Genomic DNA, 54514 nt, shown 5'->3' on the forward strand with positions numbered 1-54514 from the left:
AATGGAAAATAAATCACATGCCATGGCAGCTGGCGTTTTTGTGCTGGTCGTTGCAGCACTATTGAGCTTGCTGGCATATTGGCTGACCCGCGATCAGGGTACTTACGTGGATTATGAGCTTTCCAGCACGCAAGCTGTGACAGGCTTACAACCGCAAGCTGCCGTACGCTACAAAGGGGTAACGGTGGGGCGTGTGGCCTCTATAGGGTTTAACGACGAGCATCACGGTATGGTGATCATCCATATTAAAGTGGAAGAATCTACCCCTATTTCTGCCAAAACCTATGCTACGTTGGGATACCAAGGGGTGACGGGGTTAGCGTACATAGAATTGGATGATGACGCTGTAGCACAGCCTGCGTTGGGAGAAACTGCTAGTGGGTTTAAACGCTTGGAAATGCACCCTTCACGGTTAAGTCGTCTGGTGGAAATGGGGCCAGAGTTCCTGGGCGAAATCCAAGAAACCGTGGTGAGTCTGAATGCATTGCTGAGTAAAGAAAACCAGCAGGTATTAATGCAGTCCATCGCAGGGATGGGGGCGGCTGCGCAAAATGCGGCGGATGTCATGGAAGGCTTAAAGCCAGTAGTGGCAACTATTGCTAAAGACATTGAAACCGACATGCAAGTCATACGTCAGGCTGCGGGTAATCTGGCCAAAATGGGCCAAGACGTAAGCGGTATTGTGCAAAATATGCGCGCTCCGGGAGGTGTCATTCCGAATTTGCAGCAGGCGGCACAGTCCTTGTCTGTAGTGGGCTCGGAACTGGGTAATGCTACCCTGCCAAGCTTGCAACGCATGATGGAAGAAGTCAGTGGTGCAGTACAAGAAGTCAAAGTATTGATGCATCAAGTGTCCAGCAACCCACAACGTTTCCTGTATGGCCCAGATAGTAGTCAGCCAGGCCCAGGTGAGCGTGGTTTTAGAGCGCCTGCTGCGAACTGATAGGAGGATAAAAAATGGTTGCGACACAAGGAAAACTAAATTCCATGAAGAAAAGCATAGCTCTCAAAGTAGGCCTGTTAGCAGGGGCAGTAGTGCTGTCTGCGTGCTCGGTGTTACCTAAACCCCCAGCAACGGCAACGTTATACGATTTGGGCCCAGCAATTAGCAAACCTGTAGACCTACCAGTAGGTAAGCGTCCAGTGATGGTTGCCGCGATTACTGGCCAAGGCTTGATTCCGGGTAGCACAGCGATGTTGTACCGTTTTGCGAATGTGGATCAGCAATTACGTGCCTATCAAGAAGCCCGGTGGAGCCGTCCTATTGAACAATTGTTTGGCTTGCAACTGCGCCAGCAGTTGGAACAAGGGCGTCCTATTCTGGATAGCGAATTCAGTGTGACGCGTATGCGAGCAGGTGATCAGTATCCATTGGTGCTGCGTGTAGACATAGAAAACTTCGAGCAAATCTTCCAAGACGATCAACACAGCAAAGCTGTTGTGCAGTTGCGTGCCACCTTGGTTGAACCTGGTGCAACAGGTGACAAACTCTTGGCACAACGTACCTTTGTCAGTGCTATTGATGCGCCCGAAGCTAACGCTGCAGGTGGTGCACAAGCGTTGGCAAACGCGAGTCGTACGTTGGCAGGTGAAATTGATCGTTGGTTACGCAATTACGAGTAATGTGACACGCATTGGGTGAGAGCAGCATGAAGTTTGGCTACACGATTATTTATGTGCCTGATGTGGATGCATCATTGAGTTTTTTTACGCAAGCTTTCGGCTTTAAACGTCGATTCTTGGCCGAATCTGGTGATTATGGCGAGTTAGAAACTGGCCAAACTACACTGGCATTTGCCGCGCATACGTTGGGTGAAATGAACTTTTCAACTGGCCACGTAGAGGCGCATACATCAGAAAAACCGCTGGGTATAGAAGTCGCATTTGTGACTGATAATGTGCTGAAAGCCCATCAAAAAGCCTTAAAAGCAGGGGCTATAGAGCTTGAAGCGCCTATTATCAAACAGTGGGGGCAAGCCGTGTCGTATGTGCGCTGCCCCGACGGCACCTTGGTGGAGTTGTGTAGTCCCGTGGGTGGCTAAGTAATAAGAAAAGGGCTAGATAGGTAGCCCTTTTTCTTCTTTTACCCATTCCAATACAAAGCTGGTACGACAATCACGAACGATCTCGTGGCGTAGTAGCTTGTCAGATAAAAAGCGTGAAAAGTGCGCCATGTCGCGCACGACCACGCACAGCATGTAGTCCATTTCTCCCGCCAAAGCCACACAGCCTGTCACCTCAGACCACGATTGCACCAGTGACCTGAACATTTCGCGCGGGCTGTTTTTGGCGTGCGAGCTTTGCTTTTCCAGACGCAAGTTAATGTAGGCTGTCAGACCTATGCCTATGGCTTCAGGGCGTATGGTGGCCCGGTAATCCTGAATCACACCTTCTTTTTCCAGACGTTTTACACGACGTAAAACGGCAGATGAGGACAGCCCTACTTGGGTGGAGAGTTCGTCAAAAGAAGCGCGTGCTTGTTGTTGCAACAGGCGTAGTATGTGAATGTCGGCCTTGTCTAGCTTAAAATCATTCATATCTTTAACCAATTATCTAATTTTTGCAGGATTACTGCGTATTATAGGGTTTAACTGAGCTGTCTTTGCATTTTTAGTGCAGTGCTTGAGTCTTAAAATAAGTCTATCTAAAAGTCTTTTCTTCAGGAGAAAGCTATGGCGGATTTGTTTGAGAACCCAATGGGGCTGGATGGTTTTGAGTTTGTGGAGTTTGCCTCTCCAGAGCCAGGTCTGCTGGAGCGAACTTTCGAATTGATGGGCTTTACCGAAGTGGCTCGCCACCGTTCTAAAGACGTATCGTTGTACCGTCAGGGTGACATCAACTTCATCGTCAACCGTGAGCCTAATAGCGAAGCGGCCTACTTTGCAGCTGAACATGGCCCTAGCGCCTGTGGTATGGCTTTCCGTGTGCGCGACTCTCACCATGCTTACAAGCGTGCGCTAGAACTGGGTGCTAGACCCATCGAAATTGAAACTGGCCCAATGGAGCTGCGTTTGCCTGCCATTCGAGGTATTGGTGGCGCGCCGTTGTACTTGATTGATCGTTATCAAGATGGCCATTCCATTTACGACATCGACTTTGAATTTATTGAAGGCGTAGACCCACATCCTGTAGGTTATGGCTTCAAATTTATCGATCACCTGACACATAACGTGTACCGTGGTCGTATGTCCTTCTGGGCTGATTTTTACGAGAAACTGTTTAACTTCCGTGAAATCCGTTACTTCGATATCAAAGGCGAGTACACCGGTCTGGTTTCCAAAGCCATGACAGCCCCAGATGGTAGAATTCGTATTCCTCTTAATGAAGAGTCAGCTCAAGGGTCTGGGCAGATCGAAGAGTTTTTGCTGCAGTTCAACGGGGAAGGCATACAGCATATTGCGCTGCTGTGTGATGATATTTTCCATGGTGTAGACCAGTTGATTAAAGCCGGTGTGCCGCTCATGAAAGCGCCACCAGCTACTTACTATCAAATGCTAGAGACGCGTATTCCCGGGCATGGTGAAAACGCTGACGAGTTGAAGGCACGTGGCATTTTGTTGGATGGTACGGCTGAAGGTGGTCAACGACGTCTGCTGCTGCAAATTTTCTCTGGTACGTTGCTAGGCCCAGTGTTCTTTGAGTTTATCCAACGTAAAGGCGATGAAGGCTTTGGCGAAGGAAACTTCAAAGCACTATTTGAGTCCATTGAGCGTGACCAAATTGAACGCGGTGTGCTGGGCACAGCAACAGCTGAATAAGCCACGCCGCTTGTAACCATCAAGGAACGATGATCATGTTGAAATTGGATGACCAGGAAAGACAAATAGCATTAGAACAGTTGCCTTCCTGGCAGTATGAAGCACAACGCGGCGGGCTGATTCGACGCCAGTTTGTGCTGCATGACTTTACTGAAGCGTTTGCGTTCATGACGCAAGTGGCGTTGCATGCTGAAAAACATGATCATCATCCCGAGTGGAGCAATGTCTATAACCGAGTAGAGATTGTGTTGACCACACATGATGCTGATGGATTGAGCCAACGCGACATCGCGCTGGCCCATATTATTGACTCTGTGTTTGCTCGATGCGCTGCATCAGCTGATCAGGCCTGATGCAGGTTTGATAGCAGGAGGATACCCACATGGTAGAAACACAAAGCAGTACGTTGGATAGCGCCAAGCATGGCTTGGCAGCGGGCGACAGTTTTCAGCCCGAACGCGCAGATTGGACCATTGATCAAGGGTGGGATCGCTACACGGCAGACGAGCACAGTGTATGGAAAACGCTGTTTGAGCGACAAACCAAATTGTTGCCTCAACGTGCATGCAAAGAGTTCGTAGAGGGCATGAAAAAGCTGCCTATTTCTGCCGACAAAATTCCACATTTTGAGCAGCTTAGCGAAGTGCTGATGAAGCACACTGGCTGGCAAGTGGTGGCGGTGCCAGGCTTGGTACCTGATGATGTGTTCTTTGAGCATTTAGCCAATAGACGCTTCCCTGCCGGGCAATTTATACGCAAGGCTCATGAGCTGGATTATCTAGAAGAACCCGACGTGTTTCACGACGTGTTCGGTCATGTTCCCATGCTGATGAACCCCGCCATTGCGGATTACATTCAAGCCTACGGCAAGGGTGGTTTACGTGCTAAAGAATTAGGGGTATTGCACCGTTTAGCTCGCGTGTACTGGTACACCGTAGAGTTTGGTTTAGTGCTGGAAGATGGTGCGCCACGCATTTATGGTGCGGGTATTGCATCGTCTCGCACCGAAAGCGTCTTTAGTTTGGAAGACGACTCGCCTAACCGTATCGCGTTTGATCTAGACAGGGTGATGTGTACCAATTACCGTATCGATGATTTCCAAGAAAGCTATTTTGTAATCAAGGATCTGGATGCGTTGCTGGAGTTAGCGGCCATTGATTTCCAGCCAGTCTATGATCGCATTGCAACGCGCCCTGATTTAGACCCCGGTACTATTTTGGCTGACGATAAGGTGTATCACCGTGGTTCGGGCCGTTACCATGCAAACAAAAAACCTGTGGCGAAATAAGCGGCAGGTTGGATTCTTACCGTAGTTAGGAAGTAAACATGCAAAATACGCACTCACCTGTGGTGATGATTAGTGGTGCTAGCGGTAATTTAGGGCAGGCTGTAGCGCAGCATTTTGCGCAAAAAGGTGCGCGCTTAGTACTGGTGGCACGTAATCGTAAAGCGTTGGAAGCAGTGGCTCCAGAAGGCGATAACGTGTATTACCTTCAGGCTGATTTAATGCAGCCAGAAGCCTTGCAGCAAGGTGTGGCCGAAGCTGTCAAACGCTTCGGACGTATAGATGTGCTGTGCAATGTGGCGGGTGGCTTTCACATGGGTGAGCCCGTGCATGCTACACCCTTAGCCGCTTGGCAGCAGCAATACGACATGAACGTTATGACGGTATTGCACACAGTGCAGGCAGTGGTACCGCACATGCTGCAACAAGGTAGTGGCAAGGTGGTAAACGTAGGGGCTTTTGCGTCACGCCAAGGTTTGGCTGATATGGGCGCCTACATTGCAGCAAAAAGTGCAGTAAGTCGTATCACAGAAAGCATGGCAGCTGAGCTACGTGAAAAAGGCATTAACGTGAACTGCGTATTGCCTACGATTATCGACACGCCTCAAAACCGTGATGCCATGCCGGATGCAGATCCAGCTCGTTGGGTAAGCCCTGAAAAATTGGCGGCAGTTATTGGCTTTTTGGCATCCGAAGATGCGAGTGCCATTCACGGTGCCAGTGTGCCAGTAACAGGGCTTAGCTAACCTAACCGTGGTCCGTAGCGTTTGGGGTTGCTAAGTAGAAAGCAAAGACGCTGAAACCTCACCACATTCAGAACAGTCAGGGGACGGAGAGGAAACTTTTTTGATTTGGTGTCTCAAATCACAAAAAGTATTCCTGCAGTCCCCAGCGTGTGCGATGAATACGATTTTATGCCTCAGCGTCGGGTTGCTGTGCTGGGGCAGCTTGGTGAAATGCTGGTAGCGCTTCGCAAGCGTCTACGATGCGACTAATCGTAGGGTAGTCTTCCATAGGTAGCTTGAAACGCTTGGCGTTGAAAACCTGGGGCACCAAGCAGCAGTCGGCCAGCCCGGGCGTATCGCCGTGACAGAACGTACCAGTATGTGGATCGTTCGCCAACATGGTTTCCACGGCAGCCAAACCCTGTTTCAGCCAATGCAAATACCACTCGGTTTTCTGATCGTTATCCACACCTAAGGTGTTCTGCAAATACTTCAAGATACGCAGATTGTTGATAGGGTGAATATCGCAGGCAATGGTTAACGCCAATGCACGCACACGCGCGCGTTCAGCGGGCGTAGCAGGCAGTAGAGCGACGTCTGGGTGGGTCTCATCCAGATACTCGATAATCGCTAACGATTGCGTCAGTGTCAGGCCATCATCGGTTTCCAGACTGGGGACTATGCCCATAGGGTTTTTTGCCAAATACGCAGGCTGATATTGCTGTCCGCCATCCTGCAATAGGTGCACAGGGATGATCTCAAAAGGCAGTTTTTTCAATGCGAGGGCAATACGAACCCTATATGCCGCAGAACTGCGGAAATAACTATATAGTTTCATGGGATCTAGGCCGGTGAGGGCTACCCGCCTGCGTGAGGCAGACGGGCATACCTAGTGGATTAGGAGTTTGGTACTACGCGTTGTTCAATAGAGCCAAAAATGCTTTGGCCTTGCGCATCCAGCATCTCGATTTTCACAGTGTCGCCGTATTTCAAGAAAGGTGTTTGTGGCGCACCAGTTTCAATGGTTTCGTACATACGTACTTCCGCCAAGCAGCAGTAACCTACGCCACCGTTCTCAATGGAAGAACCGTGCAGGTTGCCCTGTTTGTTGGATACCGTACCCGAACCAATGATAGAACCTGCCTCTACTTCGCGAGATTTGGTGACGTGTGCCACCAGTTGCGCAAAGTTGAAGGTCATGTCGGTGCCTGCATCTGGGTTACCAAACAGTTTGCCATTTAGGTGCACAGTCAAAGGACGGTGTACTTTGGTGTCTTGCCATGCATCGCCCAGTTCGTCGGGTGTCACCGCTACAGGCGAGAAAGCAGAAGCGGGTTTGGATTGGAAGAAACCAAAACCTTTAGCCAATTCACCAGGAATCAGGTTACGCAGCGATACGTCATTCACCAGCATCAGCAAACGGATAGCACCTGCTGTTTGTTCTGGTGTAGCACCAATAGGCAAATCGCCAGTAATCACAGCGATTTCCGCTTCCAGATCAATACCCCACTCTTCAGAGGGAACAGGAATATCGTCACGTGGGCCGATGAAAGAGTCTGAACCGCCTTGGTACATCAATGGGTCAGTCCAGAACGAGGCTGGCAGCTCAGCACCACGAGCACGGCGTACCAATTCAACGTGATTCACGTAAGCAGAACCATCTGCCCACTGGTAAGCGCGTGGCAATGGAGAGTGCACCGCTTGGCTATCAAAGGGTTTTGCATCAGCCACTTCGTTACGGTTCAATGCGTCGTAAACGGTTTGCAACTGAGGTGCAACCTGCTCCCAGTTATCCAGGGCAGCTTGCAGGGTGGCAGCGATCTGGGGCACGGGCGTGTAGCGTGTCAATGTCCGGTCTACAACGATCAGGGTACCATCACGGCCACCTTGTTTCAGGGTAGCAAGTTTCATAATGACTCTTCCTTAGTCGGTATTGGTGGGGCGGGGCTACGCGGTAGCCCCAACTGTATTAGTTAGCAGGAGCAGCGCGCAGCTTCTCGATTTCGGAGAAGGTCTCAGCAGCGAACTCAGGACCGATTTCTGCGTTAAAGCTTTCCCATACAGGCTGCATTTTCTCGCGGAAACGAACCATTTCAGCATCGCTTACGTCGTTAACCTCTAGGCCTTGAGCGGCCAAAGCGGCTTGGGCTTCAGCGGCTTGCTGACGAGCAATTTCACGTTGGTAAATTCGGGTCTCTTCAGCTGCTTCTTTAATGATCTGTTGATCCGCTTCAGACAGTTTGTCCCAGAATTTTTTGGATGCCAGAGGCAAGAACGCGCCGTAGGAGTGTTTAGTCAACGACAGGTATTTCTGTACTTCGCCCAGTTTCAAGGAGGACGTTACAGCAGTAGGTGTACCTTGGCCGTCGATGGTGCGAGTTTCCAATGCGGTGTAGATCTCAGGCACAGCCAAGGACACAGGGTTTGCGCCTAGTGCTTTCAGTGTTTCTTGAGAAATCTTGGCTTGTACAGCGCGGAATTTCAGGCCTTCGAAGTCTTCAGGCTTAGTAATAGGATGCTTGCTGTTGGTCGCGTTGAAGAAACCGTTTTCCCAGTACGCCAAACCTACCAACCCTTTTTCTGGCAGTTGATCCAGCAAACGCTGACCAATAGCGCCATCTAAAATGGTGTCAGCTTCTTGCTCGTTAGCGAACAAGAATGGGTAATCCAGAATTTCAAACTCACGCACCATACCGGTCAAGGTAGAGGTTTGTGGCACGGTAAATTCAATGGTGCCGCCTTGCAAAGCCGAGGTTACTTGTACGTCGTTACCCAACGCTGCGTTGTAGTAAGGGCGGATTTTGATACGGCCATCACTTTTCTCTTTTACCAAGTCAATAAACTTGGCTACACCCAAACCTTGGTGCGACGTTTTAGGCAGCGTTACTGCAAATTTTGCATCAATGGTTTGAGCAACAGCTGCGCTGGACAGCAAACCTGTAGCCAGTAATACACCCAGTTTTTTTAGTAGCGTAGTGCGCATAGGGATATCTCCAGAATAATAAGTATTGTGTTTAACGCCACCACGAAGCAGGTGTGATCACCAGCTGTGGGAACAAAATAAGCAGTATCAAAATAAGCAGCTCAGCGATCAAGAAAGGCATCACGCCACGTGTTGCGCGTTCAATGCTGATCTTGCCCAGCGAGCTTACAACGTTCAGTACCACCCCAATTGGGGGCACGATCATGCCAATCGCGCAGTTCATGACAAACAGCACGCCTAGGTAAACAGGGTCTACACCAGCATCTACAGCGATAGGCACGAACACGGGTGCAAAAATCAGCACCAATGGAATCATGTCTAACACCATACCAGCGGTGAAAACCACAGCCATCATCACAGCAACCAACAAAATCGGGTTGTCTGTAAAGACATCCATCCACTCACCAACTTGGTAAGGAATGTCGGCAATGGTGATCATGTAAGACGCCACCATAGCCAGTGCTGCCAAGATCAGTACCACAGCCGATGAACGAGCAGACATCAGCAGACAGTGATAAATGCGGCTCCAGGTGAGCTCACGGTAAATCACCGTACCTACAAACAGCGCGTATGCCGCAGCCACTACAGCGGCTTCAGTGGGGGTGAAAATCCCAAAGCGCAAACCACCAATAATGATGACTGGCATCAGTAGGGCCCAGAAGCTTTGGTAAATCACTTTCAAACGCTCACGCATAGGAACGCGAGGGTTGATGGTGACGGTAGTGTCTTTGCGGGACACCAAGTACCACGCTACGATCAGCGATACAGCCATCAAAATACCGGGCACAATACCAGCCATAAATAGGCGGGTAATGGACACGTTGGTCACTACACCAAACAGCAGCAAACCGATGGAAGGTGGCAATACTGGGGCAATAATCCCACCAGCCGCCATCAAACCACCTGCACGTGCAGGGTCGTAACCGGCTTGGCGCATCATAGGCATCAAGATCGCTGCTAATGCAGCTGTATCTGCCACGGCAGAGCCAGACAAACTGGCCAACAGCAGGGCAGCAAAAATCGTGACGTAACCCAGACCACCACGTAGGTGACCAAAGAAGGCGCTAGCCAAATTCACAATACGTTTAGACAAACCGCCGGCGTTCATAAATTCGCCAGCCAGAATGAAAAACGGTACTGCCATCAAAATAAAGTTATCTGCACCGCCAATAGCGTTCTGCACCACGATTTGGGTATCGAACGAGTCGGTGGCCATCATGATGCCGATGGCAGAAAACAGCAGGGCAAAAGCGATGGGCATGCCGATAAAAATCAGCCCAACCAGAATGCCAAGAAACAATAATACGGCGGTCATGTTATTCGTCTCCGCCAGGGAAGCCTGTGGGGCTAGTAATGCTTTCCCACATATTCAAAATGGTACTTAAGACCAAGCCCACACCAAAAACGATAGCGGTGCCATACAGCCATGCATAGGAAATGCCGAGTACAGGGTAGCTATTGTCCATATTGATGAGGGTTTGCTTCCAGCCGCCAATCACGAAAATAACGCCGCCAACCAGCATCAGCAAACTACTGATCGCTACCAAAAACTTGCGGCAGGTAGGTGTGCGTTTGGCCAGAAAGGAATTAAAAGCAATGTGGGCGTGCTGACGAGTTGCCAGCACCGCGCCAAGGAAGATCAGCCAGACAAACAGCAGTCTTGCTAATTCTTCCGAAACCGCAATACCTGAGTCGAAGCCATAGCGCAGAATGACATTACCGAATACCAGTATGGCCATGATGGCAAGGCAAACAACTAGAAACAGCTCTAGCCCCTTGTTGATCCAATGTGTCAGGGATTTAAGAAACATGCGTGATCCAGAGGTTTAGTTGGCCTGATAGCTGCCGTCATGCATCCACTGTGCATGTTGTGGGGCTTTTTTGGTGCGGTCCCACTCTTCCAGCATTGCCCATTTCACGTCATCCAGTTTCTTGCTCATGTCTGGGGTCGCGGTGTTTGCAGCCAACTCTAGACGGTGACCGTTAGGATCAAAGAAATAGATGGATTTGAAAATGGTGTGGTCAGTAGGGCCAACCACGGAAATACCATCAGCTTCCAACGTGGCTTTAGTGCGCATCAAGTCGTCTACGGAATCTACTTCCAGCGCCAAGTGCTGCACCCACGTAGGTGTGTTCGTGTCACGACCCATTTCTGGTCGAGTAGGCAGCTCAAAAAACGCCAATACGTTACCGTTACCTGCATCCAAGAATACGTGCATGTAAGGATCAGGTTCTTTAGTGGAAGGCACTTCATTTTCAGCAATAGCCAGAATGAAACGCATGTTCAGGTACTTGCCGTACCACTCCACAGTTTCCTTAGCGTTTTTACAGCGGTAAGCAACGTGGTGAATTTTTTTGATTTGCATGGATGTCCCCTTAAAGGTAGAGCTGTGATCATGTGGGCCTTGTAGCCACATAAGGAGCCAGAAGTGGCCCAGATCACACAGTGACGAACCTATTACAAGGCATAATTACTTATAAAACAAATGATATTTATGGATTGTTATATCAATTTACCTTATAAATTAGGGGTAACCATTAGTTGAGGAAAACCACGTGTCTGCAGATCAATTACAGCTTTTGCGTAGCAAGCGTAACGTGACCTTACGGCAGCTACGTGCCTTTGTGGCCGTAGCGCGTACAGGCAGCTTTTCGCTGGCGGCGGAAAGCTTGTTTGTGAGTCAATCGGCGGTTAGTGCGCTCATTAAGGAATTAGAGACCGCGCTAGGTTTGGTACTGATTGATAGAAGCACACGTAGGTTGCAACTCTCCGAGGTGGGGGAAGATTTATTACCCATTATCGGAAAAGTGCTGAACGATCTAGACCATGCGCTGGATGAGTCGGCCAACTTGAAAGACCTCAAAAGTGGGTTGGTACGTATTGCTGCGCCACAGTTAATGTCGTCCACCTTATTACCTGGCATTATCGCGGCTTATACACAGCGTTATCCTGGTATACGGGTGAAGCTGGTGGATTGCGCCGTGGAAAGCGTGGTATCACGTGTGTTTTCAGGCGAGGTGGATATAGGCTTAGGGCCTGAGCGAGACAATAATTCTGATATTCATGCACAAGCGTTATTCAAAGGCCCGTTTATGGCGGTATTTCCACCGGGGCACCCGTTAGAAAAACTGCGTAGAGTGTGCTGGTCCGATTTGACGCAATATCCACTGATCTCGTTGCAAGGCCAATTTATTGAGCGGTTGTCTGAGGATCTGTACGGCGCCATTCGTGGCATGGTGTTAGAACCTGCGAATGAAGTCACCTTTATGTCTACCGCATTGGCAATGGTGAATGCCGGTTTGGGTGTGACCATTTGCGTGGCCTATGCCACCCCGTTGGTCAAACTGTACCAATTAGAAATGCGCGCCCTATATCGCCCCGTGATCACACGTAGTTTTTATTTGTTTACTCGACAAGGGCGGGCGTTATCTCCAGCCGCGACTAGCTTTATACACTTCCTACATGAATACATGGGGCAGCACCCTATGCTGAAAGCGACAGGGCGTAGTAAAGCGGCGAAAACGTATGAGTAGGATTAAACGCTGAGCATTTTCTGAATCAGGTCGGCCGTAGAGCTAGCCCCAAATTTTTGCATCAAGCGTGAGCGATGGATTTCCACGGTACGGTGGCTAATGCCTAGCTCTTTGCCTATGACTTTGGCGCTTTTACCTTCCAGTACACGGGCTGCTACTTCGCGCTCACGTGCCGTGAGCTGATGCTCGGAAATAGGGCGCTGCTCGCTGATGTCCTCAAAGCTCCAAATGCCAGCATCATGCGGTTTTTCACGGTCAAAAGAGCGGCCCGTCACGTGACACCAGAAAAATTGCCCACTAGCACGCTTCATAATGCGACTGTCGGAATATAGGCCAGTGGCATTCATGATGGGAGGAATGCGTAGTCCTAGCCGTTCAAACTCATCTACTGTGGGGTACAGCGTGAGAAAAGATTGTCCCATTAGAGCATTGCGGGTGGTCTGGAAAATTTCACAGACCCGCTGATTGCACTCCACAATGGTGCGATGACGCGAGATAACAAGACCGATGGGAGCCATTTCAAAGGCCAATCGGTAATCTTCCAGCATTGACAAAGCGACTCCTGTACGAAAAACTACGTATGCGCTTACGTAGTGCATCTTGGTAAATTATCATAGCAAGCACCTTAAGCTGCCAAGTCTACCTACCATTATCCGTAAAGTGTGGCACGATAGACTTGATGAATAATTATTGACGGAGGACTTACCTTGAACAAACTCTATCCTTCGGCGGCGGAAGCTCTGAAAGGCGTAGTAGCTGATGGCCAGACTCTGGCTGTAGGCGGCTTTGGCCTGTGTGGCATTCCTGAAGCATTGATTGATGCGCTGCGTGACTCTGGTGTGAAAAACCTGACTGCTATTTCCAATAATGCGGGTGTGGATGGCTTCGGTCTGGGCAAACTATTAGAGACCCGACAAATCAAGAAGATGATTTCTTCTTACGTAGGGGAAAACAAGGAGTTCGAACGCCAGTATTTGTCCGGCGAATTGGAACTGGAATTTACACCTCAAGGTACGTTGGCTGAAAAGCTGCGTGCTGGTGGCGCAGGTATTCCTGCATTCTTCACTAAAACTGGCGTGGGTACCTTGGTAGCAGAAGGTAAAGAACTGCGCGAGTTCAACGGTGAAACCTACGTGATGGAAGAGGCTTTGGTGGCTGATGTAGCGCTGATTAAAGCTCATAAAGCCGATAAGTCCGGAAACCTGCGTTTCCGTTACACAGCACGTAACTTCAATCCAGCGGCAGCTACCGCAGGCAAAATTACCATTGTGGAAGTGGAAGAAATCGTGGAAGTGGGCGAGTTGGCTCCTGACGATGTGCATTTGCCCGGCATTTATGTACATCGCATCGTGCATAACCCCAATCCCGAGAAGCGCATCGAACAGCGCACCATTACCACCAAGGCAGGAGCTTGATAGTCATGGCATGGACCAAAGATCAAATGGCAGCTCGTGCTGCCAAAGAATTGCAAGATGGTTTCTATGTGAACCTGGGTATCGGTATTCCTACGCTGGTGGCTAACCACGTACCAGAAGGCATTGAAGTCTGGCTGCAAAGCGAAAATGGTATGCTGGGTATTGGCCCATTTCCTACCGAAGACGAAGTAGATGCCGACCTGATCAACGCCGGTAAACAAACCGTGACTACACTGCCAGGTTCGTCCATTTTTGGTAGCGACCAAAGCTTTGCCATGATTCGTGGTGGCAAAGTGAACCTGTCCATTCTGGGTGCTATGCAGGTCACTGCTAGCGGCGACCTAGCCAACTGGATGATTCCAGGCAAAATGGTGAAAGGTATGGGCGGCGCGATGGACTTAGTAGCTGGTGTGAAACGTGTGATCGTGCTGATGGAGCACGTAGCCCGTAAAAAAGACGGTACTACCGATCTGAAAATTCTGCCAGAATGCACACTGCCTTTGACTGGCGTGGGCGTGGTAGACCGCATCATCACCGATTTAGGCGTGATGGATGTGACTCCCGAAGGTCTGAAGCTGGTTGAATTGGCTGAAGGCGTAAGCTTCGAAGACATCCAGTCTCAAACTGGTGTTCCTCTGTTGCGGTAGAATCGCGGCTCCGATGGTGACGGCCACGGGCCGCACAGCGGGATTTATAAGCCATAGCACCAAGAAATGGCTGGCCCTCACAAGGGGTCAGCCATTTTTTTGTGCAACGTTGTAATGGTTCTGATCTGTATAAACAATAAAATATCCGGAGAAGTTGTATGTCTACATTACAAGAGAGCCGATCGGCTCGTTTTGCTATGCGTTGTGCCAATTGGGCAGAACGTTGGTTTCCAGACTCATGGGTGTTCGCGACCTTGGCAGTGCTGATCGTAACAGTGGCGGCATTAGCCATTGGTGCGCCAGTAGGGGCAACTGCTAAAGCATTTGGTGACGGTTTTTGGAGCTTAATTCCCTTCACTATGCAGATGGCTTTTGTGGTGATTGGCGGTTATGTGGTGGCCAGTTCAGGGCCTGCTTCTAAGCTGATTGACCTGTGTGCCAGAGTACCTAAAAATGGCCGCTCAGCCGTGGCATGGGTAGCGATTGTGTCTATGTTGGCATCGCTGTTGAACTGGGGCCTGAGCTTGGTGTTTGGTGGTCTGCTGGTGAAAGCCTTGGCTCGCCGTACCGACATTAAAATGGATTATCGTGCGGCAGGTGCTGCAGCGTATCTGGGTTTGGGTGCGGTATGGGCATTGGGTTTGTCATCGTCGGCAGCACAGTTGCAAGCTAACCCAGCCAGTTTGCCGCCGTCCATCTTGGCTATTACTGGTGTGATTCCGTTTACAGAAACGATTTTCTTGTGGCAATCCGGCGTGATGTTGCTGACATTGATCGTGGTATCGGTAATCGTGGCCTACATGACTGCTCCTAGCGATGGCGCAGCTAAAGATGCAGAAGCCTGCGGTGTAGACCCAACGGTAGAGGTTCCCAAACCTTTTAAGCCTACTCGCCCTGGTGAGTGGTTAGAGCACAGCCCACTGCTGATCATCGTGTTGGTATTGTTGGCTGGTGGTTGGTTGTGGCAAGAATTTGCAACTAAACCTGCTATTTTGGCGATTTCTGGTTTGAATACCTATAACCTGTTGTTCTTGATGGCTGGGGCGTTGTTGCACTGGCGTCCACGTAGCTTCTTAGAGGCTGTGGCCAAAGCTGTGCCTACCACTACAGGTGTTTTGATTCAGTTCCCGCTATATGGCTCTATTGCTGCCATCATGACCACCGTTCAAGGTTCTGGTGATCACACTATTGCTCATTACATTTCCGAATTTTTTGTGAGTATTGCCTCACACGATACCTATGCGTTGTTGATGAGTGTGTACTCGGCAGTACTGGGTTTCTTCATTCCATCGGGTGGCGGTAAATGGATTATTGAAGCACCGTATGTGATGTTGGTGGCTAACCAATTGGAATACCACCTGGGTTGGGCAGTACAGATTTACAACGCGGCGGAAGCCTTGCCTAACTTGATTAACCCCTTCTACATGTTGCCATTGTTAGGGGTGTTGGGAGTGAAAGCGCGTGACTTGATTGGGTTCACCTTTGTGCAATTATTGGTGCATATCCCTGTGGTCTTGTTGCTGCTGTGGGGGCTTGGGCAAACGCTGGTTTACTTTGCGCCAATACAGCCATAGTAGATAGCGAGAGTTCCAACAATTAAGATGTTGAAGCAAAAAAGGCCAACCTTCATAACGGTTGGCCTTTTTTCTGTGACTCTTTGCTGGGGATCGTTTAGTTAGCGTTGGCTGTAGTGCTGATGGTAGCGAGTGTAGCCGCAGCACACAGGTTAACGAAATCATGCAGGATCTTCCGTGCAACGGGTGTAGAACCTAACGCTGCACACATGGCAGGAATGTCGTAGCCCTCAGTGCTAAATAGGGCTTCACGTCGACTTAGAAAATAGCTCATCACCTCGGTAGAAAATTCGGGGTGAAATTGCAGTGATAACGCGTAAGGGCTGTAGCGCAAAATCTGGTGAGCATCGTGTTCAGATGAGGCCAGCACGGTTGCTCGCTCAGGTGGTTGCAGCACGCTTTGCTCATGCGTGAGATTAGCCATAAACGAGGACGGTAAATCTGCCAGTAATGGATCGTTTTTAGCGGCATCATGCAGTTGTATAGGCAGTTGGCCTATTTCACGGCCAGATGGGTGGTAATCCACAACGCCACCCAGCGCGTGAGAGATCAATTGGTGGCCATAGCAAATGCCCAGTAAGGGCAGTTGTTGGTCTATGGCTAGTCGTATCCAGTCTGCGGTGTATTCGCTCCATGCTTCCCGGGCAGTCACCATCGACGTAGAACCCGTCAAAATTGCGCCGGCAAGTAGGTTAGGCTCAGGTAAAGTATCGCCCGATGCGGGATACAGTACTTTCACGGCAATGGGGGTTTCTGGCAGCGCCGAAATAACCCAATCTGATTGCACCCCGAGTTTTTGCTGTATATCCAGCGGTGGGTCGCCCATTTGTAAAATAGCCAAGACCTTGTGTTGCATGATGTGGTGTGTATAAAACGCAAAAAGAAAGGAGTGATTACTGTTATCTAGCTACGTAGTACGCAGCCAGCAATGAATACTATAAGATAGCAGCTTATAGTGTTATGTACATTTTTCTTCTTTCTATAAGTCCCCAACATGTTTTCGTTGAGTAAGCAGGAATTAGCTCTGGTCGCGGTGACCATGTTGTGGGGAACTACCTTTCTGATCATACACACCGCCATGCAATACAGCGGCCCGCTGTTTTTTGTGGGGCTGCGCTTTGTGACGGCAGGGCTTATAGGCTGGGTGGTATTCAGACGCGCAATGCGTGGCATTACACGCACAGAATTGTTGGCTGGTACGGTGATAGGTGCGAGTATTTTTGCAGGCTATGGTTTGCAAACCTACGGGCTACAAACCGTAAGCAGCAGCATGTCGGGTTTCATTACTGCGTTGTATGTACCCATAGTGCCGTTGCTGCAATGGCTGGTATGGCGTAAAGCGCCCAGTCTCATGACCTTGATAGGGGTCACACTGGCCTTTCTAGGTTTAGTATTGTTGGCGGGACCTACGACTGCAGGTTTTAGCCTAAGCGCGGGTGAAATTGCCACGTTGATTGGGGCATTTGCCATCGCAGTAGAAGTGATCTTGATCGGTTATTTTGCAGGCAAAGTTAATGTGCAACGCATTACGGTGGTGCAAACAGGGGCAGCAGGCGTGCTGTCATTACTGTGTATGCCCATTGCAGGTGAGTCCATTCCCGAGTTTTCATGGGTGTGGTTGGTGGCAGCGGTAGGGTTGGGCTTAAGCAGCATGGTGATTCAGTTCACCATGAACTGGGCGCAGCGTACGGTGACGCCCACACGGGCCACCCTGATCTATGCCAGCGAACCAGTATGGGCTGGCATAGTAGGGCGGATTGCGGGCGATAGACTGCCTGCTGTGGCCATCATTGGTGGCGCACTGATCGTATTGGGCGTATTGGTCAGTGAATTCAAGTTGCCACGACGAAAAAAACGCGCTCGAACCGAAGCGACTTAGTCGCTGCTGTTTATCTGGAGAAGTCTTTGTCACAAGTGACAAATAATCGCTGGCTAGTGTTGCTAGCTGTAATGCTGTTGTTCTTTCCTATCGTGCTGGATTTCACGATCCTGCATATTGCTATTCCTTCCCTTACATTGGCTTTGCAGGCTAGCGGCACAGAAGTGCTGTGGATCATCGACCTGTACTCGCTGGTCATGGTGAGTATGCTGATTCCCATGGGGACACTGGCCGATCGTATAGGCCACCGTTTGCTGCTGTTGTGGGGTGTAGTGGTGTTTACCGCTATGTCTGTTTTGGCAGCCTATGCGTGGACGTCTGCCGTGTTGATTTTGGCGCGTGCCTTGATGGCATGTGGTGCCGCCATGGTGATCCCCTCATTGCTAGCGATCATCCGACAAAGCTTTGAGGATCCCAAAGAGCGAGCCCTGGCATTAGGGCTGTGGAGCGCTGTAGGTTCTGCGGGGGCGGCATTGGGGCCGTTAGTGGGTGGTGCATTGTTGGAGCATTTTTGGTGGGGCTCGGTCTTTTTGGTGAACGTTCCCATCATGCTAGTGGTGGGGCCTTTGGCGTATGTGTTGATTCCTCGCCATTTTGTGACCGGCAAAGGGGAGTGGACTATAGGCCAAGCACTGATCCTGATGGTGGGCCTATTGGCTGCCGTATATGGGGTGAAATCAGGGTTTAAGCCGGATGGTGACTGGGGCTACAGCTTGCTGTTCTGCGCGATAGGCGTAGGGCTATTGGCGTGGTTTGTACAAAAACAGCGTCACTCTGATGCGCCTATGTTGGATATGGGCTTGTTTGCCTTACCAGCGCTGCGTACCGGTGTCTTGATGGCTACTGTAGTGATGGGGGCGTTGGCGGGTGTAGAGCTGACCATCGCGCAAGAGCTGCAGTTTGTATTGGGTAAAAGCCCGCTTTCTGCGGCGTTGGTGATGTTGCCCTTGATGGTGTCGTCAGCAGTGGGTGGGCCATTGGGCAGTATGTTGTTGGCACGAGTAGGGTTGCGGCCTATCGCTACCTTATCGCTGTTGGTGTCTGCGTTGAGTTTATTCGGTTTGGGCGCCAGTGATTTCAGTCAGGTAGGTCTGGGCATCAACATTATGTTGATAGGTTTGGGCTTATCGCTAAGCGTGGGGCTAACCGCTTCATCGGTGGCGATCATGGGCAGCACGCCAGAAGAAAAAGCGGGCGCTGCTGGGGCATTAAGCGCCAGTAGCTACGACTTGGGTTCGGCATTGGGGATTGCAGGGTTTGGTTTGGTGTTAACCGCAAATTATGCGAACCACATCCAACTACCCGCAGGTTTGCCGCCCGAGGTAGCCAGCAAGGCAGGTTTGTCTATTGGTGAAACGATGTTGATGGCCCAGCAGTTGGGTGCTGAACAAGGTCATGCCTTGGTTCTCGCAGCCCAAAACGCTTACTCTAGTGCGCATAGCATGGTGCTGTTTTCAGCGGCGGCATTAGTAGCGTTGCTAACAGGTGTGGTGTGGCGCGTATTGCGTCATTATCAGTCGCCTGAAGACGCTAGCGCCTCTGCTGAGCAAGGTGCCTAAGCGGCAATCTACACAGGGCGTTTTAGCAGTTCTGCAAAGCGTTTTTCAACCCAGCGAGCTGTTGGGTTGAGCGCTTGCCCTTGCAACCACAGCATACGCACAGACAACAGCGGCAAGACCAACGATGGACAATGTACTTGCTTCAGCGGTTTGGGGTAGCTGTCGTCTGTGGCCACGTTCAGTGGCAAAATCGCCCAGCCCACATCATCGGCTACCATCTCGGCAATACTGTAGAAACTATCGGAATGCCACAGTCTAGTGCTGTAGGTGGGTTCTTCGTCGCCATCAGTGTGCATCACCAGTTGTCGGTATTGCATCAGGTCTTTACGGCTAACGGGTTGTTCTTGCAATAAGGGGTGGCCGCTGGCTACGAAAATCCCTTGAGGAACGGTACCGATATGGCGCTGATCAAAGCAGTCGTGCACCGTTTCACGGTCGTAGTGAAAGGCTATTTCGGCGCGTTGTTGTTCTACATATTCAGCAACTTCGGCGGCGGTGCCATTTAACAACGTTAATTCTAGCTGTGGAAAACGGTCAGAAATCTCGCGTATTAACGTACGTATGGCGGTGTAGGGTAGGGCCTCATCTAAGGCTAACGATAGTGAGGCATCATCACCTGCCGCCAACGACTGCGCGCGCTGCTCAAGCTCTTGGGCCTGACGTAATAATTCACGGGCTTCCATCAACAGCACACGCCCCGCTTCGCTAAGCTGGGCGTTGCGTCCGCTGCGTGTAAACAACTCTACACCTAGGTCAGCTTCCAAGAGAGAAATCGCTGTACTGACCGCCGATTGGGCCTTGCCCAAATGTCGTGCAGCCGCGCTGATTGACCCCTGTTCTGCCGTGGTCACGAATTGTCGAAGTTGTTCAAGGCTCCATTGCATAACGCCATCCTATCTCAAAAATAGATAGGAGTCATCTTTGTAAATTCTTATCGGCGGTGGAGAATAGCTCCGTGTTCCGCAATCTATGAGGATTATCGTGTTAGTCAAACCTTGGCTGTTCTTATTGGCAGCCATAGCGGCAGAGATAAGTGGTGTGACCACCATGAAGGTAGTTTCCGAGTCTGGATCTGTGACTGCTCTGTTGTTTATGTATGCCATGATTGGCTTATCTTTTTATTTCTTAGCAACGACGATGCAGTATCTACCAATGGCCCTGACGTATGCCACCTGGGAAACCATTGGATTAATCGCCATTGCTTTTATCGGATTCCGATTTTTCGGTGAACAAGTTAGTACGCTAAAGTTGGTTGGTATAGGCGTCTTACTAGTAGGTGTGATGCTGGTGAATCTGGGTGTTCCACATCAGGTGGAGGAGTCATAATCATGCAAAACGCAGAATGGATTCACTATTTTTTCATGTTGGCCGCAATTCTTTTAGAAGTAGCCGCTAACATATTCATCAAATATTCAGATGGTTTCAAGAGGCGCTGGGCTGGGTTTCTTGGTATTGTCAGTATTCTTCTTTCGTTCACAGCGCTGTCTCAAGCCGTACAAGGTATTGATCTGTCCATTGCGTATGCGTTGTGGGGCGGTACAGGTATTTTCTTAACCACGATGGCGGGTCGCGTGTTTTTCCAACAGCGCTTGAATCGCTCTGGTTATCTGGGGATTGGGTTTATTGTTCTGGGCGCGTCAATTCTAAAATTGGCCTAATCGCGGGTTAGGGCAGTGCGTGACACGCGTCACGTAAAAACTGTCTGGGACTGCAGCCGGTTAAACGTCGGAACATAGCAATAAAGGCAGAGGATGTGGCATAGCCCATATCTAGCGCCACGGCCTCTACACTTTGACCTTGCTGCAAGCGGGGCAGAGCATGAATCAAGCGTAAACGCTGACGCCATTGCGTTAATGACATGCCTAGCTCCTGCTGGCAGCGACGTATCAAGGTACGTTCGCTACCATGAAAGTACTGCTGGGCTAGCTCGCTAAGCGAGCGTGAGTCGGCCGGGTTATTGCGCAGTACAGCTAGTACGTTTTCCAGATCGGGATCGTTGCTGTGTGGAATATAGCTGTTCGTGGTGGGAGCTTCTTTTAGCTGATCCACCAACACCAATAATAGCCGCTGATATTCTGGCGCCGATGCAAGCAGGCGCGTATCGCGCAAATACTCTAATACATTACGCAGCAATGGTGATACCAGCATGGCGCAGCCTTGTTCAGGCATATCCGCGCACAGTTCAGCACTCACGTATACCGAACACAACAACGATGCTTGATGAGAAAAGGCGGTGTGCGGTGTGTATGGAGCAAGCCACATCCCCATTTGTGGCGGAATCAGATAGTTTTTACCTTCGGCATATACCTCGGTAATGCCACTAAATGAATACACAAATTCTCCCCAAGGATGACATAGCTCGGGGTAGCGACTGTATGCGCGCGGATTCTCAATACGAAAGAAAATAGGGTCGGGCAAGTTGTCGGTAAAGGGTGGGCAGATTAATACTGCCTCAGAGAGTACGGGTCGTTTATGCATGTTGTGGCTATCCGTAATGATAGGAAGTCAGTTTCTCACTATATTTATCTATCACGCCTAGTAGATACTATAGAGCATTACATAGCGTGCAAGGCGTGACATAAAAATGAGAAAAGCGGTAGACAGTTTTGCAGTATCCATCATGGTGGTGCTGTGCTTGGTGTGGGCGATGCAGCAAGTGGCGCTTAAAGGTTCTGCCGATTACATGGCACCTTCCATGCAAGTGGCCTTGCGCTCAGGGGTGGTCGCCATACTGATTTGGTTAATACACCGGTGTTGGCTTAAAGACTCGTGGTTACCAGGCATTATTGGGCGTTCAGGCCTTGTGGCTGGTGTGATGTTTGGGCTAGAGTTTTTGCTTATCGCCGAAGGGCTGCGCTATACCAGCACCTCGCATGTGGTGGTATTTCTTTATACGGCGCCTATTTTTGCAGCCATAGGTTTGCACTGTTTACTGCCTGATGAACGTTTAAATCGCCTGCAGTGGGTGGGCATTGTGTTGGCATTCTTGGGGATAGCGTTGGCATTTTTATGGCCGGCTCTCACCAAAACAGCGACCACCGATGGGCAGTCCTTAAGCTGGTTGGGTGATATATTGGCCTTGGCTGCGGGCGCATTCTGGGGTGGCAATACCGTGGTTGTGCGTACTACGAAGCTCAAGACGGCACCGGTGACACAAGTACTGTTTTGTCAGATGTGGATTACCTGCGCGGTGGTGATGGGCTTTGCTGTGTTAAGCGGACAAACTGCTGTGACGCCAAGCACTACACTGGGTATTAGCTTGTTATTCCAAATTTTTGTGGTGTCATTGACCAGCTATTTCATGTGGTTCTGGTTGTTAGAGCGCTATCTGGCCGCAAGGCTGGGTGTGCTGACATTCATGACGCCTATGTTTGGCTTGGTATTGGGGGCATGGTTATTGGATGAGCAGGTTGAGCATTCTTTCTTGTTTGGCGCCTGCTTAGTGCTCATAGGCGTGTTTTTGGTGAATGGGCAGGCCTGGTTACAAAAAAAAGTGTGGTCAAAAAGCCAGCGTAACGAGTAGCGATTTTCACCTACAGATATAATTTTTAAGAGGACGACCTCTCACCATCCAGTGTGTAGATTACCGGGACGACCCGGCTTTTTAGGAGAAAGCCAAATGGCGTGGTTCTTGTTAATTCTCGCGGGTGCGTTTGAAGTGGTGTGGGCCTATTCCATGAAATTATCCAATGGGTTTACCCGACTCGGGCCGTCGGTAGTCACCATTGTTGCCATGATTATCAGCTTCGGCTTGTTAGCTGTCGCGATGCGTACGCTACCTTTGGGTACGGCCTATACCATTTGGACCGGTATAGGTGCGGTGGGGGCTTTTATTTTGGGCCTAACCCTCTTGGGTGAGCCTGCTACCGCGATGCGTATTATTGCCGCCGTACTGATTGTGTCTGGCTTGGTACTAATGAAGCTGGCGTCCTAATGTCTACAGGCAGCACACTAAGACAGTAGTGAGGTTGCTTGTTCGTACAGATGCCTACAAAACAGCAGAAGCTACAACTTCTGCTGTTTTTTTATGCCTGATCTTAGTCTAGGTGGGGAAGGGGGCTGTTTTAGTATTGGCCCCTAACCCTATCCCTGCGTGGCTATGTCACCACTACTTTCCTTCCATCATCAGATCCTACTTTCGCTAAGAAACGCCTAGTATTCTCCTGCTGTTGCAGAACCTATATAGGATTACCCTAGGGTGGGTTGTGTTGTGAAAATTTTGTTATTAGTATTTATTAACGAAAAATAAACCACACAATCAATAAATATTAGTAAATTATTCTACTAAGTGAGTTTTCACAAGAATCGTTTTCTGGAGAAGAAAGTGGGTGAATCAGGAAGTTCAACGCAAACCATGCTGACGCAGGTAGGACGGGGCGGGGAATCCTCGTTGCAGTATGTGAATCCGCCTATAGTGCGTGGCACTACGGTTTTGGCTCAAACTCTGGAACAGTGGCGTCAGCGGGCTAAATTGCCTTTTAATGCCAAGCCACAAGCTAACTATGGTCGTTTTGGCACGCTGACAACGGCAGCGTTCGAGTCGGCCATTGCTGAGCTAGAAGGGGCTTATAAGTCCTTTTGTTTTCCGTCGGGGTTAGCTGCCTGCACACACTCGCTGCTGGCAGTGTGCAAGCCCGGTAGCCATGTATTGCTGACAGACTTTGTGTACTGGCCATTACGTGAGTTTGCTGAAAATGTGCTGACGAAATTGGGGGTGGAAGTAGAGTTTTTCACTAGTCAAAACACGGCCGATGTGCTGAGTTGCTTCAAGGAAAACACCTGCGCCTTATACCTAGAAGCACCGGGTTCTATTTCGTTTGAAATGTGTGAAGTCGATGAGTTGGCTCATGCAGCGCACCAGCGTGGCGCCATTGTGCTGATGGATAACACGTGGGCTACACCCCTACTGTTTAAGCCTTTAGATCATGGTGTGGATATCTCTATACAGTCCGTCAGTAAATACATAGGCGGCCACTCCGACTGCATTATGGGGGTAGCGTCTTGTACTGAAAAAGCGTGGGATATGCTCTCTAATTCGGTGACGCGTTTTGGGCAAACAGCATCGCCAGATGATCTCTATCAGGCATTGCGTGGTTTGCGTACTTTAGACGTACGGTTGCGTCAGCATGGTCAGTCGGCGCTGAGCGTAGCGCACTGGTTAGAAGCACAACCAGAGGTACAGCGTGTGTGCTGTCCTGGGTTGGAATCGCATCCGGGTCATGCCACATTTAAACGTTTATTCCGTGGCGTATCTGGCTTGTTTTCCTTTGTGTTCGAGCCCATGCCCGAAGAAAAGCTAGCGGTGTTTTTCGACTCTCTGCGTATTGTGGGTATAGGTCTGTCGTGGGGTGGTTTTGAAAGTTTGGTGGTGCCGCTAGTCGCCAGACCGGCTTCGCAAATTCATGATGATTACCCCAAAGAAGGCCAGTTAGTCAGGATTCATGTGGGCTTAGAGAACATCGAAGACCTCATCAATGACCTGCAGCAAGCCTTTGCACAGATGCGTCTTTATGAGCCCAAAACTGAGCACGGCATGGTTTAGAACTATACGAAACTGGTAAGTCGCTATAAGCATATACATAATTCCTCGTTCGGGACTTACCTTTTAGCGTGATAAATTTTTGTAATACTTTTGGCTGTTTTTAAAACTACTAGAAGTATTGGTGATGTTTATTAGCAGTATGGTAGGGGGAAGCAACATGCTCGATTATTACTCTCAGAGTTATGACGAGGCACGATCTGCATTTTTATACGCAGCCAAAAATGTAGGTCAAACTAGGGTGTTAAGCCAAGAATTGCCAGGGTATCAAGGCGCGACTGGCGAGGCATTAACGCAGGACGCCGTCTATATAGGCGACCCGGATGCCAAACACGTACTGGTGATGTTGTGCGGTACCCATGGTTTAGAAGGGTATGCCTCCTCTGCCTTACTCACAGCCTTTTTAGATGCAGTGCACCAACGCACTATCGTATTGCCCACAGACGTTGCCGTGCTGCTGGTGCATGCCGTGAATCCGTATGGTTTCTCGTATATGTTGCGTACCAACGAGCGCAACGTAGACCTGAATCGTAATTTCATTGATTTTTCTACCACCACGCCAGCCAATCCGCTGTACGCGCAGATACATCCGTTCTTGTGTGGGGCTACATCTGCACAACAACAGCAGGATAACGCGCAGGCTTTGCAGCAATGGATAGCAGAACACGGCAAAAACAATTTTTTCCGTGCTTTGTTTGATGGTCAGTACGACATAGAAGAAGGGCTGATTTATGGTGGTCAGGCCCGCCAATGGTCCAATTTGGCCTTGGAAAATGTGGCACACGAATTTCTACAAGATAAAGAAAAGGTGGTGTTCATAGACTGGCACACTGGTCTAGGCGAATACGGCCATGCTTTCTACCTCTGCTTTAATGAGCCCGGCAGCAGCGAGTGGCAAGAATGCTGCGAGATGTGGGGCCAAGACAATATAGAAACCAAAGCAGGTTTTGATGGTAGTGAGCGCCCCAAATACTCTGGTTTGGTTTTTAACGGGGTACGCAGTTTTGTGGGGAAAACACGCTTTGTAGGGGCGGTGATTGAGTTTGGTACTACACCGCCGGAATACACCATCAGTGGTCTACAAGCAGATAACCGTTTGCGTTTTGATAGCAGCTTAAGTGATGAAGAGCGTGAACAACTCAAAGCCGATGCCTTTGATGCTTTTTGCCCGCTAGCGCCTGAGTGGCGATTGGATGTGCTGAAAGAAGGCCTGCGTATCAGTGAGCGTGCACTGCACAGTTTGAACAAGTAAAACACCATGCAAACAATTGATCATTTTATGTTTGGCGCCAAGCAATTGCCGCCTCTAGCGGAAGCTTTCGCCTTGAAAACGGGAATGGTGGCTGAAACCGGTGGCAAACACCGTTTATTCGGCACACATAACCAACTGATAGGCGGTGGTTCTAGTCCCTACTTAGAGCTGATTGCGATCGATGAGTCATCAGATGCACAGAGCGTGTTGCGATATGAGCTGCAAGCGTTAGAGCGGCCTACTTTGCACCGTTTCATCATGCGTAGCACCTTGGCAAATTTTGATGCGTTAACGGCTGCTTACGCGGTGGCAGGCATTGAAAGCGATGTAGTGCCTTTGTCTAGAGAAAGTCAAAGCGGTGAGATGCTGCAGTGGCATTTGCTGATACCGCGCCCCAATGCGTTGGGTGTGTTGGCTCCCTATTTCATTGATTGGGGTGATGCTCAGCATCCTTCCGAGCGCTTGACTGACCAGTTTAGTTTGGTGGCATGTCAGGCAGGGCACCCAGAGCCCGTTGTAGTACAGACATTGTGGGAGGCATTGGGCGTGAATATTCCCGTGTCCCACGCAAAACAACCAGAGCTGAACATTACGATTCAGTCGGCAAAGGGCGTGTTTCAGCTCCCTTAACTCATCACAGTAAACAATATTCCTCCAAAGAGGCGGTGTTAGCCATGAAGAAAATCGCATTGAGTGTGGCCTTATTGGCCAGTAGTAATCTGTACGCAGCAGATGATTTGGAAAAAGTCCGTATAGGCTTTCCTCCAGCGTGGTCGGCCGTAGAAGCGGCCATTCCCTTTGGGGATGCGCTGGGCTTCTTTAAAGAAGAAGGTCTAGAGCTGGAATACGTATCAGTACAAGGTACGGCCGTGTTGTTGCCACAGGTGGCGAATGGTTCGGTGGAGTTCGGCATTATGAGCCCTGACTTGTCCGTCATTGCTGCTGCCAAAGATGAGAAATTCCCTATTCAGTTCTTCTACAACTTTTACCCACGCAATATTTTTGAAATCACCGTCTTGGAAGACAGCGATATCAAAACCTTGGCGGATCTTAAAGGCAAGAAAATGGGTGTGGGCGCATTGAGCTGGGGCAACCTGCCTATGAGCCGTCTCATGCTGGGTGATGCGGGTGTGACCTGGATGAAAGATGTGCAAGTGATGCCTGTGGGTGTAGGCCCTGCGGCATGGCAGCGCATGAAATCCGGTAGTGTGGATGCGCTGAACCTACCGGCTCCGCAAAACGTGATGATGGAAAAAGACGGTACCGCCATTCGTCGTCTGCCTATTCCTGAAGAGTTTGCCAACTTGTTTGCGAACGGGGTAGCCACCAGCGAACAGTTAATTCAATCCAACCCTCAGTTGGTGGAACGTATGGGACGCGCGATTGCTAAGTCGTTTGTGGCGTGCGCAACGGATACTGAAAAATGCGTGAAAGCTTACTGGCAAATCGACCCTAGCTCTAGGCCAGATGCGGCTAACGAGGCTAAGTGGGTAGACACCTTCTCGGCTGTGAACGACGGTACGTACAACATTATTGGTTTGTACGACATCAAAGAAAACTTCGGCCAATACAACAAGGCTGATTGGGAAAAATTCGCGCAAAAACTGTACGAAGGTGAGCAGATCTCTACGACGGACTTTGATGTAGAAACTCTCTACACCAACCAGTTCATCCCCGGGATCAACAATTTTGATGTAGAAGCCGTACGTAAAACGGTGCAGCAGCTACCCAACTAAGCGCAACAGCCAGGATTGAGTCATGTCGTTAACGTTGAAAGATATTGTGGTCAGCTATCCCAGTAAACGTGGTGAAGTGCTGGCTCTGGATAAGCTGGACCTATCGGTAGAGTCGTCCTCCTTTGTCTCGGTACTGGGGCCGTCGGGCTGCGGTAAGTCTACGCTAGTACGTTTGGTCTCGGGGCTGTTAAAGCCTACAGCCGGTCAGGTGGAATTTAACGGTCAGGTCATCAAAGGTGCACGTGACGACGTAGGTGTGGCATTCCAGCAGGCAGCATTGCTGCCTTGGAAAACGGCACTGGATAACGTATTGCTGCCTATGAGCTTGACTGGAAAGTCGCCACGCCAGCACCAAGAACAAGCCCGTGATTTGTTGGACTTGGTAGGGCTAAAAGGCTTTCACGATCGCTATCCCTTTGAGCTGTCTGGCGGTATGCAGCAACGGGTGTCGTTAGCCCGTTCACTGATACGTAATCCGTCGGTATTGGTGATGGATGAGCCTTTTTCAGCACTAGACGCCATGACTAGAGAAAACATGATGGTAGAGCTACAGCGTATTTGGCTGGAGAAAAAACCATCGGTGTTGTTCATTACGCACTCCATACAAGAAGCGGTGTTTTTGTCTGATCGCGTGGTGGTGATGAGCGGTAGACCCGGCAAGATCGTGGCTGACGTGAAGATAGATATTCCTAGACCACGCAGCATCGATACCTTGTACAGCCCGGAGTTCATCGAGATGTCTAACTATCTGCGATCGATTTTTGATGATCACGAATGAGCTAAGGGGTAGTGATCATGAACCAAGTGTTGAAAAGAGTGCTGTTGCCCATAGCACCAGTGATCGCATTTTTTGTGATTTGGTATTGCGTGATAACGCTGTTCCATATCCCGAATCGTGTGTTTCCGGGGCCTGAAGCCGTCTTAGAACGCATCTATAACGGACTGTTTAAAGATGCCGATTTGTGGCCGCATTTGTCGCAGACCTTGCAAAGCACCATCTTGGGGTTCCTGTTAGGGACGTTGCTGGCGGTGGTGTTTGGTAGTGTGTTGGCCATGTACAAGCGGGTAGAGCTGTTGATGTATCCGGTTGTGGTGGTGTTACAGGCCGTGCCTAAAGTGGCGATTGCACCGTTGATTTTGCTGTGGCTGGGCTATGAGACCAAAAGCACTGTGGTTCTGGTGGCCTTGATTTGTTTCTTCCCCATTTTTGTGGGCACCTTTGTAGGCATACGAGCCACGCCACCTGTGCTGTTGGATCTATTCAAAAGCTTAAATGCCAACAGCCTGAAACTGTACTGGCATTGCTGCTTGCCTAATGCCGCAGGTTCCATCCTCTCGGGTTTGCAAGTGGGCTGGGGCTTTGCCTTGGTGGGCTGTGTGGTGATGGAGTTCATCGTAGGGATGGGCGGTGCGGGTTTCTTGATTGATAACTCAGCCAACTCACTGGATACCACAACTGCTGTAACCGCCATGGTACTGCTAGGGGTGTTGGGCTACGTAGGTGGAGCGCTGCTGACCTATGCCAAAGAGAAATTGGTGTTCTGGGAAGGGAGTAAACGCTCATGAGTGATAACTATTTTTTCGCACCTAAATGGCAGCGTGTTGTGTTGCCGGTGTTGGGTGTGATTGTGTTGATTGCTGGTTGGCATTACCTAGCGACATACGTAGTAGCTAACCCCACACTGATGCCTGATCCTATCAGCGTTTTTAAAAACGTGGCAGCGTGGGGAGGCCAAGGGTGGTTTGAAACCCATTTTGTGGCCACGGTGATTGCCACCTTAGTGGGGCTGCTCATTGGTGCCAGTTTGGGTTTCTTGTTTGGCATTGTGGTTAGCGAAGTTGAAACCTTATATCGCGTGTTTCACCCCATTGTGCAGGCTTTGCAAGCTATGCCCGTAGTCGCTATCGCACCATTGGTGATTGTGTGGTTTGGCATTGGCTTGGCTTCTAAGATTGCCTTGGTTGCCATTGGTACGTTCTTTGTCATGTTTATTCATACGGTAGCTGGTATGCGGTCGGTGTCGTCTGAGTTGGTAGACATGGCTAAGGCCTTTGGTGGTGGACGCTGGCGCATTGTTTTTTTAGTGAAAATCAAGTCGGCTCTGGATTATGTATTTAGTGGTCTAGAGGTTTGCGCAGCCTTGAGCTTCATCTTGTGTGTAGTGGGCGAGTTTTTAGCCGCCAAAGCAGGGATTGGCTATTACCTGCGGGCTGCTTCCTACGATATTGATGCAACAGCCATGTTTTCAGCTGTATTTGTGCTGGCGCTTTTAGCAACCTTGTTGGCCTTTGCCGTTCGGGTTTTGCATCACCATTTGGTTTTTTGGAAATACAGCAAACATTAAGTACAGGAGAGCACTATGAGTCAGGAATTGCGTCAACTTTTTGAGAACCTAATTGAGGAATCACCCTTCATCCAAAGTTGTGGCATGGAGCTGGTAGACCTTGATGTAGAGGCCGCTACAGTAGACATGAAAATGCCGCTGTTGCCAAACTTGGCCAGAGACCGCGCTGCCACCCAGTTTCACGGTGGTGCTATCGCTTCGTTGATTGATACCGCCGGTGATTTGGCGGTGGCGTTAAGTGTAGGTGGTGCAGTACCTACCATTAACTTCCGTGTGGATTTTATTCGTCCTTCCAGTGGCCCATACCTGATTGCCAAAGCCGTAGCGCGCCGCGTGGGGCGTTCGGTTGGGGTGGCGGATGTGGATGTGTATGACGAGCAGGGCAGACTGACGGCCATTGGTCGTGGCTGCTACAGCGCGCAAAAGGGCTAAGCCATGTCTACAGAGCAATTTCCACAAAGTAGTAATCTGGGTGGAGCCATTGCTGAGCAGGTGAGCCCGCAGCAAGCCTGGTTGATAGAGGTAGATGAACGCGGGCAAGAGCGCGTGTTCAGCTATTATGATCTGCACGATCAGGCAGCACGTATTGCGGGTTTTTTGCAGCAGCAAGGCTTGGCCAAAGGTTCACGTATTGGACTGATGGGTTTAAATAGTGCGGAGTATCTACTGGCTTATTACGGCATTATGCAAGCCGGTTATTGCGCGGTGCCCATAGGTTTCAAACTGGCTTCAGACACCATTCACTACATCGTACGTGATGCACAGGTGCAGACGGTGTTTTGTGATAGTGAATTTGAACATTTGCTGCCCACCGGCACGGAGCACATCAATCTAGCAACGCTATTGAACACGGTAAGCAGTGCCAGCAACAGGACTGAAATCGTCGTGCCACAGCCTAGTGATGCCGCAACGATACTGTATACCTCGGGGTCTACTGGTGTGCCTAAAGGAGTGCCGCTTACCCATGGCGGTTATATCTGGGCACTGCAAAAAATGCGTGTGAACGGGGGCGAGTTTTTTCAAACCCAGCATGCCAAGGTTCTATGTGCTGCACCGTTGTCACACATGAATGCCTTGTTCTTGTCAAAGTTGGTGACGGCATACGGCGGCACCTTAGTGATGTTGAAGAAATTCACGGCACAAAGCTTCCTACAAGCTTGCCAAGATCACCGCTGCCAAGTGGTGACAGCCGTGCCAACCATGTTGGCGATGGCACTGCGCGCATTAGAAGATCAACAGTTCAGTTATGACTTTAGTTCAGTGCTGAGTGTAGCAATGGGCTCGTCCCCCATCACTGATGAGCTGCATCGCAGTGTCAGTGCGTTGTTCCCCAATGCCACTGTGAATAACAACTGGGGCACCACCGAAACTGGGCCTGCCGTTTTTGGGCCGCACCCTACCGGTTTGACACGCCCAGCCTTGTCCTTGGGGCATCCCATTGCGGATGTGGAGGTACGTTTAGGTACGGATAACGCCGAAGAAGGAGAACTGTGGGTACGCAGTAAAGCGGTGATGCCAGGCTACCTGAACCGTGATGATGAAACAGCTAAATCCCTGCACGAAGGTTGGTACAAGACCGGCGATGTGATGCGTAGGGATACGGACGGCTTTTTCTACTTTGTCGGTAGGGTAGACGACATGTTTGTCTGCGGAGGTGAAAACATTTACCCCAGTGACGTAGAGAAACTGCTGATGAAACACCCGGATGTGGTGCAAGTCGCTGTAGTCGCCGTAGTAGATCAGATCAAAGGTCAGGTGCCTGCTGCATTTGTGGTGAAGCGCCAAGCCTCACAGATCAACGAGGACGATATCAAGCAATTTGCGTTGCAAAACGGGCCGGTGTATCAGTATCCGCGCCATGTACGGTTTATTGAAGACATGCCTTTGCTGGCAAATAACAAGCTAGACAAGTTGAGCATCAAAAAAATGGCCGCTGGCTATGCCAAATAATATTTCTCTAGTGAGTGAGGGAACGATGAAAGCACAAGTTATACAGTCCCACGGGGGCATTGAACAAATTACCTTTGAAGCCAATTGGCCTACACCTACTGCGGATGCAGGCCATGTCATCATTAAAGTGGGCGCCTGCTCGCTGAACTACCACGATCTGTTTACGCTGCGTGGTATGCCTGGTATTACCGTGCCTATGCCCATCATCATGGGTATTGATATGGCCGGTAGTATTGCCGAAATAGGCCCTGATGTAGAGGGTTGGAAAGTAGGTGATAGAGTCTTAGTAGACCCGCTGGTTCTGAACCCGTACCAGCTGTTGGGTGAGACTGTGAATGGTGGCTTGGCTGAGTACTGCAAAGTGCCTGTAAGCCAGCTTATTCCTTTGCCTGATCGCGTGAGCTACGAGCAAGCAGCTGCCTTGCCGGTGGCTTATGGTACGGCTTATCGCATGATGGTGACCCGTGGTGGCTTACCGCTGGATGGCAGTGCTAAAGGCAAGAAAGTCTTTGTGCTGGGGGCGTCGGGCGGTGTGGGTACGTGCTGCGTACAGTTGGCCAAACTGAGTGGGGCTGAAGTGATTGTGGCGGCATCCAGTGATGACAAACTAGAAAAGCTGCGTGAGCTAGGTGCTGATCATGGCATCAACTACAAAGAGCAAGACTTCATCAAAGGGCTGCACGATCACGTAGGTAAACCACGTATTAGTGGTACTGGTGGCGTGGACATGATTGTGAACTTCACCGGTGGTGATACCTGGGTATCGTCTATCAAATCGTTGAAAAAAGGCGGAAAGTTGCTGACATGTGGTGCCACGGCTGGTTTTGATCCTAAAACCGATCTGCGCTATATCTGGACCTTTGAACTTACGGTATTGGGCTCCAATGGCTGGATGCGCGAAGATCTGCATGCGTTGCTGGCATTGGTAGAAAAAGGCGATTTGAATCCACCTGTGGACATGCGCTATCCATTAGAAGACACGGCCCAAGCCTTTGCGGCGCTGGAAAACCGTTCTGCTTTCGGCAAAGTGATTGTTCAACCTTAACAACGACAGGAATACGCATATGGCGCAGCTACAAGGAAAAGTGGCTCTGGTTACCGGGGCCAGCCAAGGGATAGGCTATCAAATTGCATTGCGTTTGGCGCGATTAGGCGCTTTCGTGTGTGTGCATGCACACCGATCCAAAGAATCGTTAATGCAGTTAGTGGCGACTATCGAGGCAGAGGGCGGAAAAGCTGCGCCTATTTTTGCAGATTTATCCGATGTAAAAGGGCCATACGATATCCAGGCACAATTTGATAAAATTGTGGCCGACACCGTTGGCGAAACAAGATTGGATATATTGGTCAATAATGCAGGTGTATTGAAACGTGAGCCAATTGAAAGTGTGACGTCAGAGCAGTTTGACCTGACACTAATGGTGAATTTAAAAGCCCCATTTTTTCTGACACAATGCATGTTGCCCCGTTTGCGAGATCACGGGCGGATCATCAATATTTCTTCTATGGGTACACGCATGGCCTTTCCTGAAATGGCCGTGTATGCGCCAGCTAAAGCTGGGCTAGAGGCATTGACGCGCTTACTGGCGGCACATTTAGGACCTCGAGGAATTACGGTAAATACTGTTGCACCAGGCCTGACAGAAACCGCTATGAGTCCTATTGATGAACACACAGCAGCACGAGCCATTAACAGCATTGCATTAGGGCGCATTGGTGCTCCCGGTGACATTGCCGACGTAGTCGCTTTCTTGGCAACGGATGAAGCTAAATGGATTACCGCGCAGCGTATTGAAGTAAGTGGTGGGCAAAAAATTTGAGTTAAACCATACTTTGCCAATCATTAATATTGATTATTTTAAGGAAAGAAAATTGGATATTATTGATAGGCAAATTCTACAAATTCTACAAGAAGATGCGGATGTGGCTATTAGCGAAATCGCAGCGCGAGTTGGTTTGTCCAGCACGCCATGTTGGAAGCGTATACAGAAATTAAAAGAAGAAGGAGTTATCCAGAAACGCGTTGTACTGTGTGACCCTGAAAAATTAGGGTTAAATACGACGGTATTTGTGAAAGTATCTACCAATCATCACAACGAAGACTGGATTAAAAAATTTGCCTTATCGGTTCAGGATATTCCAGAAATCGTAGAGGCTTATAGAATGAGTGGTGATGTGGATTATTTACTGCGTGTGATCGTCAATGACATTCAAGGTTATGACGCAGTCTATAAAAAGCTGATTCAGGCGTGTGATTTACACGATGTTAGTTCCAGCTTTGCGATGGAAGTGATTAAGTATTCCACTGCATTGCCGGTGCAGGACAGATCCAGCAAAGCCTAGGTAGGCTTTGCCGTCATTTACGCAGGCTCTATGTCTGTACTGTTTTCTACGATGGTGCGGTTCTCGGTAGAAAGGTAATGGCAGATACGCCATACATGGTAGGCGATGCGTTCTAGCCAACGCATGGAGTCCAGAATATGCAGGGCTTGGGCCGAGTCCCTGTAACCGCTAGCTGTTTCAGTCATGATTTGTGTACGTGCTTGTTGGCGTAACACACTTAGGGCTTCATTCTGATGGGCCAACACCTGCAACCAACCTTCTTCAGCTTGTCCTGATAAGCCTTGGATGGCTAGTTTCAGTAAGTGGTCTGTGCTGTTTAAGGCTTCTTGAAGAATAGCGGGCACATTCTCTATGGTTGTTAGGCGCACATTAACGGTGCGGCCATAGATTCTTAACAAGTGATCTAGAACGTGCATTTGGGCTAAGTGAGTGGACACTAACGCATCATGTTCATCGGTTAAGCGTATACCAGCAAAGAACTCCTGAGAGTCGTCCAACGCCTTGTGTAAGCGTTGGCGTTCTGTAGGGCTTAACGGCGACTCTGTGGGCATGGTGCAGAGCTGGCGAGCTACGGTAAACAGTTCGCTAGACAGCAACACCAGCGTTTTATGCATAGAGCCCAGGGCCAGCTCAGGCACTTGCAGTTGCGAGTCATCCAGTTGGCTAGTCAGCGTGTTTTCACGTTCTGGCAGTATGCGTTCTATCAGGCGTGCAAAGCGCGCGGCGTTGGGCAAGAAAATCGCCACACCCACCGAAATAAATAAGGTATTGAAGGCAGCTAGCGCCACAGCCCCTGCTTGCAGATGCATATAGGTTTGCATAGCATCAATTAGCCAAAGCAGTATAGGTAGAATCATCAGCGCAATTAAGCCGCTAGATAAGTTAAACAGCACGTGAGTCAGTGCGGTGCGGCGTGCCAGAATGGAGCCACCAATAGCGGCTAATACCCCTGTCATGGTGGTACCGATGGCAGCACCAATAACCAGAATGGCTGCTTGTTCAAAACTGATCGCGCCTACGTCCAAGGCGGTTAGTGTGGCGGCCACCATTGCAGCGGATGATTGCAGAATCACCGTCATCACTGTACCAATCAGCATGATAAGAATGCGGTGCCACCAACTGTCAGGTTGCAGCGATTCTAAGTTCAGCATGCTGCTTAAGCCGGTCATCCCGGATTGCAGGGTATCAATCCCCACAAATAGCATGCCAAAACCGGCCATGGCTATCCCTAACGCAGGCCAGCGGCCACGGCCTAGTAACTTGATAAAAGCACCTATGCCTATGAGGGGCAGCATATAGAGCCCTAGGCTGACCTTTAATCCCAATGTGGCGATAATCCAACCTGTACCAGTAGTACCCAAGCTTGCGCCCATCACTACGCCAATGGCTTGTGTGAAGCTAATTAAGCCTGCACTGACAAAACCAATCAAGGTAACTGTGGTGGCGGTAGAAGACTGCAGTAAGATAGTAATTAACGCACCGGATGTAAAGGCACGAAATGGCGTTCCTGTAAAACGTGCTAACGCTTGGCGTAAAGAATTACCGGCAAATGTCGTCAGGCCGTCGGTAAGCATAGACATACCGATCAGGAACAGGCCTATACCGCCTAATAGCTGGAAAAGGGTGCTAGTCATGAAAAAGGAAGGGCAAAAATAAGAAACGGTATGTGGTGATCACCATACCGAATACGCTCTCACATGGTACGTAGAAAGCAGTGCTGCTGCAAGGTGGCATGATCAATGACTGATATAAATAGTAGCGATTAAATTCGCAACACACGGGAAAAGAAAGGTAGTCTGAAGTGCGGCTTGTTGTGCAGTGAACGCGTGCATCTTCTTCTGCTCAGTTTTCTTTTTTGTTTTTATATTTTTCTAGTTGGGATTCCGATATGCATCGTTATAAAGCGGCGCTGATCAGGATGACCATGCTTGGCTTGGGCGCCATAGTTCCTTCTTTGCTCTTTGCCACGTTGTCATGGCAATTCAGTCTATACAGTGAAGAACAGAGGTTACGTAGTGTCGATCACCTGATTGTGATGCGCACAGAAGATACCCTGCGAGCCGCCGAAGATGCATTGAAAGCATTGTCAGCGTATCAGGTAGAGGCCTGTTCGCCACTGCATTTGGAGAGGATGCGGCAAGTGGCGGTGAACTCTCCTGCTATTCAAGAATTAGCGTACACCATGCCCGATGGGAAAAAATGTGTCTTATGGGGACAAGTAAATGTTTTCATGGGGATACAAGATGTTAGTTTTGGTACGCCCGGCGGACTGGAAGTAACAGCTGGTATAGAGCTAAGCGAGTTGGAAGCGGAACGGGTACTTCTGCTGCGCTACGGTAATTACGAGGCTATGGTGCGGGAATGGCGATTTATGGATATGTATCTAACTCGCCCAGCATTGTTAGCATTAGCTACCATAGATGGTACCTTAGTCGCAGCCTCGGCAGCCTTTCCGCAAGAGCTACTCACGCAAGTATTCAGTGTTGAAAATGGTGAGCCCTGGCGAGATAAGCGTTACATCACAGTTATGGAGCGCCACGGGAATTGGCTAGCGTTGGCCATGGTGCCTAGGCAAGGTTTTCTGAGCTATATACAAGAAAACCGCGAAAGTATGATGCCCACCATATTGATGCTCACCATGTTGAGCTTGTTACTCACCTTGTACTTAATGTTAAAGCCACGGCCACTTACCGCGGCATTGCGGCTTGCTTTACGTCGACGAGAGATGGAAGTGTACTATCAACCCATCATGCATTTAGAAACTGGTGCGTGTGTGGGGGCTGAAGCATTGATGCGCTGGAGGCGGGGTGATGGCTCGTGGATCAGTCCGGAAGAATTTGTACCTGCAGCAGAAAAAAGCGGTCAAATCATTGAGCTGACCAACTTATTGGTTGATCGCGTGGTGGTTGAGGCTGGCGATTTTCTAGTGCTAGACCGTAATCTGCACATTAGCTTGAACTTGAGCTCGCATGATGTGCGCAGTGGACGTATTTTGCCTGTGCTACGTGAAAGCTTCCTTGAGCAAGGGGTAAAAGCCGAGCAACTGTGGTTAGAGATCACCGAACGGGTGAGCATGGATATTGAAGCCGCTAGAGACACATTGAACACGGCTCGTGATGATGGTTTTGTGGTGGCAATTGATGATTTTGGTACGGGGTATTCCAGCCTGCAGTATTTGCAGAGTTTGCCAGTGGATGTACTCAAAATAGACAAAGCATTTATTCATTCTATTGGTACTGGTGCAGCGTCTAGTGCGGTAGTCTTGCACATTATCAAGATGGCGCAAAGCTTAGGGTTGGTAATGGTAGCTGAAGGGGTGGAAACTCAAGAGCAAGCTGATTACCTGCGTGCTAATGGCGTGGATTTTGTACAGGGTTGGCTGTATTCTAAAGCGCTGAGCTGGTCGGATTTTGTGGCGTTCTATAAACGCCACCAAACTACTGGTGGCACTACGCCATGGACAAAAGAATATGACTATTATCCGTCACGGCGGCAACCTAAGCCTGATGTGTCGGCTGGGCGTATGATTGAAGCGGTTGGTGAATAAGGGGCTGTACTGACGCATAAAAAAAGGGGTTTAAACCCCTTTTTTTATGCGTTGCTATTCTGGTTAAACACCATGTTGTCGCGATGAATCAGTTCAGAGGCTGACATGCTGCCCAAAATTTCAGCGATTTTATGGCTAGGAGTACGCAAGATACGTCGAGTGTCAGAACTGGAATAGTTGATTAAGCCACGTCCGTATTCCACGCCATGCTCATCCACGCAGGCTACTACGTCGCCACGCTCGAAGTCGCCTTCCGCATGTATCACACCTATAGGTAGCAAGCTCTTGTGGCCGTTGGTCAGCGCTTTGATGGCACCTTCGTCTAGGGTGACTCGACCGCGCACACGTAGGTGATTCGCTAACCAGCGCTGACGGGCTGATTTTACGGGTAGAGTGGCACGGAGTTCTGTGCCTATGCATTCGCCTTGAGCCAATCGGTGCAAGACGTTTTCCTCTCTACCTGAGGCAATCACAGTATGGCCACCACTGTTGGCAGCGCGTTTGGCGGCCAAGATTTTGGTTAGCATACCACCTGTACCTACAGAGCTGCCTGCACCACCAGCCATTTTTTCCAGAGCTGGATCACCCGCTTGCGCCATCGAAATAAATTTAGCGTCTGGGTTACTGCGTGGGTCGGCACTGTAGAGTCCTTTCTGATCGGTCAGAATAATCAGGGATTCAGCTTCAATCAGGTTAGTAACCAGAGCGCCCAAGGTATCGTTATCGCCCAGACGAATTTCGTCGGTGACGACGGTATCATTTTCGTTAACGATAGGTACTACACCCAGCGCTAACAGTGTGTAGAGCGTGCTGCGTGCATTCAAATAGCGGTGCCTATCTGCCAAGTCTTCATGCGTCAGCAGAATTTGTGCGGTACGGATGCCATGTTTAGCAAATGCCACTTCATAGGCTTGAATCAGCCCCATTTGTCCGACGGCCGCCGCGGCTTGCAGTTCGTGCATCACACTAGGTCGGCGCGTCCAACCCAGTCGGGCAATACCTTCGGCAATCGCACCACTGGAAACCAGTACGACTTGTTTGCCTTGACGGTGCAGCTCAGCAATTTGTGCCGACCACTGTGCAACGGCATTGCTATCAATACCGCGACCATTATTGGTCACTAGTGACGAGCCTACTTTCACAACCAAGCGCTTGGCCTGGGCAATAACAGAGGTGTTATCAGACGATACAGACATGGGGGGACGCAGCAAATAAAGAGGTGATACTACAGTCTAGACTAAAACAGGTACCCGAATGGGTACCTGTGGATTTTAGCGCTGAATGACGCGAGAACGTCGTCTTTGCTATTCGTTGTCTGCTGCCGGCGGGGGTACGTCAATGTTTTGTCGTTTTTCGTCAAAACGAGGATCAACATGTACAAAAGTACCTGCTGCTTTTTCTTCCGCCTCTTGCTGTTGACGACGTTGTTCGTCCAGCCAGTTTTGAATGTCGCGAACCAGCTCTTCAGTGCCTTGACCTGTTAGGGCGGAAATGCCATAGATAGGAGCTTTCCAATCTAAGCGTTTCACCAACTCTTTACGCAGGGCTTCAGGGTCATCCACCATGTCGAGTTTGTTCAGCGCTAGCCAGCGAGGTTTGTCGCCTAGTTCTTCGCTGTACAAATTCAGTTCGGCAGTAATCACTTGGATTTGTTCTAACGCAGCCTCTACTGGGTCTACGTCTTGATCCAAGGAGCTAACGTCCACAATGTGCAGCAACAAGCGTGTGCGTGACAGGTGGCGCAAGAATAAGTGGCCTAAGCCGGCGCCTTCTGATGCGCCTTCAATCAGACCAGGAAGGTCGGCAATCACAAAGCTGTGCGAGGCCGAGGTACGTACCACACCTAGATTAGGGTGCAGCGTAGTGAAGGGATAATCAGCAATGCGTGGGCGAGCATTCGATACTTTACTGATAAAGGTGGATTTACCTGCATTAGGCAAACCTAGCAGACCCACATCAGCCAACACTTTCAGCTCTAAGCGCAGTTTGCGCTGATGACCCATTTCGCCTGGTGTGCATTGACGAGGGGCGCGGTTGATACTGCTTTTAAAGTGTAAGTTACCCAGACCACCTTGACCGCCAGCGGCCAAGATAACTTCTTGATCATGGTGATCCAGATCGAACAATAGCTCGCCTGTTTCGGCATCCATAATCGTGGTGCCCACTGGCATACGCAAGACAATATCAGTGCCAGCTGCGCCGTATTGATCTGAGCCTCTACCGTTTTCACCGTTACGTGCGCGGTGCAGTCGCGAAAACCGGTAATCAATTAAGGTGTTGACGTTACGGTCAGCGATAGCATATACGTTCCCGCCTCGACCGCCATCACCGCCATCAGGTCCACCTTTAGGGATGAACTTTTCGCGGCGAAAGCTTGCAGCGCCATTGCCGCCGCGACCGCCTATAACCTCAATGGTTGCTTCGTCTACGAATTTCATAAAGTGATTTGACCTGATGTGTAATGTACTAATGTAAAGATAGATAGTGTAAAGCAAAAAGCCCTGCCGGTTTGGGGCAGGGCTTTGATACCGTCAGTAATGATGCTTATTCAGCAGCGATTACAGAAACAGTACGTTTGTTCAGAGCACCAGAGATGCTGAACTTAACATGACCATTCACCAAGGAATACAGGGTGTGGTCTTTGCCCATGCCCACGTTCACGCCGGGGTGGAATTCAGTACCGCGCTGGCGAACGATGATAGAACCAGCATTGATGGCTTGGCCACCGTAGATTTTGACGCCCAGTCGTTTCGATTGTGAGTCGCGTCCGTTCCGCGTAGAGCCGCCGCCTTTCTTCTGTGCCATTTTTTAAACTCCAGTTATGCCGGAAGTTCTAAAACTGTACGCTAATTAAGCGTTAACAGCTTCGATACGAACTTCGGTGTAATTTTGACGGTGACCTTGTGTTTTGCGATAGCCCTTGCGACGGCGCATTTTGAAGATCTTGATTTTTGGGTGACGGCCTTGTGCAAGAACAGTAGCTTTAACCACGGCACCATTAACAAAAGGAGTACCCACTTTCAGGGACTCACCTTCACCAACAGACAAAACCTGGTCTAGCGAGATTTCTTGCCCAATGTCTGCCGGTATCTGTTCTATTTTCAATTTTTGGCCAGTAGTAACACGATACTGTTTACCACCGGTTTTTATAACCGCGTACATAGGGAAAATCCTAAAAATCTGGCGAAAATCGCCAAAATCATAAAAATAAAATTATTAGCCTTTTAAGCTAAGCCTTTTATTGTAGGGGAAAAACTTAAAATCTGCAATAAAACAAGCACCTGTAGGGCAGCCTTGGAGGCTGCCCTAGGTGGATCAAGAGCGGTAGTCCGCGTTGATCGTCACGTAATCGTGTGAGAAGTCGCAGGTGTAAACCGTTTCGTTGTGCGTACCACGATTTAAATCGATGCGCATCACGATTTCAGCTTCTTGCATCACGCGCTGACCATCTTCCTCTAGGTAGCTGGCTGCGCGACCACCTTCTTCAGCCACCAAGACATCGCCCAGCCACAGGCGCAGTTTGCTGACGTCTAGGTCTTTGATACCAGCGTAACCAATGGCGCACAGAATACGGCCCAGATTTGGGTCGGATGCGTAGAAAGCGGTTTTAACCAGTGGTGACTGTGCAACAGCGTAAGCCACTTTCAGGGCTTCTGCTTCGTTGGCAGCGTTTTCAACCTGAATGGTCATGAACTTCGTAGCGCCTTCAGCATCACGCACGATTTTTTGTGCCAGTTCGGCTGCTGCGGCAGTCAATGCTTGGTATAGAACAGCGTAGTGTGGGCTCGCAACGGAATCCACCATCACACCATTTTGGCCAGTAGCCATGATGATGAAGGAGTCGTTGGTAGAGGTGTCACCATCAATAGTGATGCGGTTGAAAGAGCGGTTCGCAATAGAACGTGTCATCTCTTTCAGCAATTCAGGAGCAATACCAGCATCGGTAGCCAAGAAGCCCAGCATGGTTGCCATGTTGGGTTTGATCATGCCAGCGCCTTTGCTGATACCGGTGATGGTAGTCAGCGTGTCGCCCAGTTTGATCTGGCTAGAATGAATTTTAGGCTGTGTGTCGGTAGTCATGATGCTGTGTGCCGCATCAAACCAGCGGTTAGCACCAAAGCTGCTTACAGCCGCAGGCAAGGCGGCAACCAGTTTGTCCACAGGCAGCGGCTCTAAAATCACGCCAGTAGAGAAAGGCAGTATTTGCGATGGACGCAGATCCAGCAGTTCAGCCAACTCTGTACATGTACGGCGAGCATTCTGCAAACCGCTTTCGCCAGTCGCTGCATTGGCATTACCTGTGTTGATGACCAATGCACGTGTGTCGGCATCGGAGTGCAGGTGTGCTTCACTAACCTGCACAGGTGCCGCGCGAAAACGGTTGGTGGTAAAGACGCCAGCAACCGTACTGTTGGGAGCAAGCTTAAATACTGTTAGGTCTGGACGACCTGATTTATGAATACCAGCAGCAGTAATACCGATTTCAACGCCAGCAACAGCGTGAATCTCGGATTCAGCGGGAATTTGCAGATTGACAGCCATAACACACCTGTAGGTGAGAGAGATCAAAAATAGGCTTTAATCATACCCGTTTTGCTGAGTGCAGTGCAGCTACTGATGGAGCTTCGTCGGTATGACGAAAGGTAGGTCAGCGTAAACGGCTACAGTTAATTCTTCGCCATCTCAGGGATGTGGCTGAACAGACGTGCCATCGTTTTCAGTTCGCCCAACTGCTCATAGAGTTTCTGATGGCTGTTCTTGGACAACGAAGCGAACAGTGTACGAATCCATGACTCATGTGCTTGGGAGATTTTCTGATACAGCTTACGGCCTTTAGGCGTTAAGCGAATCAACGAACTACGGCGATCAGTATTCAGTTTGGTACGTTCTACCAGACCATCTTTTTCAAGTTGATCAGCAATACCGGTAATGTTGCCGTTCGTGACCATCATGCGTCTAGAGAGATCACTCATTTTCATGCCGCCTGCCTCATGCTGTAGTTGGGCCATGAGATCAAAGCGTGGCAATGTGGTTTGAAACTCGCTACGCAGGCGACTACGGATTTCGTTTTCTATAAAAGTGGTACAGCTGAGCAGTCGTAGCCATAGGCGTATGTCCTGATGATCGCTAGAAACCACACGGCTTTCTAGGTCAGGAACATCAGCTAAGGTCGCAGTAAAGGGGACATCATGCATATTCATGGCGGTATTCCATAGAGAAGCGCTATATGAATTCAAACCCAGTTAAGGGTTCAGATAATGCATTCAATTCTATTAGTGAGGGGTATCTTTGCCTTGCGAATAATCAAGCTTTTAACATTCGTCTGCTCACAAAAAAGCCACTGCCGCATGACACGACAGTGGCTTGAAGCCCGCTAAATACGCCTTTTACAGCGAAACAACTTAAGAATTAAAGCTGTTTAAATACTTGCTCGGCGGCGTTCAGAGTTTGTGCAACGATGGCGTCATCGTGAGTCAAGGAGACGAAGCTTGCCTCGTACGCAGATGGAGCCAAGTACACACCAGCATCCAGCATGCCATGGAAGAAGCGATTGAATTTTTGTGTATCGCTTTTTGATACTTCGGCAAACGATGTAGGCACAGTGTCAGTGAAGTACAGACCCAGCATGCCGCCTACGTAATCGCTAGAAAATGCATGGCCAGCGGCGCGAGCGCGTTCAGCCAAGCCTTCGGCCAGCACACGGGTTTGTTTTTCCAATTGATCGTAAACGCCAGGAGCTTGTAGCAGTTTCAATGTGGCTAAGCCAGCCGCTACAGCAACAGGGTTACCAGACAGCGTACCTGCTTGGTACACAGAGCCCAATGGGGCGATGCAATCCATGATTTCGGCTTTACCACCGAAAGCGCCTACTGGCATACCGCCACCAATCACTTTAGCCAGTGTGGTCATGTCAGGACGAATGCCGCTAATGCCTTGCACGCCTTTAGCGCCTGCACGGAAGCCAGTCATCACTTCATCAAAAATCAGCACAGCGCCGTGTTCGGTACATTGCTCGCGCAGAGTTTCCAAGAAGCCTGGAATAGGTTTGATCAGGTTCATGTTGCCAGCAACAGGCTCAACGATAATGCAAGCAATATCGTCAGCGTGTTGAGCAAAGGCAGCTTTAACACCTTCGATGTCGTTGAAGTTCAGTACCAGCGTGTGCTGGATGAATTCTGCGGGTACACCAGCGGAAGTGGGGTTGCCGAAAGTCAGCAAACCAGAACCTGCTTTCACCAGTAGGCTGTCAGCGTGGCCGTGGTAGCAGCCTTCAAATTTGATGATTTTATTGCGGCCAGTGTAGCCACGGGCCAAACGAATGGCGCTCATGGTGGCTTCAGTGCCGGAGCTGACCAAACGTACTTTTTCAATGGATGGCAGCAGTTGGCAAATTAGATCAGCCAGTTCTACTTCACCTGCAGTAGGTGCACCAAAAGACAAGCCATGTGCCGCGCTTTCTTGCACAGCCTTGATCACTTCAGGGTGTGCGTGACCCAGAATAGCCGGGCCCCACGAGCCTACGTAATCAATGTACTGGGTGCCTTCTGCATCCCATACCCACGGGCCTTGTGCGCGTTGGATAAATCGTGGGGTACCACCTACTGAACCAAAGGCTCGCACGGGGGAGTTAACACCACCAGGAATATGGTGGCAGGCACGTTCGAACAAATCTGCATTGCTAGTCATGTGAAGTATCCGGTAAAGGTGAGCGTGTTAAGCGAATTTGGCAAAAAGATCCGTAAAAGCTTGTGCTCGCTGGTAAACGTTTGGAGCCTCAAACAGGCTACTAATAACGGCTATTGTATCGGCTCCGGCCTGAATTACGCTGGCAGCATTGTCCAGTGTGATGCCGCCAATGGCGACTACGGCGGGTCTGCCTAATGCATTCGCATGTGCGCGGCAATGGGCCAAGCCTTGTTGTATATGTTCGGGTAGCGCACGAGGGGCGTTAGGTTTGATGCTAGAGGGGAACATGGCACCAAAAGCCACGTAATCCACATCAGCTTGTATGGCTTGCAACGCAAGCTCTGGCTGATTGTAGCAAGAGGCACCCACGAATTTCGGGCTGGGCAGCGCGGCTCTGGCCGTGCTCAGTGAGCCGTCATCTTTACCCAAATGAGCGCCGTCAGCGTGGCATTGCAACGCTAATTCCCAATCATCATTGATCAGCAAGGGTAGGTGCAGTTCGCGGCAGCGTTTCAGCAAAGCGTCTAACTGCGTGGCGGCCAGTTCAGCGGTAGCCAGTTTGCGGCGCCATTGCAGCACAGCCATGCCACCACGGTGCGCGTCAGAGACTGCATCTAGTAATTTGGCGGTGTCATCCCATTCAGGGGTGACACCATACAAGCCACGAGGAAAACGTAATGTCTGGGTCATAGAGTTTGATTCAATATGAGTTTGCCCATGCCAGCTTGAAAATGCCGTTCTGCGCTGCTTTCGGTAAAGCGTATAGCGTCAGTGATGGCGCGACTCATGGGTTTGGCTTGTGCTAGCCCTGCGGCAATCGCAACGCTAAGCGTGGAATCGGTGTCATGCAGGCGATGTGGAGTGGCTTGCAGTGGCCAGTGTTGGCGTGTGCCGTCTTGGCCTAGCAGTTGGTAGCGAGCTGGTTCTGTTCCGTGGGCGGTAGTGGCGCTTAGCAATTGGTTAGCACCTAAATCCAGCACCGCTTGGAATACATCGTCTTGCTCAGGTAGGTGGCCTGAGTTTTGCAACTGTTCCAGCAGCGTGCTGTCAGCCACGACTAGGTCGGTTTGTGGCAGTACCAGTTGAAAAATCGCGTCCATGACATCATCTGTATCAATGTCATGGTCGGCCAGCATGTGATCTTGCAATGACTGCAACTGCAACACCAGTGGAATGGCTGTGTAGTCTGCAGCGACTTGAGCCAGTACACTAGCGGCCTCTGCGCTGTATAGCGGGCCAGCCTTGATGGCGCTGATGGGCATATCTTCCAGCAAACAGCGCATCTGGTCATACAGGTGCTCGGGCGGCACAAGTTGCAATTGCTCGCAGGAAATGGTGTCTTGTACGTGCAAACTGGTGACTACACTTAGCGCGTGGCAACCCAAGCGAGCACAGCTGATGCTGTCCGCCATAAGGTGGGCTGCACCAGTAGGATCCAGAGGGCCAAACAACAACACCAAAGGTGGTGAGGAAGGCGGTAAATCAGTAGCCATGATGTGAAAAATCAATGAAACTTGAGCAAAGTACGCCAGATTGGCGCAGGGTTTAGTATTATGAAGCCCATTTTAATGGATTGCCTGCGTGCAGGGGGTCCAGAGTTTTTTGAAGAGAGAATTTGAGTTATGCGTACCTGGATGTGTTTGATTTGTGGCTGGATCTATGATGAAGAAGCAGGCCTGCCTGAAGAAGGTATTGCGCCTGGTACCCTATGGGAGGATGTGCCGCCAAACTGGGTTTGTCCAGAGTGTGGTGCACGTAAAGAAGATTTTGAGCTGATTGAAGTCTAATTTCAGTCGTGACGCTACGACATTTAGTATTGGGGGGTTCAACATGAGTGCAGCGGAGCAGACGGTGGACACACCTGAGCGTATTGATCTCTCCAAACAATTGCTGGTGGCGATGCCTGGGATGGTGACCGGTAGTTTGGCCGGCACGGTGATCTATGTGTGTGAACACAATGAAAACGGTGCGCTGGGCGTAGTCATCAATAGACCTACCGATATGACCATCGGAGATCTGCTGCAACGTATAGAGTTAGAACTGACGTTAGACTTAGAAGAGCAGCAGCGTGCCGTCTTTTTTGGTGGCCCGGTGCAAACAGACCGAGGGTTTGTCTTGCATGCTCCAGCAGGTAGTTATAGCTCCAGTATTGCATTGGGCGACATGGCTCTAACCACATCGCGTGATGTATTGCAGGACGTAGCGGGCGGTAAAGGGCCTGAGCAAGTTCTGATTGCCTTAGGGTACGCAGGATGGAGCGCAGGACAGCTAGAGGACGAAATGTCCCAAAATGCATGGTTAAACGTGGATGCAGATGCCAAAATTTTGTTTGAGCTGCCTGCTGGTGAGCGTTACCATGCGGCGCTGGCACAGTTGGGTATAGACCCAGCCATGTTGAGTATGGCTGCTGGTCATGCCTGAGCTAACTGTACTGGCCTTTGATTACGGCCTAAAAAAAATTGGCGTGGCGCTAGGCAATACGTTGACCTGGCACGCACGCCCCTTAACTATTTTGCGGCCAGTCACTAAAATTCAACGTTTTGCAGCGATTGAGGCGCTACTCAAAGAGTGGCAGCCGGATCAGTTGGTGGTGGGTTTGCCGCTCACTACCTCTGGCGAGGAGCAATATGCATCCTTGCGTTGCAGACGTTTTGCCAACCAGTTACAAGGGCGGTACGGGCTACCAGTAGTTCTGGTGGATGAACGAGGGTCTAGCATGGAAGCTCAGCAAATACTGGGCAATCATGACGATGATGATGCGGTGGCCGCAGCTGTGATTTTGCAGCGTTGGTTGGATGCTGCCCAAGAAGGGCAGCCTATTTCTACACAAGCAGGAATTGAATCTTGAGTGTATTGCGATTTGCCTGGCGCGCTGCCGGGCTACTGTTGTGGCTGATAGGTGGATTACTATCCACACTGTTACTTTTCCCCATTATTGGTTTTTCACGCCGATTATGGATGATTCAGAATTGGTCTAAAGGTTTGTTGGCTATTTGTGGCGTCAAAGTCGTCGTGCAAGGCAAGCCGGTATTGAACGGTTCAGTCTTATGGGTATCCAATCATTGTTCTTGGTTGGATATTTTTGTATTAGATAAGGTGCGTGCTACCTGTTTCGTGGCTAAGAGCGAAATTCGTAAATGGCCAGTGATAGGGTGGTTGGTATCTGGTGCGGGTACGGTGTACATAGATCGTACACACCGACATGCCATTAAAGGTGTGAGCGAGCAGATGAATCAACGCTTCGTTCGCTCTGAAGCCGTGGGCTTGTTTCCTGAGGGCACAACGTCTGCGGGTGATGAGGTCAAGCCTTTTCATGCTAGCTTGTTTGAAGCCGCTATACGAGTGAAAGTGGATATTCAACCTGTGGCGCTGCGCTACTACCAGCATGGCGAGCGTAGTGCTCGTTTTGCTTTCACTGGCGATCAAAGCTTGATGGCAAACATTTGGATTTTGCTGTGCTCACGTGGCGCAATGGTGGAGTGCGAGTTCTTAGAGGTTTTGCCTGCTGAGCATTGCGCTGAGGTAGGTAGGGCAGTCGTAGCAGTCGAAACGTGGCAGCAAGTACATGCTGCCGTCGTAGAAAAAGCGTAAGTTAAAACGCGAGCGGGTTTAGCGCCTGAGTTTCTTGGTGCGCTACCTGCACAATCTTTCTATCAGGTAAGCGTATGGCGGTTAGTGATTCACCCCATACGCAGCCGGTATCCAAACACACGGCATCAGGCCGTTGCATCAAGCCCAAGGTAGACCAGTGACCAAAAATCACGGGTACTTCTAGTGCACGATTCGGTAAATCAAACCACGCGGTGTGGCCCTCTTGTAGATCAGGTGGGCCTTTGTGTTTGGTGTTTAACCGCCCGTCTGGATAGCAGGTACGCATACGGGTCAGAATGTTGATGATCAAGCGTAGTCGGTCTTGCCCTTGTAGCGAGTCGTTCCATACATCGGGGTGATTGCCAAATAAGCCCTCTAGCAAATTTTGCCAGTTAGGTGCTTGCAGGCAGAGCTCTACTTCACGCGCGTGGGCTAAGGTTTGTGCCAAGGTCCAGCTGGGAGCCACGCCAGCATGTACGATCAAGTGATCGTGAACCTGCAGGGCTAAGGGGCAATGGCGTAGCCAGTCTACGAGTTGCTCGGCATCCGGAGCAGCCAAAATTTCTTGAGCTGTATCCGACTTTCCTACTTTGCGTACGCCAGCCGCGACTCCCAACAAATGTATATCGTGATTGCCTAATAGGGTGATGGCTTTATCTCCCATGGATTGGGCAAACCGTACGCAGTCCAGAGATAGTGGGCCACGGTTAATCAGGTCGCCTGCAAAGCAGAATAGGGCATCGTGATCGGCTTGTATCACTGGGTGTGCCAACAGAGCTTCTAGGCTTTGATAGCAACCTTGTACATCGCCAATCACCCAGACTGGTTTGGAGGTCTCAAGAATCATATCAGTCAGCCGATGCCAGCATGGTGCGGCGACGTGCGAAACGGTTACGGTTTTCCATTAACAGCAAGGCTAGCAGCGCACTACCTAGCGCGATGATGTTAGGACCTAAGGCCGTAATCCACGGAGCCCATTTACCGAGCGTACCAATGTTCAACGCCATCTGGTTGGCCATGAAAAAGCCCACGCCAATCAAGATACCTGCAAACACTTTAGTCCCTACACCACCTCGACGTGTTTGCATGAAACTGATGGGGGCGGCAATGGTAATCATCACCAACAACGTGAAGGGATAGGCGATCTTGCGCCACAACGCCACCATTTGTCGGTCAGTCTGTAGTTCATTGGCTTGTAAATAACTGATGTAGTCCATCAGATCGCTGGCAGACATCATTTCAGGCGTCAGAATACGGGCAATTAACCGGTCAGCGGTTAACGACGTGCGAATCTCTAGTGTGGACTCGTTAGCCAGTGTGCTTAAAGGTTTTTCAGGGGCTTGCTCGCCGTGCAATGCCTGTGAAGACGCTGGGTCTATAGTGATGATAGTAGCTTTGTCCAAGCGCAGGCCGTCACTGTGGAACTGGCCTGTAGGGGCTTGGGTTAAGGTGTCTAAGGTTTGTTCGGGTAGCATTTCCAGCACAGTGATGTTGTCCACTTTGCCGCTGGCTTGAATACGCTGAATATTAATGATGCGTGAGCCGCCGCCCTTGATGTTTTCCTTAAACCAATAGCCGCTGCTTAAGCGACCACCACCGGATCGCCCCAGTAACTGTAGTTGGGCTTCACTGGCTTTAATCTGTACAGCGGGGGTGATGTATTCGGACAGCAGGAACGCACCCACCATCAATGGTATGGTGATCACCCACAGCATGCCTAGCATGCCTAAGCCGCTTACGCCCGACACGCGCAAAATTACCAGTTCGTTACGCTGCGCTAAGCTGGCTAACGCCAATACAGCGCCGATCAGCAACCCTATGGGCAGCAGCTCGTACAGGCGGGTAGGAAGTTGCAGGCTTTCCAGATAAAACAGGTTCAACAACGTGAAGTTTTTATTCACTTTGTCTAACTCGTCTATCAGAGCAAAAAAGGTAAATAGTCCCAGTAGGGCGAGAAGCACTACAGCACAGGATCGGTAGATTTCAGAGGCCAAATAGCGGCGAGCAGTGCGCATTGCAGGGACTTACTAAAGGTCAAAATGCTAAAGGATAAAGCTTAACAAAATTGCTGCGTGGCTGCTTAAGGAATCTGCACCAAACGCATACGTTGCTGGATGGTGTTGGTGCGACTATTTAAATAGCGGGTATTACGATGGGTGTCGTAATAAACAGGGTTAGGCAACATGGCAGCCAAGTTGGCAGCTTGTTTGGGGGTAAGTTGATTAGCACCTACTCGGAAGTAGTGTCTGGCAGCGGCTTCAGCACCAAAAGTGGCTGTCCCCCATTGAGCAATATTAAGGTAGATTTCCAAAATACGCTCTTTGCTCATGACAGTTTCAATCATGTAGCTCAGCACTAGCTCTTGGCCTTTACGCCAGTAGCTGCGGGAATTAGATAAAAACAGGTTTTTGGCGACTTGCTGCGTAATAGTAGAGCCGCCTCTGCGTAACGCCGAACCCTTTTCCGCTTGTGAACGGTTATAGGCTAAGGCGCGACGTATGGCTTCCCACTCAATGCCTTCGTGATTGAAGAAGTTGGAGTCTTCCGATGCAATCACCGCACGCTTTAAGTTATTGCTGATGTCTGCATAATCAACCCATTGATGGGTAATAGTTGCAGTAGGGTCATGGTCGCGCAGTTCTTCTATGGTTTGACGCATGACGGCGCTAGCCGTAGGGTTTTGCACGCTATACCAACACACCATGAGGAATAAATACACCTGATAGAGCAACAACAACGCGATAGGTAGCAGCACAATAAGGCTGACCATCTTGAGCTTGTTCAGTCTGCTCTTAGGCAGTGGGGCGGTGTCGTCTAGCATGACTAAATAGGGCTTAGAGCGCTTGGCGCAATTGATCCAGTACGTTTTCGGTACGCGGTAGCATACCATGCCAGATTTCAAAGCTAACGGCTGCTTGGCCTACTAACATGCCTAAACCGTCTGCTTGCTGTGAGGCGCCTTGTTGTGCCGCTTCTTGCATGAACAGTGTGGGTTCAGCGCCGTACATCATGTCGTACGCTAAGGAATGTGCGCTAAAGCTCAAGGCGGGCAGCGCAATACGTTGTGCGCCTAGGCTGGCCGAGGTGGCATTAATTACGATATCCCACTCGCCTGTAGCACTGTCTAAACCGCCAGCGAGTATGTAGTTTTTATAGTCGGGGCAGTGTTGTAGAAATTCGTCTACTAAACCGTGGGCTCGGCTAGCAGTGCGGTTGACCACCTGCAAAGTATGGCAACCAGCCTCTAGTAACGGCAGTAAGCAACCGCGGGCAGCGCCGCCCGCGCCAATCATGAGTACACGTTTGCCTTTGGGGTCAAAACCCAAGCGGATAATATCGTTCAGCAAGCCCAAACCATCGGTGTTGCAGCCGTGTAGGCCATCATCTTCCATCCACAACGTGTTGACGGCGCCAGCGATACGAGCGCGTAAAGAGAGCCTGGATTGGCACTGCGCAAATGCTTCTTCTTTGAAGGGAACCGTAACGTTCAAACCCTTGCCACCCTCGGCAAAGAATTGCTCGATGGTGGCGTTAAAACCATCCAACGGTGCTAGCAGGCGCTCATACACCAAAGAAATGCCACATTGTTCGGCAAATGCGTGATGGATAAAAGGTGAACGGCTGTGGGCAATAGGGTTGCCTATAACCGCATAGCGAGCAGTGTTGGTCATGGTTGTGTGGTCAGTTGATGCTGAGAAAAATGCCAAGTACGTGTGATAGCCAGTCCGTCTGTTTCATCGCTGAGTTCAGGAGGAAAAGGGGGGAATGGTGCAGCCAAGCGCACGATGCGTTGTGCCGCTAACGTAAAGAGGGGGTTAGGGTCAGGTTTGTTGATGGTAATGCGCTCTACGCTACCGTCTTTGCGTATGAATACCGTGAGTTGTACTGAACCGGATAAACGGCCACGTGCTTCGTCAGGGTAGTGCTCTGCGCCCAGCGTTTCAATTTTATGGCGCCAGTCTTCAAGGTATTCGGCTTGCGCTGATTGGCGAGCAGAAGGAGCGTCGTATTGATAGCGCGGTTTGCGGTTGTAGAGTTCTACTTCATCACGCAAGCGTTGCAGTTGTTGGGCTAGGGCTTGTAGCTGAGGATCTTGATCGTCGGTGTCAAAGCGTATGCCATCACCGGTGTAGTCCTGCGCATAACGTGCTTGGGCAACTTCCCATTCCGCTTCTAGCGTGCTGAGCAGTTGCAATTGTTCTTGCTCTAGCTGCTGTTGGCGACGTTTGAAGGCCTGTAAGACTAACTGGTCTGGGGTGGGCATGGTTTGAGATTCTGCGGGAGCAGAAGCGCTCACATCCAACTCGCTTGAACCACCGCCATCCGCTTGCCACTGTGCGAGTAGTTTGGCTTGTAACGGGGCAGACTCAGTACTGAAGTTAACGAGTGTGACGTCCAGTTCTGAAGGTATTGGGGGGGTAGAGGCAGGAGTGCGCTGCCACCACCAAAGCAAACCTACATGTATGAGTACAGAAGCCAGAATCGCCCACCATAAAAAATCTTGGTAGGGTTGTGCCGCAGTAGAGGGGGGCAGGCGGTTCATGGGGTTAGGCGGCGGCTGGCGGATCCAGCACATCCAATAGACGGCAGGAAACGTCTAACTGTAGCTCATCAATCTGGCAAATTTCTAGGCGCAATTGCTGGCCACGCTCCAGAGTTCCTAGACCACCAACTCTGGTTGTGAATGGGCAGTTGTTGAAGCGTACTAAGTCTTCTTTGATGAAGGTGGCTTCTACCTGATGAATGTCTTGTTGCTGTAACCAGCGCAAAACCCAGTAGCGTTCAATGGTGTGCTGGAAGTCGCTCCATGCGGTGTATTGGGAGTCAAACGCTCCAATGATGGCGTACAGATCAGCATCTTTAGGTTTGAACGGAGCAACCAAGCGCGCGGATACGCCGTGTTGAGCGGCAGCCAGAATTTGCCATTGGTTGACCAAGTCTACGTAACGGCGCAGTGGCGATGTGGACCAAATATACTGGGGCACACCAATGCTTTCGTGTGGTGCAGCGTGGGTAGACATGCGAGTACGCATAGCTTGTTGGGAGCGATAAATACCTGGCAAGCCAAGTTGTACCAGTAACCCACCCCACAGGCTATTTGCCATGATCATGTATTCCGCCGTCAATAACCCTAATGGGGCATTGCGCACACGAGGAATTAAATTGATAGGGCTATCGGGATCATCGGGTGGGCCTTGCAGGTCGAAGGTGTATTCCACACGATTATTGTTTTCGGGCTTGCCGCGTACTTCGTCACGTTTGGCTGACAACTGGCGGGAAAATTGCCACAAGGGACGCAACCAGTCGCCATAGGGCAAGTCTACGTCTGGGTTTTCCAGCGCTTCCAGTGTGACGTGTGGGTCTAGGTCGCTTTGTACCAGGTTTTCTTGTACAACGATTTTTTCCAGCTTAGTTTCACTATGGAAAATTTCGCCTGTGCTCAGGCTACCTTCTACATACAGCGACAGCGTAGGGCGTTCTGCACCTGCTTGCAAAGAGAAGTGGTCAACGAACTCGTGTGGCAGCATGGGGATTTTTTGCCCAGGCATGTACACGGTAGACATACGCTTGCGCGCCATTTGGTCGAATTCGTTATCACGCAAAATTGCTAAACCGGGGGTGGCGATGTGCACGCCTATGCGTACACGGTCATCATCCAGTTTGGTGACCGATAATGCGTCATCAATTTCGATGGTGCCGGCATCATCCACGGAGTAGGCTTTGGCATCCGTAAGCGGCAAGCCTTCCAAAAAATCACCCAGCATGACAGGTGGCAGCTCTATGCCGCGCGGAAAATGCTGAGAGAAGAAACGATAACGGTGCAATGCCAAGGCGCTAGGCCATGCGTCCAGTTTCAGCAGCAGTTTTTCTGCGCTAAGGCCAGACTGCGTAACGGCAGCATCAAAAGCTTTCCACTCTTGGGTGTTTTTATCAGGGCTGATCAGTAAAGACCCAGCTACCGCGGCAATTTCCGGTGGCAACTCACCATTGAGCATGGCATCAGTCCATGCTTTTTGTTGAATCTCTTGTAGGCGTTTGCGTTCTATGGCTGCCAATGCAGCATTCAGAATGTCAGGTGGTGCGGGGCGGTAAAGGCCGCGACCTTTGCGGTGAAAATAAGCAGGGGCACTATGTAGTGCCAGGATCAGTGCGGTTTTTTCTATG

The 54514-nt window shown here is 50.1% G+C and carries 62 protein-coding genes (2 of these 62 running past the window's edge); 35 read left to right on the top strand and 27 right to left on the bottom strand.

The window, feature by feature from the left end; genetic code table 11:
• The 4 genes in view from AC3QL0_RS01635 to AC3QL0_RS01650 are tightly spaced (at most 44 nt apart) and all read left to right on the top strand, a layout consistent with a single transcriptional unit that may run on beyond the window.
• Nucleotide 1: a 1-nt sliver of an ABC transporter ATP-binding protein gene (locus AC3QL0_RS01635; RefSeq protein WP_493009775.1), read on the top strand. 851 nt of this gene lie to the left of the window's left edge; a 1-nt sliver of its 852-nt coding sequence is all that appears in the window; its start codon lies off the left edge, out of view; only part of the stop codon is in view: it crosses the left edge, with 1 base visible at nucleotide 1.
• Nucleotides 2-943, top strand: a complete 942-nt coding sequence (locus tag AC3QL0_RS01640; protein WP_493009776.1) for an MlaD family protein — start codon at nucleotides 2-4, stop codon at nucleotides 941-943.
• A 44-nt stretch (nucleotides 944-987) separates the two neighbouring features.
• A complete protein-coding gene (locus tag AC3QL0_RS01645) occupies nucleotides 988-1623 on the top strand; it encodes an ABC-type transport auxiliary lipoprotein family protein (RefSeq protein ID WP_493009777.1) in 636 nt (211 codons plus the stop codon).
• A 26-nt stretch (nucleotides 1624-1649) separates the two neighbouring features.
• Nucleotides 1650-2042, top strand: a complete 393-nt coding sequence (locus AC3QL0_RS01650) for a VOC family protein (RefSeq protein WP_493009778.1) — start codon at nucleotides 1650-1652, stop codon at nucleotides 2040-2042.
• Nucleotides 2043-2057: 15 nt separating this feature from the next.
• Here AC3QL0_RS01650 and AC3QL0_RS01655 read toward each other — a convergent pair whose 3' ends face one another.
• Entirely contained in the window at nucleotides 2058-2537 is a 480-nt protein-coding gene (locus tag AC3QL0_RS01655) for an Lrp/AsnC family transcriptional regulator (protein ID WP_493009779.1), read from the bottom strand.
• A 135-nt stretch (nucleotides 2538-2672) separates the two neighbouring features.
• Here AC3QL0_RS01655 and hppD point away from each other — a divergent pair, with 135 nt between their 5' ends.
• The 4 genes from hppD to AC3QL0_RS01675 are packed head-to-tail and all read left to right on the top strand — an operon-like array spanning nucleotide 2673 to nucleotide 5789.
• Nucleotides 2673-3758 carry a 4-hydroxyphenylpyruvate dioxygenase gene (gene hppD, locus AC3QL0_RS01660; RefSeq protein WP_493009780.1) on the top strand — a complete coding sequence of 362 codons (1086 nt, stop codon included), beginning with the start codon at nucleotides 2673-2675 and terminating at the stop codon, nucleotides 3756-3758.
• A gap of 35 nt (nucleotides 3759-3793) precedes the next feature.
• Nucleotides 3794-4111, top strand: coding sequence for a 4a-hydroxytetrahydrobiopterin dehydratase (locus tag AC3QL0_RS01665; protein WP_493009781.1), 318 nt, complete (start codon nucleotides 3794-3796; stop codon nucleotides 4109-4111).
• Nucleotides 4112-4140: 29 nt separating this feature from the next.
• Nucleotides 4141-5046: a phenylalanine 4-monooxygenase gene (phhA, locus tag AC3QL0_RS01670; RefSeq protein WP_493009782.1), complete on the top strand. Its 906-nt coding sequence runs from the start codon at nucleotides 4141-4143 to the stop codon at nucleotides 5044-5046.
• 38 nt (nucleotides 5047-5084) lie between these two features.
• Nucleotides 5085-5789 (top strand): SDR family NAD(P)-dependent oxidoreductase, encoded by a 705-nt coding sequence (locus AC3QL0_RS01675; protein ID WP_493009783.1) that lies wholly within the window; start codon nucleotides 5085-5087, stop codon nucleotides 5787-5789.
• A gap of 166 nt (nucleotides 5790-5955) precedes the next feature.
• Here AC3QL0_RS01675 and maiA read toward each other — a convergent pair whose 3' ends face one another.
• Genes maiA through AC3QL0_RS01705 form a run of 6 tightly spaced genes read right to left on the bottom strand, consistent with a single transcriptional unit; the run spans nucleotide 5956 to nucleotide 11117 of the window.
• Entirely contained in the window at nucleotides 5956-6606 is a 651-nt protein-coding gene (gene maiA, locus AC3QL0_RS01680; RefSeq protein ID WP_493009784.1) for a maleylacetoacetate isomerase, read from the bottom strand.
• Nucleotides 6607-6665: 59 nt separating this feature from the next.
• Entirely contained in the window at nucleotides 6666-7679 is a 1014-nt protein-coding gene (locus tag AC3QL0_RS01685; RefSeq protein ID WP_430221620.1) for a fumarylacetoacetate hydrolase family protein, read from the bottom strand.
• A 58-nt stretch (nucleotides 7680-7737) separates the two neighbouring features.
• On the bottom strand, nucleotides 7738-8751 hold the full coding sequence (locus tag AC3QL0_RS01690; RefSeq protein WP_493009785.1) for a DctP family TRAP transporter solute-binding subunit: 1014 nt from the start codon (nucleotides 8749-8751) through the stop codon (nucleotides 7738-7740).
• Between the two features lie 31 nt (nucleotides 8752-8782).
• Entirely contained in the window at nucleotides 8783-10066 is a 1284-nt protein-coding gene (locus tag AC3QL0_RS01695) for a TRAP transporter large permease (protein WP_493009786.1), read from the bottom strand.
• 1 nt (nucleotide 10067) lies between these two features.
• A complete protein-coding gene (locus AC3QL0_RS01700; protein ID WP_493009787.1) occupies nucleotides 10068-10562 on the bottom strand; it encodes a TRAP transporter small permease in 495 nt (164 codons plus the stop codon).
• 15 nt (nucleotides 10563-10577) lie between these two features.
• Complete coding sequence (locus AC3QL0_RS01705; protein ID WP_430221616.1) at nucleotides 10578-11117, bottom strand: VOC family protein; 540 nt, start codon at nucleotides 11115-11117, stop codon at nucleotides 10578-10580.
• Nucleotides 11118-11307: 190 nt separating this feature from the next.
• On the opposite strand from AC3QL0_RS01705, the gene AC3QL0_RS01710 reads away from it, so the two are divergent.
• On the top strand, nucleotides 11308-12285 hold the full coding sequence (locus tag AC3QL0_RS01710; RefSeq protein ID WP_493009788.1) for a LysR family transcriptional regulator: 978 nt from the start codon (nucleotides 11308-11310) through the stop codon (nucleotides 12283-12285).
• 2 nt (nucleotides 12286-12287) lie between these two features.
• On the opposite strand, the gene AC3QL0_RS01715 is transcribed toward AC3QL0_RS01710, so the two are convergent.
• Entirely contained in the window at nucleotides 12288-12833 is a 546-nt protein-coding gene (locus AC3QL0_RS01715; protein WP_493009790.1) for a LuxR C-terminal-related transcriptional regulator, read from the bottom strand.
• A gap of 159 nt (nucleotides 12834-12992) precedes the next feature.
• Here AC3QL0_RS01715 and AC3QL0_RS01720 point away from each other — a divergent pair, with 159 nt between their 5' ends.
• The 3 genes from AC3QL0_RS01720 to AC3QL0_RS01730 all read left to right on the top strand — a co-directional run bounded on the left by AC3QL0_RS01720 (nucleotide 12993) and on the right by AC3QL0_RS01730 (nucleotide 15921).
• Nucleotides 12993-13700: a CoA transferase subunit A gene (locus AC3QL0_RS01720; RefSeq protein WP_135866394.1), complete on the top strand. Its 708-nt coding sequence runs from the start codon at nucleotides 12993-12995 to the stop codon at nucleotides 13698-13700.
• 5 nt (nucleotides 13701-13705) lie between these two features.
• A complete protein-coding gene (locus AC3QL0_RS01725) occupies nucleotides 13706-14347 on the top strand; it encodes a CoA transferase subunit B (protein WP_493009791.1) in 642 nt (213 codons plus the stop codon).
• A gap of 158 nt (nucleotides 14348-14505) precedes the next feature.
• The gene (locus AC3QL0_RS01730; RefSeq protein WP_493009792.1) at nucleotides 14506-15921 is read left to right on the top strand and encodes a short-chain fatty acid transporter; all 1416 of its coding nucleotides are present in this window, start codon (nucleotides 14506-14508) and stop codon (nucleotides 15919-15921) included.
• A 97-nt stretch (nucleotides 15922-16018) separates the two neighbouring features.
• On the opposite strand, the gene AC3QL0_RS01735 is transcribed toward AC3QL0_RS01730, so the two are convergent.
• A complete protein-coding gene (locus AC3QL0_RS01735; protein WP_493009793.1) occupies nucleotides 16019-16777 on the bottom strand; it encodes a glutamine amidotransferase in 759 nt (252 codons plus the stop codon).
• 138 nt (nucleotides 16778-16915) lie between these two features.
• Here AC3QL0_RS01735 and AC3QL0_RS01740 point away from each other — a divergent pair, with 138 nt between their 5' ends.
• Together AC3QL0_RS01740 and AC3QL0_RS01745 are read left to right on the top strand one after the other, a co-directional pair.
• Nucleotides 16916-17800 (top strand): DMT family transporter, encoded by an 885-nt coding sequence (locus AC3QL0_RS01740; protein WP_493009794.1) that lies wholly within the window; start codon nucleotides 16916-16918, stop codon nucleotides 17798-17800.
• A 35-nt stretch (nucleotides 17801-17835) separates the two neighbouring features.
• Nucleotides 17836-19359, top strand: a complete 1524-nt coding sequence (locus AC3QL0_RS01745; RefSeq protein WP_493011025.1) for an MFS transporter — start codon at nucleotides 17836-17838, stop codon at nucleotides 19357-19359.
• 8 nt (nucleotides 19360-19367) lie between these two features.
• Here AC3QL0_RS01745 and AC3QL0_RS01750 read toward each other — a convergent pair whose 3' ends face one another.
• Entirely contained in the window at nucleotides 19368-20243 is an 876-nt protein-coding gene (locus AC3QL0_RS01750; RefSeq protein ID WP_493009795.1) for a LysR family transcriptional regulator, read from the bottom strand.
• 97 nt (nucleotides 20244-20340) lie between these two features.
• Between AC3QL0_RS01750 and AC3QL0_RS01755 the strand changes: the two genes are divergently transcribed.
• Both AC3QL0_RS01755 and mdtI read left to right on the top strand, forming a co-directional pair.
• Nucleotides 20341-20685 carry a DMT family transporter gene (locus tag AC3QL0_RS01755; RefSeq protein ID WP_493009796.1) on the top strand — a complete coding sequence of 115 codons (345 nt, stop codon included), beginning with the start codon at nucleotides 20341-20343 and terminating at the stop codon, nucleotides 20683-20685.
• 2 nt (nucleotides 20686-20687) lie between these two features.
• Nucleotides 20688-21017 (top strand): multidrug/spermidine efflux SMR transporter subunit MdtI, encoded by a 330-nt coding sequence (gene mdtI / locus AC3QL0_RS01760; RefSeq protein ID WP_493009797.1) that lies wholly within the window; start codon nucleotides 20688-20690, stop codon nucleotides 21015-21017.
• A gap of 7 nt (nucleotides 21018-21024) precedes the next feature.
• Here the strand turns inward: mdtI and AC3QL0_RS01765 are convergent, their stop codons facing one another.
• A complete protein-coding gene (locus AC3QL0_RS01765) occupies nucleotides 21025-21837 on the bottom strand; it encodes an AraC family ligand binding domain-containing protein (RefSeq protein WP_493009798.1) in 813 nt (270 codons plus the stop codon).
• 106 nt (nucleotides 21838-21943) lie between these two features.
• Here AC3QL0_RS01765 and AC3QL0_RS01770 point away from each other — a divergent pair, with 106 nt between their 5' ends.
• The 14 genes from AC3QL0_RS01770 to AC3QL0_RS01835 all read left to right on the top strand — a co-directional run bounded on the left by AC3QL0_RS01770 (nucleotide 21944) and on the right by AC3QL0_RS01835 (nucleotide 34524).
• Nucleotides 21944-22882, top strand: a complete 939-nt coding sequence (locus AC3QL0_RS01770; protein WP_493009799.1) for a DMT family transporter — start codon at nucleotides 21944-21946, stop codon at nucleotides 22880-22882.
• Nucleotides 22883-22978: 96 nt separating this feature from the next.
• Nucleotides 22979-23293, top strand: coding sequence for a DMT family transporter (locus AC3QL0_RS01775; protein ID WP_493009800.1), 315 nt, complete (start codon nucleotides 22979-22981; stop codon nucleotides 23291-23293).
• A gap of 390 nt (nucleotides 23294-23683) precedes the next feature.
• Nucleotides 23684-24901: a cystathionine beta-lyase gene (gene metC, locus AC3QL0_RS01780; protein WP_493009801.1), complete on the top strand. Its 1218-nt coding sequence runs from the start codon at nucleotides 23684-23686 to the stop codon at nucleotides 24899-24901.
• A gap of 157 nt (nucleotides 24902-25058) precedes the next feature.
• Nucleotides 25059-26150 carry a DUF2817 domain-containing protein gene (locus AC3QL0_RS01785; protein WP_493009802.1) on the top strand — a complete coding sequence of 364 codons (1092 nt, stop codon included), beginning with the start codon at nucleotides 25059-25061 and terminating at the stop codon, nucleotides 26148-26150.
• Between the two features lie 6 nt (nucleotides 26151-26156).
• Nucleotides 26157-26780, top strand: a complete 624-nt coding sequence (locus tag AC3QL0_RS01790) for a VOC family protein (RefSeq protein ID WP_493009803.1) — start codon at nucleotides 26157-26159, stop codon at nucleotides 26778-26780.
• A 44-nt stretch (nucleotides 26781-26824) separates the two neighbouring features.
• Nucleotides 26825-27886: an ABC transporter substrate-binding protein gene (locus AC3QL0_RS01795; RefSeq protein WP_493009804.1), complete on the top strand. Its 1062-nt coding sequence runs from the start codon at nucleotides 26825-26827 to the stop codon at nucleotides 27884-27886.
• A gap of 22 nt (nucleotides 27887-27908) precedes the next feature.
• The gene (locus AC3QL0_RS01800) at nucleotides 27909-28664 is read left to right on the top strand and encodes an ABC transporter ATP-binding protein (RefSeq protein WP_430221598.1); all 756 of its coding nucleotides are present in this window, start codon (nucleotides 27909-27911) and stop codon (nucleotides 28662-28664) included.
• A gap of 17 nt (nucleotides 28665-28681) precedes the next feature.
• Nucleotides 28682-29452, top strand: a complete 771-nt coding sequence (locus tag AC3QL0_RS01805) for an ABC transporter permease (RefSeq protein ID WP_493009805.1) — start codon at nucleotides 28682-28684, stop codon at nucleotides 29450-29452.
• Nucleotides 29449-30231, top strand: a complete 783-nt coding sequence (locus AC3QL0_RS01810) for an ABC transporter permease (RefSeq protein ID WP_493009807.1) — start codon at nucleotides 29449-29451, stop codon at nucleotides 30229-30231. Before AC3QL0_RS01805 ends, AC3QL0_RS01810 begins: the two co-directional genes overlap by 4 nt.
• A gap of 15 nt (nucleotides 30232-30246) precedes the next feature.
• Entirely contained in the window at nucleotides 30247-30663 is a 417-nt protein-coding gene (locus tag AC3QL0_RS01815; protein WP_135865800.1) for a PaaI family thioesterase, read from the top strand.
• 3 nt (nucleotides 30664-30666) lie between these two features.
• Entirely contained in the window at nucleotides 30667-32181 is a 1515-nt protein-coding gene (locus AC3QL0_RS01820; RefSeq protein WP_493009808.1) for a class I adenylate-forming enzyme family protein, read from the top strand.
• A gap of 25 nt (nucleotides 32182-32206) precedes the next feature.
• Entirely contained in the window at nucleotides 32207-33226 is a 1020-nt protein-coding gene (locus tag AC3QL0_RS01825) for a zinc-binding dehydrogenase (protein ID WP_493009809.1), read from the top strand.
• A gap of 19 nt (nucleotides 33227-33245) precedes the next feature.
• A complete protein-coding gene (locus tag AC3QL0_RS01830) occupies nucleotides 33246-34001 on the top strand; it encodes an SDR family NAD(P)-dependent oxidoreductase (protein ID WP_493009810.1) in 756 nt (251 codons plus the stop codon).
• Between the two features lie 52 nt (nucleotides 34002-34053).
• Complete coding sequence (locus AC3QL0_RS01835) at nucleotides 34054-34524, top strand: Lrp/AsnC family transcriptional regulator (RefSeq protein WP_493009811.1); 471 nt, start codon at nucleotides 34054-34056, stop codon at nucleotides 34522-34524.
• Nucleotides 34525-34541: 17 nt separating this feature from the next.
• On the opposite strand, the gene AC3QL0_RS01840 is transcribed toward AC3QL0_RS01835, so the two are convergent.
• A complete protein-coding gene (locus AC3QL0_RS01840) occupies nucleotides 34542-36158 on the bottom strand; it encodes a Na/Pi cotransporter family protein (RefSeq protein WP_493009812.1) in 1617 nt (538 codons plus the stop codon).
• A gap of 254 nt (nucleotides 36159-36412) precedes the next feature.
• Here AC3QL0_RS01840 and AC3QL0_RS01845 point away from each other — a divergent pair, with 254 nt between their 5' ends.
• Complete coding sequence (locus tag AC3QL0_RS01845) at nucleotides 36413-38071, top strand: EAL domain-containing protein (protein WP_493009813.1); 1659 nt, start codon at nucleotides 36413-36415, stop codon at nucleotides 38069-38071.
• A gap of 44 nt (nucleotides 38072-38115) precedes the next feature.
• Here the strand turns inward: AC3QL0_RS01845 and proB are convergent, their stop codons facing one another.
• The 9 genes from proB to thiD form a co-directional block, all read right to left on the bottom strand.
• Entirely contained in the window at nucleotides 38116-39267 is a 1152-nt protein-coding gene (gene proB, locus AC3QL0_RS01850) for a glutamate 5-kinase (RefSeq protein ID WP_493009814.1), read from the bottom strand.
• 108 nt (nucleotides 39268-39375) lie between these two features.
• Entirely contained in the window at nucleotides 39376-40509 is a 1134-nt protein-coding gene (obgE, locus tag AC3QL0_RS01855; RefSeq protein ID WP_493009815.1) for a GTPase ObgE, read from the bottom strand.
• A gap of 106 nt (nucleotides 40510-40615) precedes the next feature.
• The gene (gene rpmA, locus AC3QL0_RS01860; protein WP_135866024.1) at nucleotides 40616-40876 is read right to left on the bottom strand and encodes a 50S ribosomal protein L27; all 261 of its coding nucleotides are present in this window, start codon (nucleotides 40874-40876) and stop codon (nucleotides 40616-40618) included.
• Between the two features lie 45 nt (nucleotides 40877-40921).
• Entirely contained in the window at nucleotides 40922-41233 is a 312-nt protein-coding gene (gene rplU / locus AC3QL0_RS01865) for a 50S ribosomal protein L21 (protein WP_493009816.1), read from the bottom strand.
• A gap of 153 nt (nucleotides 41234-41386) precedes the next feature.
• The gene (gene argJ, locus AC3QL0_RS01870; protein ID WP_493009817.1) at nucleotides 41387-42613 is read right to left on the bottom strand and encodes a bifunctional glutamate N-acetyltransferase/amino-acid acetyltransferase ArgJ; all 1227 of its coding nucleotides are present in this window, start codon (nucleotides 42611-42613) and stop codon (nucleotides 41387-41389) included.
• A gap of 125 nt (nucleotides 42614-42738) precedes the next feature.
• Nucleotides 42739-43272: a MarR family winged helix-turn-helix transcriptional regulator gene (locus AC3QL0_RS01875; RefSeq protein WP_493009818.1), complete on the bottom strand. Its 534-nt coding sequence runs from the start codon at nucleotides 43270-43272 to the stop codon at nucleotides 42739-42741.
• Between the two features lie 208 nt (nucleotides 43273-43480).
• Nucleotides 43481-44758 (bottom strand): glutamate-1-semialdehyde 2,1-aminomutase, encoded by a 1278-nt coding sequence (gene hemL / locus AC3QL0_RS01880; protein WP_135866031.1) that lies wholly within the window; start codon nucleotides 44756-44758, stop codon nucleotides 43481-43483.
• A gap of 27 nt (nucleotides 44759-44785) precedes the next feature.
• Nucleotides 44786-45448, bottom strand: coding sequence for a thiamine phosphate synthase (gene thiE, locus AC3QL0_RS01885; RefSeq protein WP_493009820.1), 663 nt, complete (start codon nucleotides 45446-45448; stop codon nucleotides 44786-44788).
• A complete protein-coding gene (gene thiD / locus AC3QL0_RS01890) occupies nucleotides 45445-46251 on the bottom strand; it encodes a bifunctional hydroxymethylpyrimidine kinase/phosphomethylpyrimidine kinase (RefSeq protein ID WP_493009821.1) in 807 nt (268 codons plus the stop codon). Before thiD ends, thiE begins: the two co-directional genes overlap by 4 nt.
• Nucleotides 46252-46380: 129 nt before the next feature.
• On the opposite strand from thiD, the gene AC3QL0_RS01895 reads away from it, so the two are divergent.
• Genes AC3QL0_RS01895 through AC3QL0_RS01910 form a run of 4 tightly spaced genes read left to right on the top strand, consistent with a single transcriptional unit; the run spans nucleotide 46381 to nucleotide 48349 of the window.
• Nucleotides 46381-46545, top strand: a complete 165-nt coding sequence (locus AC3QL0_RS01895; RefSeq protein ID WP_073102607.1) for a rubredoxin — start codon at nucleotides 46381-46383, stop codon at nucleotides 46543-46545.
• Between the two features lie 43 nt (nucleotides 46546-46588).
• On the top strand, nucleotides 46589-47179 hold the full coding sequence (locus tag AC3QL0_RS01900; protein WP_493009822.1) for a YqgE/AlgH family protein: 591 nt from the start codon (nucleotides 46589-46591) through the stop codon (nucleotides 47177-47179).
• Nucleotides 47172-47606 (top strand): Holliday junction resolvase RuvX, encoded by a 435-nt coding sequence (gene ruvX, locus AC3QL0_RS01905; RefSeq protein WP_430221578.1) that lies wholly within the window; start codon nucleotides 47172-47174, stop codon nucleotides 47604-47606. Before AC3QL0_RS01900 ends, ruvX begins: the two co-directional genes overlap by 8 nt.
• Entirely contained in the window at nucleotides 47603-48349 is a 747-nt protein-coding gene (locus AC3QL0_RS01910; RefSeq protein ID WP_493009823.1) for a lysophospholipid acyltransferase family protein, read from the top strand. Before ruvX ends, AC3QL0_RS01910 begins: the two co-directional genes overlap by 4 nt.
• A 1-nt stretch (nucleotide 48350) precedes the next feature.
• Here the strand turns inward: AC3QL0_RS01910 and AC3QL0_RS01915 are convergent, their stop codons facing one another.
• From AC3QL0_RS01915 to AC3QL0_RS01940, 6 genes are all read right to left on the bottom strand, one after another.
• A complete protein-coding gene (locus AC3QL0_RS01915) occupies nucleotides 48351-49196 on the bottom strand; it encodes a symmetrical bis(5'-nucleosyl)-tetraphosphatase (RefSeq protein ID WP_493009824.1) in 846 nt (281 codons plus the stop codon).
• A 1-nt stretch (nucleotide 49197) separates the two neighbouring features.
• On the bottom strand, nucleotides 49198-50364 hold the full coding sequence (lptG, locus tag AC3QL0_RS01920; protein ID WP_493009825.1) for an LPS export ABC transporter permease LptG: 1167 nt from the start codon (nucleotides 50362-50364) through the stop codon (nucleotides 49198-49200).
• 65 nt (nucleotides 50365-50429) lie between these two features.
• Nucleotides 50430-51149 carry a monofunctional biosynthetic peptidoglycan transglycosylase gene (mtgA, locus tag AC3QL0_RS01925; RefSeq protein ID WP_493011026.1) on the bottom strand — a complete coding sequence of 240 codons (720 nt, stop codon included), beginning with the start codon at nucleotides 51147-51149 and terminating at the stop codon, nucleotides 50430-50432.
• Between the two features lie 34 nt (nucleotides 51150-51183).
• Nucleotides 51184-52020 (bottom strand): shikimate dehydrogenase, encoded by an 837-nt coding sequence (gene aroE, locus AC3QL0_RS01930; protein ID WP_493009826.1) that lies wholly within the window; start codon nucleotides 52018-52020, stop codon nucleotides 51184-51186.
• Nucleotides 52017-52892, bottom strand: a complete 876-nt coding sequence (locus tag AC3QL0_RS01935) for a TonB family protein (protein ID WP_493009827.1) — start codon at nucleotides 52890-52892, stop codon at nucleotides 52017-52019. Before AC3QL0_RS01935 ends, aroE begins: the two co-directional genes overlap by 4 nt.
• Nucleotides 52893-52896: 4 nt before the next feature.
• On the bottom strand, nucleotides 52897-54514 hold the 3' portion of the coding sequence (locus AC3QL0_RS01940; RefSeq protein WP_493009828.1) for a ribonuclease catalytic domain-containing protein. It continues 281 nt past the right edge of the window; 1618 of the gene's 1899 nt are visible here — the last part of the coding sequence; the start codon falls outside the window, past its right edge; it ends in the stop codon at nucleotides 52897-52899.

The sequence above is a fragment of the Paenalcaligenes sp. GW821-LYS-B07-1 genome, from assembly GCF_058803365.1.

Excerpts from the sequence above, each read along its gene's own strand:
- AC3QL0_RS01895 (WP_073102607.1), top strand. The coding sequence starts at position 46,381 with ATGCGTACCTGGATGTGTTTGATTTGTGGCTGGATCTATGATGAAGAA.
- AC3QL0_RS01705 (WP_430221616.1), bottom strand. The coding sequence starts at position 11,117 with ATGCAAATCAAAAAAATTCACCACGTTGCTTACCGCTGTAAAAACGCT.
- AC3QL0_RS01750 (WP_493009795.1), bottom strand. The coding sequence starts at position 20,243 with ATGCAATGGAGCCTTGAACAACTTCGACAATTCGTGACCACGGCAGAA.
- proB (WP_493009814.1), bottom strand. The coding sequence starts at position 39,267 with ATGTCTGTATCGTCTGATAACACCTCTGTTATTGCCCAGGCCAAGCGC.
- AC3QL0_RS01665 (WP_493009781.1), top strand. The coding sequence starts at position 3,794 with ATGTTGAAATTGGATGACCAGGAAAGACAAATAGCATTAGAACAGTTG.
- AC3QL0_RS01810 (WP_493009807.1), top strand. The coding sequence starts at position 29,449 with ATGAGTGATAACTATTTTTTCGCACCTAAATGGCAGCGTGTTGTGTTG.
- maiA (WP_493009784.1), bottom strand. The coding sequence starts at position 6,606 with ATGAAACTATATAGTTATTTCCGCAGTTCTGCGGCATATAGGGTTCGT.
- AC3QL0_RS01690 (WP_493009785.1), bottom strand. The coding sequence starts at position 8,751 with ATGCGCACTACGCTACTAAAAAAACTGGGTGTATTACTGGCTACAGGT.
- AC3QL0_RS01825 (WP_493009809.1), top strand. The coding sequence starts at position 32,207 with ATGAAAGCACAAGTTATACAGTCCCACGGGGGCATTGAACAAATTACC.
- AC3QL0_RS01775 (WP_493009800.1), top strand. The coding sequence starts at position 22,979 with ATGGCGTGGTTCTTGTTAATTCTCGCGGGTGCGTTTGAAGTGGTGTGG.
- AC3QL0_RS01830 (WP_493009810.1), top strand. The coding sequence starts at position 33,246 with ATGGCGCAGCTACAAGGAAAAGTGGCTCTGGTTACCGGGGCCAGCCAA.
- AC3QL0_RS01815 (WP_135865800.1), top strand. The coding sequence starts at position 30,247 with ATGAGTCAGGAATTGCGTCAACTTTTTGAGAACCTAATTGAGGAATCA.
- AC3QL0_RS01805 (WP_493009805.1), top strand. The coding sequence starts at position 28,682 with ATGAACCAAGTGTTGAAAAGAGTGCTGTTGCCCATAGCACCAGTGATC.
- AC3QL0_RS01915 (WP_493009824.1), bottom strand. The coding sequence starts at position 49,196 with ATGATTCTTGAGACCTCCAAACCAGTCTGGGTGATTGGCGATGTACAA.
- AC3QL0_RS01770 (WP_493009799.1), top strand. The coding sequence starts at position 21,944 with ATGAGAAAAGCGGTAGACAGTTTTGCAGTATCCATCATGGTGGTGCTG.
- AC3QL0_RS01650 (WP_493009778.1), top strand. The coding sequence starts at position 1,650 with ATGAAGTTTGGCTACACGATTATTTATGTGCCTGATGTGGATGCATCA.
- AC3QL0_RS01735 (WP_493009793.1), bottom strand. The coding sequence starts at position 16,777 with ATGCAACACAAGGTCTTGGCTATTTTACAAATGGGCGACCCACCGCTG.
- ruvX (WP_430221578.1), top strand. The coding sequence starts at position 47,172 with ATGCCTGAGCTAACTGTACTGGCCTTTGATTACGGCCTAAAAAAAATT.
- AC3QL0_RS01800 (WP_430221598.1), top strand. The coding sequence starts at position 27,909 with ATGTCGTTAACGTTGAAAGATATTGTGGTCAGCTATCCCAGTAAACGT.
- AC3QL0_RS01730 (WP_493009792.1), top strand. The coding sequence starts at position 14,506 with ATGTCTACATTACAAGAGAGCCGATCGGCTCGTTTTGCTATGCGTTGT.
- AC3QL0_RS01875 (WP_493009818.1), bottom strand. The coding sequence starts at position 43,272 with ATGAATATGCATGATGTCCCCTTTACTGCGACCTTAGCTGATGTTCCT.
- AC3QL0_RS01645 (WP_493009777.1), top strand. The coding sequence starts at position 988 with ATGAAGAAAAGCATAGCTCTCAAAGTAGGCCTGTTAGCAGGGGCAGTA.
- AC3QL0_RS01935 (WP_493009827.1), bottom strand. The coding sequence starts at position 52,892 with ATGAACCGCCTGCCCCCCTCTACTGCGGCACAACCCTACCAAGATTTT.
- rplU (WP_493009816.1), bottom strand. The coding sequence starts at position 41,233 with ATGTACGCGGTTATAAAAACCGGTGGTAAACAGTATCGTGTTACTACT.
- AC3QL0_RS01820 (WP_493009808.1), top strand. The coding sequence starts at position 30,667 with ATGTCTACAGAGCAATTTCCACAAAGTAGTAATCTGGGTGGAGCCATT.
- AC3QL0_RS01640 (WP_493009776.1), top strand. The coding sequence starts at position 2 with ATGGAAAATAAATCACATGCCATGGCAGCTGGCGTTTTTGTGCTGGTC.
- AC3QL0_RS01685 (WP_430221620.1), bottom strand. The coding sequence starts at position 7,679 with ATGAAACTTGCTACCCTGAAACAAGGTGGCCGTGATGGTACCCTGATC.
- AC3QL0_RS01725 (WP_493009791.1), top strand. The coding sequence starts at position 13,706 with ATGGCATGGACCAAAGATCAAATGGCAGCTCGTGCTGCCAAAGAATTG.
- AC3QL0_RS01700 (WP_493009787.1), bottom strand. The coding sequence starts at position 10,562 with ATGTTTCTTAAATCCCTGACACATTGGATCAACAAGGGGCTAGAGCTG.
- AC3QL0_RS01765 (WP_493009798.1), bottom strand. The coding sequence starts at position 21,837 with ATGCATAAACGACCCGTACTCTCTGAGGCAGTATTAATCTGCCCACCC.
- AC3QL0_RS01715 (WP_493009790.1), bottom strand. The coding sequence starts at position 12,833 with ATGCTGGAAGATTACCGATTGGCCTTTGAAATGGCTCCCATCGGTCTT.
- thiD (WP_493009821.1), bottom strand. The coding sequence starts at position 46,251 with ATGGCTACTGATTTACCGCCTTCCTCACCACCTTTGGTGTTGTTGTTT.
- phhA (WP_493009782.1), top strand. The coding sequence starts at position 4,141 with ATGGTAGAAACACAAAGCAGTACGTTGGATAGCGCCAAGCATGGCTTG.
- AC3QL0_RS01900 (WP_493009822.1), top strand. The coding sequence starts at position 46,589 with ATGAGTGCAGCGGAGCAGACGGTGGACACACCTGAGCGTATTGATCTC.
- AC3QL0_RS01840 (WP_493009812.1), bottom strand. The coding sequence starts at position 36,158 with ATGACTAGCACCCTTTTCCAGCTATTAGGCGGTATAGGCCTGTTCCTG.
- AC3QL0_RS01655 (WP_493009779.1), bottom strand. The coding sequence starts at position 2,537 with ATGAATGATTTTAAGCTAGACAAGGCCGACATTCACATACTACGCCTG.
- AC3QL0_RS01795 (WP_493009804.1), top strand. The coding sequence starts at position 26,825 with ATGAAGAAAATCGCATTGAGTGTGGCCTTATTGGCCAGTAGTAATCTG.
- AC3QL0_RS01675 (WP_493009783.1), top strand. The coding sequence starts at position 5,085 with ATGCAAAATACGCACTCACCTGTGGTGATGATTAGTGGTGCTAGCGGT.
- AC3QL0_RS01845 (WP_493009813.1), top strand. The coding sequence starts at position 36,413 with ATGCATCGTTATAAAGCGGCGCTGATCAGGATGACCATGCTTGGCTTG.
- argJ (WP_493009817.1), bottom strand. The coding sequence starts at position 42,613 with ATGGCTGTCAATCTGCAAATTCCCGCTGAATCCGAGATTCACGCTGTT.
- aroE (WP_493009826.1), bottom strand. The coding sequence starts at position 52,020 with ATGACCAACACTGCTCGCTATGCGGTTATAGGCAACCCTATTGCCCAC.
- lptG (WP_493009825.1), bottom strand. The coding sequence starts at position 50,364 with ATGCGCACTGCTCGCCGCTATTTGGCCTCTGAAATCTACCGATCCTGT.
- thiE (WP_493009820.1), bottom strand. The coding sequence starts at position 45,448 with ATGACCCAGACATTACGTTTTCCTCGTGGCTTGTATGGTGTCACCCCT.
- AC3QL0_RS01740 (WP_493009794.1), top strand. The coding sequence starts at position 16,916 with ATGTTTTCGTTGAGTAAGCAGGAATTAGCTCTGGTCGCGGTGACCATG.
- mdtI (WP_493009797.1), top strand. The coding sequence starts at position 20,688 with ATGCAAAACGCAGAATGGATTCACTATTTTTTCATGTTGGCCGCAATT.
- hemL (WP_135866031.1), bottom strand. The coding sequence starts at position 44,758 with ATGACTAGCAATGCAGATTTGTTCGAACGTGCCTGCCACCATATTCCT.
- AC3QL0_RS01790 (WP_493009803.1), top strand. The coding sequence starts at position 26,157 with ATGCAAACAATTGATCATTTTATGTTTGGCGCCAAGCAATTGCCGCCT.
- AC3QL0_RS01695 (WP_493009786.1), bottom strand. The coding sequence starts at position 10,066 with ATGACCGCCGTATTATTGTTTCTTGGCATTCTGGTTGGGCTGATTTTT.
- hppD (WP_493009780.1), top strand. The coding sequence starts at position 2,673 with ATGGCGGATTTGTTTGAGAACCCAATGGGGCTGGATGGTTTTGAGTTT.
- AC3QL0_RS01785 (WP_493009802.1), top strand. The coding sequence starts at position 25,059 with ATGCTCGATTATTACTCTCAGAGTTATGACGAGGCACGATCTGCATTT.
- obgE (WP_493009815.1), bottom strand. The coding sequence starts at position 40,509 with ATGAAATTCGTAGACGAAGCAACCATTGAGGTTATAGGCGGTCGCGGC.
- rpmA (WP_135866024.1), bottom strand. The coding sequence starts at position 40,876 with ATGGCACAGAAGAAAGGCGGCGGCTCTACGCGGAACGGACGCGACTCA.